This is a genomic window from Halanaerobium saccharolyticum, from assembly GCF_003259895.1.
Taxonomy (GTDB): Bacteria; Bacillota; Halanaerobiia; order Halanaerobiales; family Halanaerobiaceae; genus Halanaerobium; species Halanaerobium saccharolyticum_A.
This window is the reverse complement of the sequence record NZ_QLME01000016.1, coordinates 1-57,671: the sequence shown is the minus strand read 5'-3', so window position 1 is coordinate 57,671 and position 57,671 is coordinate 1. Positions and strand designations below refer to the sequence as shown.

44 protein-coding genes (1 of these 44 running past the window's edge) are annotated in these 57,671 nt (G+C 34.4%); 43 read left to right on the top strand and 1 reads right to left on the bottom strand.

What is annotated here, in order from left to right:
• The 43 genes from C7958_RS10615 to C7958_RS10405 form a co-directional block, all read left to right on the top strand.
• Nucleotides 1-511, top strand: the 3' end of a protein-coding gene (locus C7958_RS10615; protein ID WP_111572653.1) for a xylulokinase. It extends 1,094 nt beyond the left edge of the window; 511 of the gene's 1,605 nt are visible here — the last part of the coding sequence; its start codon lies beyond the left edge, outside the window; its stop codon occupies nucleotides 509-511.
• Nucleotides 512-678: 167 nt separating this feature from the next.
• Nucleotides 679-2,007 (top strand): sn-glycerol-1-phosphate dehydrogenase, encoded by a 1,329-nt coding sequence (locus tag C7958_RS10610; protein WP_111572652.1) that lies wholly within the window; start codon nucleotides 679-681, stop codon nucleotides 2,005-2,007.
• A 118-nt stretch (nucleotides 2,008-2,125) separates the two neighbouring features.
• On the top strand, nucleotides 2,126-2,590 hold the full coding sequence (locus C7958_RS15665) for a hypothetical protein (protein WP_181453823.1): 465 nt from the start codon (nucleotides 2,126-2,128) through the stop codon (nucleotides 2,588-2,590).
• Nucleotides 2,591-2,754: 164 nt separating this feature from the next.
• Nucleotides 2,755-4,026, top strand: coding sequence for an ABC transporter substrate-binding protein (locus C7958_RS10600; RefSeq protein ID WP_111572651.1), 1,272 nt, complete (start codon nucleotides 2,755-2,757; stop codon nucleotides 4,024-4,026).
• Between the two features lie 116 nt (nucleotides 4,027-4,142).
• Entirely contained in the window at nucleotides 4,143-5,048 is a 906-nt protein-coding gene (locus C7958_RS10595; protein WP_111572650.1) for a carbohydrate ABC transporter permease, read from the top strand.
• Complete coding sequence (locus C7958_RS10590) at nucleotides 5,048-5,884, top strand: carbohydrate ABC transporter permease (protein WP_111572649.1); 837 nt, start codon at nucleotides 5,048-5,050, stop codon at nucleotides 5,882-5,884. Before C7958_RS10595 ends, C7958_RS10590 begins: the two co-directional genes overlap by 1 nt.
• Before the next feature lie 16 nt (nucleotides 5,885-5,900).
• Nucleotides 5,901-7,175 (top strand): family 43 glycosylhydrolase, encoded by a 1,275-nt coding sequence (locus C7958_RS10585; RefSeq protein WP_208320754.1) that lies wholly within the window; start codon nucleotides 5,901-5,903, stop codon nucleotides 7,173-7,175.
• A gap of 184 nt (nucleotides 7,176-7,359) precedes the next feature.
• Complete coding sequence (locus C7958_RS10580; RefSeq protein ID WP_111572648.1) at nucleotides 7,360-9,210, top strand: sensor histidine kinase; 1,851 nt, start codon at nucleotides 7,360-7,362, stop codon at nucleotides 9,208-9,210.
• 45 nt (nucleotides 9,211-9,255) lie between these two features.
• Nucleotides 9,256-10,869: a response regulator transcription factor gene (locus tag C7958_RS10575; RefSeq protein ID WP_166668525.1), complete on the top strand. Its 1,614-nt coding sequence runs from the start codon at nucleotides 9,256-9,258 to the stop codon at nucleotides 10,867-10,869.
• A gap of 226 nt (nucleotides 10,870-11,095) precedes the next feature.
• Entirely contained in the window at nucleotides 11,096-12,847 is a 1,752-nt protein-coding gene (ilvD, locus tag C7958_RS10570; RefSeq protein ID WP_111572646.1) for a dihydroxy-acid dehydratase, read from the top strand.
• Between the two features lie 31 nt (nucleotides 12,848-12,878).
• On the top strand, nucleotides 12,879-13,775 hold the full coding sequence (dapA, locus tag C7958_RS10565; protein ID WP_111572645.1) for a 4-hydroxy-tetrahydrodipicolinate synthase: 897 nt from the start codon (nucleotides 12,879-12,881) through the stop codon (nucleotides 13,773-13,775).
• Between the two features lie 316 nt (nucleotides 13,776-14,091).
• Nucleotides 14,092-15,372 (top strand): extracellular solute-binding protein, encoded by a 1,281-nt coding sequence (locus tag C7958_RS10560; protein ID WP_166668524.1) that lies wholly within the window; start codon nucleotides 14,092-14,094, stop codon nucleotides 15,370-15,372.
• Nucleotides 15,373-15,440: 68 nt separating this feature from the next.
• Nucleotides 15,441-16,328 carry a carbohydrate ABC transporter permease gene (locus C7958_RS10555; protein WP_111572643.1) on the top strand — a complete coding sequence of 296 codons (888 nt, stop codon included), beginning with the start codon at nucleotides 15,441-15,443 and terminating at the stop codon, nucleotides 16,326-16,328.
• A gap of 10 nt (nucleotides 16,329-16,338) precedes the next feature.
• A complete protein-coding gene (locus C7958_RS10550; protein ID WP_111572642.1) occupies nucleotides 16,339-17,163 on the top strand; it encodes a carbohydrate ABC transporter permease in 825 nt (274 codons plus the stop codon).
• Between the two features lie 41 nt (nucleotides 17,164-17,204).
• On the top strand, nucleotides 17,205-19,556 hold the full coding sequence (locus tag C7958_RS10545; protein ID WP_111572641.1) for a glycoside hydrolase family 3 N-terminal domain-containing protein: 2,352 nt from the start codon (nucleotides 17,205-17,207) through the stop codon (nucleotides 19,554-19,556).
• Nucleotides 19,557-19,801: 245 nt separating this feature from the next.
• A complete protein-coding gene (gene xylF, locus C7958_RS10540; protein WP_111572640.1) occupies nucleotides 19,802-20,836 on the top strand; it encodes a D-xylose ABC transporter substrate-binding protein in 1,035 nt (344 codons plus the stop codon).
• A gap of 62 nt (nucleotides 20,837-20,898) precedes the next feature.
• Nucleotides 20,899-22,428: a xylose ABC transporter ATP-binding protein gene (locus tag C7958_RS10535; RefSeq protein ID WP_111572639.1), complete on the top strand. Its 1,530-nt coding sequence runs from the start codon at nucleotides 20,899-20,901 to the stop codon at nucleotides 22,426-22,428.
• A complete protein-coding gene (locus tag C7958_RS10530) occupies nucleotides 22,421-23,563 on the top strand; it encodes a sugar ABC transporter permease (RefSeq protein WP_111572638.1) in 1,143 nt (380 codons plus the stop codon). Before C7958_RS10535 ends, C7958_RS10530 begins: the two co-directional genes overlap by 8 nt.
• 157 nt (nucleotides 23,564-23,720) lie before the next feature.
• A complete protein-coding gene (xylA, locus tag C7958_RS10525) occupies nucleotides 23,721-25,040 on the top strand; it encodes a xylose isomerase (RefSeq protein ID WP_111572637.1) in 1,320 nt (439 codons plus the stop codon).
• A 189-nt stretch (nucleotides 25,041-25,229) separates the two neighbouring features.
• Nucleotides 25,230-26,225: a LacI family DNA-binding transcriptional regulator gene (locus C7958_RS10520; protein WP_111572636.1), complete on the top strand. Its 996-nt coding sequence runs from the start codon at nucleotides 25,230-25,232 to the stop codon at nucleotides 26,223-26,225.
• Nucleotides 26,226-26,320: 95 nt separating this feature from the next.
• Complete coding sequence (locus C7958_RS10515) at nucleotides 26,321-27,442, top strand: glycosyl hydrolase family 8 (RefSeq protein ID WP_111572635.1); 1,122 nt, start codon at nucleotides 26,321-26,323, stop codon at nucleotides 27,440-27,442.
• 77 nt (nucleotides 27,443-27,519) lie between these two features.
• Nucleotides 27,520-29,139, top strand: a complete 1,620-nt coding sequence (locus tag C7958_RS10510) for an extracellular solute-binding protein (RefSeq protein WP_111572634.1) — start codon at nucleotides 27,520-27,522, stop codon at nucleotides 29,137-29,139.
• A gap of 148 nt (nucleotides 29,140-29,287) precedes the next feature.
• Nucleotides 29,288-30,211 carry an ABC transporter permease gene (locus C7958_RS10505; protein WP_208320753.1) on the top strand — a complete coding sequence of 308 codons (924 nt, stop codon included), beginning with the start codon at nucleotides 29,288-29,290 and terminating at the stop codon, nucleotides 30,209-30,211.
• A gap of 20 nt (nucleotides 30,212-30,231) precedes the next feature.
• The gene (locus tag C7958_RS10500) at nucleotides 30,232-31,131 is read left to right on the top strand and encodes a carbohydrate ABC transporter permease (RefSeq protein WP_111572633.1); all 900 of its coding nucleotides are present in this window, start codon (nucleotides 30,232-30,234) and stop codon (nucleotides 31,129-31,131) included.
• A 213-nt stretch (nucleotides 31,132-31,344) separates the two neighbouring features.
• Nucleotides 31,345-33,384: an endo-1,4-beta-xylanase gene (locus C7958_RS10495; RefSeq protein ID WP_111572632.1), complete on the top strand. Its 2,040-nt coding sequence runs from the start codon at nucleotides 31,345-31,347 to the stop codon at nucleotides 33,382-33,384.
• Nucleotides 33,385-33,424: 40 nt separating this feature from the next.
• A complete protein-coding gene (locus C7958_RS10490) occupies nucleotides 33,425-34,369 on the top strand; it encodes an aldo/keto reductase (protein WP_111572631.1) in 945 nt (314 codons plus the stop codon).
• Between the two features lie 146 nt (nucleotides 34,370-34,515).
• A complete protein-coding gene (locus C7958_RS10485) occupies nucleotides 34,516-36,408 on the top strand; it encodes a sialate O-acetylesterase (protein ID WP_111572630.1) in 1,893 nt (630 codons plus the stop codon).
• A 73-nt stretch (nucleotides 36,409-36,481) separates the two neighbouring features.
• Nucleotides 36,482-37,165: a GntR family transcriptional regulator gene (locus C7958_RS10480; RefSeq protein ID WP_111572629.1), complete on the top strand. Its 684-nt coding sequence runs from the start codon at nucleotides 36,482-36,484 to the stop codon at nucleotides 37,163-37,165.
• A gap of 327 nt (nucleotides 37,166-37,492) precedes the next feature.
• The gene (locus C7958_RS10475) at nucleotides 37,493-39,481 is read left to right on the top strand and encodes an ABC transporter substrate-binding protein (RefSeq protein WP_111572628.1); all 1,989 of its coding nucleotides are present in this window, start codon (nucleotides 37,493-37,495) and stop codon (nucleotides 39,479-39,481) included.
• Nucleotides 39,482-39,543: 62 nt separating this feature from the next.
• A complete protein-coding gene (locus C7958_RS10470) occupies nucleotides 39,544-40,527 on the top strand; it encodes an ABC transporter permease (protein WP_111572627.1) in 984 nt (327 codons plus the stop codon).
• A 16-nt stretch (nucleotides 40,528-40,543) separates the two neighbouring features.
• A complete protein-coding gene (locus C7958_RS10465; RefSeq protein WP_111572626.1) occupies nucleotides 40,544-41,668 on the top strand; it encodes an ABC transporter permease in 1,125 nt (374 codons plus the stop codon).
• A gap of 33 nt (nucleotides 41,669-41,701) precedes the next feature.
• Nucleotides 41,702-42,709, top strand: a complete 1,008-nt coding sequence (locus C7958_RS10460) for an ABC transporter ATP-binding protein (RefSeq protein ID WP_111572625.1) — start codon at nucleotides 41,702-41,704, stop codon at nucleotides 42,707-42,709.
• Nucleotides 42,709-43,731: an ABC transporter ATP-binding protein gene (locus C7958_RS10455; protein WP_111572624.1), complete on the top strand. Its 1,023-nt coding sequence runs from the start codon at nucleotides 42,709-42,711 to the stop codon at nucleotides 43,729-43,731. Before C7958_RS10460 ends, C7958_RS10455 begins: the two co-directional genes overlap by 1 nt.
• Nucleotides 43,732-43,763: 32 nt before the next feature.
• Entirely contained in the window at nucleotides 43,764-44,831 is a 1,068-nt protein-coding gene (gene uxuA, locus C7958_RS10450) for a mannonate dehydratase (RefSeq protein ID WP_111572623.1), read from the top strand.
• A gap of 14 nt (nucleotides 44,832-44,845) precedes the next feature.
• The gene (locus C7958_RS10445) at nucleotides 44,846-46,939 is read left to right on the top strand and encodes an alpha-glucuronidase family glycosyl hydrolase (RefSeq protein WP_208320752.1); all 2,094 of its coding nucleotides are present in this window, start codon (nucleotides 44,846-44,848) and stop codon (nucleotides 46,937-46,939) included.
• A gap of 21 nt (nucleotides 46,940-46,960) precedes the next feature.
• A complete protein-coding gene (locus tag C7958_RS10440) occupies nucleotides 46,961-49,144 on the top strand; it encodes a glycoside hydrolase family 3 C-terminal domain-containing protein (RefSeq protein ID WP_111572622.1) in 2,184 nt (727 codons plus the stop codon).
• Between the two features lie 138 nt (nucleotides 49,145-49,282).
• A complete protein-coding gene (locus C7958_RS10435; protein ID WP_111572621.1) occupies nucleotides 49,283-49,966 on the top strand; it encodes a GntR family transcriptional regulator in 684 nt (227 codons plus the stop codon).
• Between the two features lie 199 nt (nucleotides 49,967-50,165).
• Complete coding sequence (locus C7958_RS10430) at nucleotides 50,166-51,158, top strand: C4-dicarboxylate TRAP transporter substrate-binding protein (RefSeq protein ID WP_111572620.1); 993 nt, start codon at nucleotides 50,166-50,168, stop codon at nucleotides 51,156-51,158.
• Nucleotides 51,159-51,222: 64 nt separating this feature from the next.
• A complete protein-coding gene (locus C7958_RS10425; RefSeq protein WP_166668523.1) occupies nucleotides 51,223-51,711 on the top strand; it encodes a TRAP transporter small permease in 489 nt (162 codons plus the stop codon).
• A gap of 11 nt (nucleotides 51,712-51,722) precedes the next feature.
• Nucleotides 51,723-53,006, top strand: coding sequence for a TRAP transporter large permease (locus C7958_RS10420; protein WP_111572618.1), 1,284 nt, complete (start codon nucleotides 51,723-51,725; stop codon nucleotides 53,004-53,006).
• Between the two features lie 17 nt (nucleotides 53,007-53,023).
• Complete coding sequence (gene uxaC / locus C7958_RS10415) at nucleotides 53,024-54,391, top strand: glucuronate isomerase (protein ID WP_111572617.1); 1,368 nt, start codon at nucleotides 53,024-53,026, stop codon at nucleotides 54,389-54,391.
• Nucleotides 54,392-54,419: 28 nt separating this feature from the next.
• On the top strand, nucleotides 54,420-55,487 hold the full coding sequence (gene uxuA / locus C7958_RS10410) for a mannonate dehydratase (protein ID WP_111572616.1): 1,068 nt from the start codon (nucleotides 54,420-54,422) through the stop codon (nucleotides 55,485-55,487).
• A gap of 93 nt (nucleotides 55,488-55,580) precedes the next feature.
• A complete protein-coding gene (locus C7958_RS10405) occupies nucleotides 55,581-57,200 on the top strand; it encodes a mannitol dehydrogenase family protein (RefSeq protein ID WP_111572615.1) in 1,620 nt (539 codons plus the stop codon).
• 162 nt (nucleotides 57,201-57,362) lie between these two features.
• Here C7958_RS10405 and C7958_RS10400 read toward each other — a convergent pair whose 3' ends face one another.
• Nucleotides 57,363-57,557, bottom strand: a complete 195-nt coding sequence (locus C7958_RS10400; protein ID WP_111572614.1) for a hypothetical protein — start codon at nucleotides 57,555-57,557, stop codon at nucleotides 57,363-57,365.
• Nucleotides 57,558-57,671: the final 114 nt, after the last annotated feature.

Genomic DNA, 57,671 nt, shown 5'->3' with positions numbered 1-57,671 from the left:
TCTTTTAAGTTATGGCTATCTTTCCGGGGAACATATAACAGGTTTTGAAGAAGGACGCCCTTTATTTACTATGACTTCTGACAGTGAGTTTAATCTGGCTAATTTTATGCGGGTTAACTTGCAGAGTGCGTTAGGGGCAATGAAAATTGGAATGGATATTTTGTTAAAAGAAGAAAATGTTAAATTAGATAAAATGTTAGGCCACGGAGGCTTATTTAAAACAGAAAATGTGGCCCAAAAGATGATGGCAGCAGCTGTCAATGCACCGGTATCGGTTATGGAAACAGCTGGTGAAGGTGGTGCCTGGGGAATTGCTTTATTAGCTTCCTATCATTTAAATAAAGAAGAGGGACAGAGTCTGGAAGAATTCCTTAACCAGGAAATCTTTACTAACCAGAATGAAAAAATTGTTGAGCCCGATCAGGAAGATGTTGAAGGTTTTGAAGAATTTATGGAGAGATATAAAGCTGGTCTGCCAATTGAAAGAGCAGCTGTAGAAAATCTAGAATAGTTTGACTGAATAACCTCTAAATTAACCTCAACTAATTGGTTGGGGTTAATTTAATTTTAAATGCAGGAAAAAGCCAGTTAACAGTTAATTATAAATAACATAAAGATAATTCAGGACTTGAAAAAAGTTTTTAATTAAATTTATAAAATTTGGGAGGTAAAATTAAAATGGATATTAAAAAAATTTCAGGAGAAAAATGTTCCTGTGGTGAGATCCATCAGATTCCAATTGAAGATGTAATTATCGAAGAAAATGCTTTAGACAAAACTGCTGCTCTTATAAAAAAGATTACTAAAGAGCAGCGAATATATCTGATAGTGGATCAGAATACAAAAAAAGCAGCTGGAGCAGAACTCAAAGAAAAATTATTAGCAGCAAATTTTGAGGTAGAAGAAATTTTGCTTAAAGAAAGAGAAGAAGATGATCATTTAGTTCCAGAGCCAGGAACACTTTTCAAAATCATTGAAAAAATTGAGCCTGATGGCTATATCTTAGCCTGTGGTTCTGGTTCAATTAATGACTTAACAGCATATGCTGCTCATAAAATGCAGCTGCCTTATTCAATTTTTGCAACTGCACCTTCGATGGATGGGTATGCTTCTTCTGTCTCCTCAATTACAGTAAACGGTGTTAAAAAAACCTATAATACAACTCCGCCAGAATTAATTATTGCAGATTTAAATATTTTAAAAGATGCTCCCTGGAAATTAATCCAGTCCGGTCTGGGAGATTTGCTGGGGAAAGTTTCTTCACTTTTAGAATGGAAATTAGGGGTAGCAATTTTTGATGAATATTTCTGTCAGGAAGCTTTTGATCTAGTAGAAAATGTCTTAAATGATTTAATCAATAACTCCGAAAGTATTATTGCTAGAGAAAAAGAGGGGATAGAAATTTTAACAAAAGGGTTAATCTATTCTGGAGTTTCGATGATGATGGTTGGTAGTTCAAGACCTGCTTCCGGTACTGAACATCATATTTCTCATTTTTTTGATATGTATGCCGGGATTTTTGGTGAGCATGTCCCCACTCACGGAATTAAAGTGGGGACAGCTGCTTTAATCAGCAGTCATTATTATCTAAAATTATTGGAAACAGATTTTTCTCAGTTTGAAATTAATCATGACCGTGAGGCAAGAGAAAAAGAAATTAAGGAAGCTTATCTGGATAAAGCAGAGGGGATTCTGGAACTGCTGGATCAGCGCTGGGAGCATGATTTAATAACAGAATCTGATTTATTAGCTGCGGAAGAAGAAATTAAGAATAATATTAGAAAATTTGAACAGTATCTCTTAAGTGTGGAAACTATTCTGGAAGATTTTGGTTTTTTCGAGAGGGAAGATGTGAAAAATTTAAATCGTGACTGGCTAAAAAAAGCAGTAAATCACTGTTTTGAAATTCGTTTCCGCTACACGATTTCTACTCTCTTAAGGCAGGTAAGAATGCTGGATCAGTGGGGAGAAGAAGGAATAGCTAAGCTGGAAGAAAAAATAGCTTAGATTATTGGTTTATAGGAAAAAAGAAAAAATAAATCGACTAATTGAGTGCTGGAATTAAATATTTCAGCACTTTTATAAAATTTAGAACTAAAAAATATTATAGTAAGTAGTTAAAATAATGATCAAGCATATTGATCCAGAGACAGAGCTTTTAGCTGCAGCACTTCCAGATTTAGAATGGAATATTAATTTATTGAAAAATTGTGGAGATTTTCTGGACTGGATTTCAATTCACGAATACTGGGATATGGCTCCAGAAGAAAATAATCTGGCAGATTACGAACAGTATATGGCCTATACGAAGAACATACTTAGAGACACAATAATTGATGTCTGGTCAGACGAGATTCCAGGCTTTAAAGTGGTTTCTAAAATCGGAGAGTCCGTTGAAGTTGAAAGTATAGATTTACTGGCAACTAAATGGTCTGATAAAAAAGGTGTTGCAGTGGCTGCTGTAAATAAAGATTCTAATGATATTAATAGAAATGAGGTTAAAATAAAAGGAGAAAAACTGGAAGAATACAGTAATAAATTGCAGATAAAATTAAAGCCTCATTCGGTTAATATTATTCAGTTAAAATAAATTCAAAACCTAAAAAATTAGAAAATAACCTCATATATTATTAGAAAAGACTAAATGTGAAAAATTTTGTAGTAAGAGGTAAAAATAATGTAGTGACTATTTATCTAAATTGTCTTAAAATTAACTTAAGTTAATAAAATTAAAAAATGGGAGGAATAATTATTATGAAAAAATCTTTACTTATTCTTTTAGTTTCATCAATGCTTTTAATCTTCACTTTCTCTGCTGCGGCTGAGACAACTCTTACTTTCTGGACTTTTCAGGAATTACATCAGCAGTTTTTAGAAAAAGAGGTTGCTCGCTGGAACGAAAACAATCCAGATGATGTTATTAATTTAGAGACAACAGTTTATCCTTATGACCAGATGCACAACAAACTTTTAATTGCCTTACAGTCTGGTGTTGGTGCTCCTGATATAGCAGATATTGAAATCAGTAAATTTGCTAATTATTTAAAAGGAAGTAATCCTCAGTTAGTTTCATTGAATGATGTAGTAGAACCAAATATGGATCAAATGATCGAGGCTAGATTTGCTAACTATGCAAAAAATGGCAACTATTATGGTGTGCCTTATCATGTTGGAGCAACTGTAATGTATTATAACATGGAAATGATGGATGCAGCCGGTGTTAATATTGACGAAATAGTTACCTGGGACGATTTTGTAGAAGCAGGTAAAAAAGTTAAAGCTGCTACCGATAAGCCAATGACAACTGTCGAAGTTACAGAGCACTGGACACTTTATCCAATGATCAGTCAGATTGGCTCTGATATTTTTGCTGAAGATGGCAGCGTTATTTTAGACAATGAAAAGAACGAAAGAGTGTTATCATTTATTGATGATATGGTACATGAGTCTGAAATTGCAGTTCCTGCACCAGGTGGATTCCATCATTCAGAAGAATACTGGAACTTCATGAATAATGAAGGAGCCGCTTCTTTAATGATGCCTCTCTGGTATATGGGAAGATTTGTTCAGTATATGCCTGACTTAAAAGATAAGATTGCTATCCGTCCGTTACCAGTCTGGGATGAAGGTGGAAACAGATCAGCCGGTATGGGTGGTACAGGCACAGTTGTAACAATTCAGAGTGAGCAGCAGCAGCTGGCAAAAGAATTTTTAGCTGAAGCTAAATTATCAGTTGAAGCATCTCATAAATTGTGGACCGAACTTGGTTTTGACCCTGTAAGATGGGAAGTCTGGGATGATCCAATTATGTCAGAACCTAACCAGTATACCGAATACTTTAGAAATGAAGATATTTTCGGAATGTTATTAGAAATTAGAGACGAAATTAATCCAACAATGGTAACCGAAAAATATCCTTCTGCAATTGATTTACTTAAGAAAAATGTTTCCTTTAAAGTAATCAAAGAGCAGAGTCATACTCCTGCAGAAGCTTTAGAAGAAGCAGCAGCAGAACTGAGACAGTAAAGAATTAGTTTTAATAAATAAAACAAATTACTAAATAGGCTAAAAGGTTCGGCTCTAATCCTGATAATATGAAAGGTTAAGTTGGATCTTTTAGTCTTTTATTAAGGAGAATTTCTATGCAGATACTTAAAAATTTCTATGAAAAATATATTAATTCAAAAAAAGTGGCACCCTATATTTTTGTATCTCCATTTATAATCGTATTTCTTGTATTTTATTTATATCCCATGATTTCAACTATAATTATGAGTTTTCAGGAAATTGGTTTTGGAGATCCAGAATTTGTTGGGCTGGCAAATTACAAAAAATTATTTAATGTTCATTATAAAAATGCATTATTAACAAGTACTAATTATACTTTCTGGACAATCTTAATTTTAGTACCTTTACCAATTATTCTGGCGGTGCTTTTAAATAGTGATAAAACAAAATTCACAAACTTTTTTAGATCCTCAATTTTTATGCCAGCTTTAACCTCTGTAATTGTTGCAGGTATGTTTTTTAGATATGCTTTTGGGGAACAGGCTTCAACTTTAGCTAACTCAATTATTGGTGTTTTTGGTTTAGAACCGATTACCTGGCTGCAGAATTCTATTCCAGCTATGATTGCCCTGGTTGTTTTATGTGTCTGGCGCTGGATGGGGGTAAATATAATTTATTTCCTATCAGGACTGCAGAGTATCCCTGAAGAAATTTACGAAGCTGCAGATATTGATGGTGCCAGCAGCTGGGATAAGTTTAAATACATTACTATTCCTTCTTTAAAACCTGTAATTATTTATGTAATTACGATCAGTGTTTTTGGAGGTTACAAAATGTTTGCCGAAAGCTATGCTTACTGGCAGACAGCAACCCCTAATGATATTGGAATGACAATAGTTTCTTATATTTATCAGACAGGTTTTAATAACTTTAATATGGGTTTTGCCTCAGCAATTGGTATAACTCTCTTATTAATTGTTTTAATAGTTAATGTGATTCAACTTAATTTATTCGGCTTATTCAAAAAGGGGGAACAGTAATGTCTAAAAATACAATTCAGGTTACAGTTATAATTTTAGTTTTATCTTTTTTCGCATTTTTTGCATTGTCCCCATTTTTCTTTATGCTGGTTTCTTCTTTTAAACCGGGTGATCAGATAATTAAAAATGGAATTAGTGCCAGTCTAGATTTTGAAATAATGTCCTTTCAGAATTATAAGACATTATTTACAGAAAGAAGTGGAATTTATCTTCACTGGTATAAAAATAGTGTTTTAATAACTACAATCCAGACAGCAGCAGCTGTGTTTTTAAGTTCTCTGGTTGGTTATGGACTTGCAGTTTATGAATTTAAAGGTAAAAATATAATTTTTATCTTAGTTTTAGTTTTAATGATGGTTCCAATTGAAATTTTAATACTTCCTCTGTATAAATTATCTATTACTCTGGGGATTCTTGATAGTTATGCCGGGGTAATACTGCCCTTTATTGTACCACCGGTAGCGGTCTTCTTTTTCCGGCAGTTTGCAGTTGGCCTACCTACAGAATTAATTGATGCAGCCAGAATTGATGGTGCTTCCGAATTTGCTATTTTCTTTAAAATAATGATGCCTTTAATGAAACCTGCTTTTGGGGCAATGATTATTCTGCAGGCAATGTTTAGCTGGAATGCCTTTGTCTGGCCGCTGATTGTTTTACGTTCAAATGAAAACTTCACCTTACCTATAGGTCTTGCTTCCTTGATTACCCCTTATGGTAATAGTTATGATATGTTATTTTCTGGTGCGGTGATTTCGGTTGTTCCAATTATTATTCTCTTCATGTTTAAGCAGAATTCATTTATTTCTGGTTTAACAGTGGGTGGAGTCAAAGGATAAAAAAGGAGAATTCACATTGAAATCTAAATTGAATTTACGGCTGTCAAAACAACTGTTTATTTTCTTAAGCACATTATTAATAATTTCAGTTTCTGGAGGTTTAGTCCTGGCAGCAGCTCCAGTTGTTATGGAAGATCATTTTCAGATTAAAGAACTTGAAAACGTTGAAATTAGAGCAGAAGCCGGGGAAAAGATTAAATTACCCGAAAAAATAGATGTTGAATTTGAAAGTGGAATCCTGACTCAGTTCCCTGTTGAGTGGGATCTTAACGGTCAGCTTAATTATCAGGAAAAAGGAAATTATCAAATTGCAGGTAAAATAATTGTTAAAGATTACCCCAATCCTTTAATTGAGCAGCGGGCTGACCCTTTTATATACAAACATCAGGATGGTTACTATTACTTTACTGCTTCTTATCCAGAATATGATCGAATTATTATGCGCAGGTCTAAAACAATTTCTGGTTTAAAAGAGGCTGAAGAAAAGGTGGTCTGGTGGAAGCATCCTGATAAGGAAATGAGCAAACATATCTGGGCTCCTGAGATCCATTTTATTGATGGCAGCTGGTACATTTATTTTGCAGCTGCCAGAACTGATGCAATCTGGGCGATAAGACAGTATGTTATAAAAAACGATTCTGCTAATCCAATGGAAGGCAAATGGATAGAAAAAGGGAAAATGGAAATGAACTTTGAAGAATTTACCCTTGATGCTACCACCTTTACACATCAAAACCAGAGATATTTGGTCTGGGCTCAGAAAAAATATGGAGATTCAAATCTATATATTGCAGAACTTAAAACTCCCTGGGAAATTAAAGGCAGGCAAAAATTAATTGCTGAGCCAATTTATAGCTGGGAGAGAAAAGGTTTTAATGTAAATGAAGGAGCAGCTGTAATTAAAAAAGGGAATAAGATTTTTATTTCTTATTCTGCCAGTGCTACTAATTCTAATTATGCAGTGGGGCTGCTGACAGCCAGTCAGGATGATGATTTATTAGATCCTGATTCCTGGTCAAAATATGATTCTCCTATTTTTAAAAGCAGTGAGCTGACGGAAGAGTATGGACCGGGACATAATTCTTTTACAGTATCTGAAAATGGAAACGATATCTTAGTTTATCATTCCAGATCATATAAGGAAATTAGTGGAGATCCACTTTATGATCCAAACCGACATACCAGAGTTCAGCGGTTTTTCTGGGATCAAAATAATAATCCTGTATATGGTATTCCAGGATATGAAATAAGAGGCAGTAAAGATGTCACTGCAGAAATTATAATTGACTAAATTAATTGTTTTAAAGTTTAGACTAAGGTAGTTAATATAACTTTTTTGAATAATACTTCCTAACAGAAGAACTCTCATTATGGGAGTTCTTTTGTTATTTATTTAGATTATTAGTTTAAAAGGATGTTTAATTAACATTAAAATGTTATAATATGAGTATACTATACAGGAAAGCAGAGATATTATGAAAGAAAACTTGCTAATTAAAATCAAAATAAAATTATATCGTTATCTTCGAAAAACACATATCCAGAATCGTTTAATTGTTCTATTTTTAATACTTTCTCTATTTCCAATGTTAATTACAGGTATTTACTCCTATCAGAAATCAAGTCAGGCAATTCATGATAAAATTAATACCTATTCAGTAGAAGTGGTTAACCAGGTGGCAAAAAACATTGAAGAAGAATTAACCAGAATGGAATATCAGACTATAGAAATTGCTTTTTCGGAACTTGTACAAAATACCCTCAGTAATTATGAGAAGTTGAGTGAGTGGGAAGTTTATGATGCCAGATATCGAATGAGGGCTGATATGGTGCGCAAATTTTCTTTTTCCGAATATATTTCTGATGTTCAGTTATTTACAGACCAGGGAGATAAAATTATTGCTTATGGTGATACCGGCTTTACCTTAACTTTTAAAGATGATTTTAGAGAAAATTTACTTGCTGAGATACGGGATAAAAATGGCGCTCCTGTCTGGGAAGCAGTAGATTTTAGTGACGAGCTGCATCAGGTTAGTAGAGTTTATCCTGAAAATACACCTGAAAAATCATATGGTATAATAATTGGGAGAACAATTAAAGAATTATATGATGGTAGTGAATTGGGATCAATTGTTATCAGGATTAATGAAGACTTATTTTCAGATGTTTATCGAAATATTGATTTAGGTCAGAGAACTGAAATTTTTATTGTCAATTCGGAAGGAACTGTTGTTTCCACCAGAAATAATAATATTTCATTTAATGAAAAATATCCAGAACCGGAGTTAATTCAAAAAATCAGAGCCAACTCGGATGCTGAAAATGAGAGTTTTGAATTAACAATTGGCGAAGAAAGAAATTTGACAGCATATGCTCCAATCAAAGATGCAGATTGGTATATTGTCAGTACAATACCTTTTTCTTATTTAACTAGAGAAACAGGTCAAATTGCCAGAGATATAATGGGAGTTAGCTTGATTATCTTTTTATTGGCAGTGTTTTTGTCTTATATATTTACAAAAAGTATCTCTGATCCGCTTAATAATTTAGTTGAAGCAATGAACCAGGTTGAAGAAGGAAATTTAGAAGTTAAAATTGATGACCAGGCCCAGGATGAGCTTGCTGAAGCCAGCTCTAACTTTAATCAGATGGTTGAAGAGTTAAAAGGTTTACTGGAAGATGTGAAAGAAAAAGAAAAACAGAAAAGCAATTTAGAATTTAAAGCACTTCAGGCCCAGATTAATCCTCATTTTCTTTCTAATATTTTAAATACAGCCCGTCTGCTGGCAGATATGCAGAATGCAGATAATCTGGAAAATTTTCTCTCTTCTGTAATAAATCTACTGCATTTAAGTATGAATAACAAAGAGGACTTGATTACAGTGGAGAAAGAAGTAGAATATCTTAAAAGTTATCTAAATATCCAGCAGTTTAGACTGCACAATAAATTTGATGTTAAATTTGAAATTGAAGCTGATTTAATGAGTTATAAAATACCTCGTTTTTTACTGCAGCCGGTTGTAGAAAATTCTATCATTCATGGAATAAGTGGCAAGTCTGGACAGGGATTAATTGAAATAAAGGGTTTTACTCAAAATAACCAGGTTATTTTTACAATTACAGATGATGGAATAGGAATGTCTGAAGCAGAAATAGAAGATTTATTAAATAAAAAGAGAGAAAACAAGGATCAATTTTCAGGAATTGGAATTAATAATGTTAAAGAGAGAATTGAACTTTATTTTGGCAAAGAATATGGAATCGAAATTGAGAGTCTAAAAGGTTATTTTACAACTGTTAAAATTATTTTACCTGAGATTAATTGAAATTAAATGAATAATTATCAATTTATTTTAGAAAGGATATTTAGAATGTTAAAAGTAATGATAGTTGAAGATGATATTTTTGATTATACCCATTTGAAAAATATAATTGACTGGAACCAGGAGGGTTTTCAAATATCAGAACAGATTAAAAATGTAGAGGCAGCACAAAAGAAACTAGAAGAGGAAAGATTTGATATAATTATTTCTGATATGAAGATGCCTGGTAAAAGTGGAGCCGACTTAATCAAATATATAGCTGAAAATTATCCGGAGATCAAATCAATTGCCTTAAGTGGATATAAAGAATTTGATTATGTTAAAAAAAGCTTAAAAGCAGGGGCAGAAGATTATATATTAAAACATGAATTAAAAAAAGATAGTTTAATTAGTCTACTCACAGCTTTAAGAATAAAAATTGAGCAGAATAAAGAAGATAAGAATAGTGATGTTTTTGAAGAAAGTTTTTTTCTGGATCAAAAAAATATCCTGATCCAGAATTTTGCTGAGAAGCTGGTCAGGGGATATTTTAATAATAAAAATGATTTAAAAAAGCAGATTGAACTGCTGTCCATTAATTTTGAACTCAAAAATATTGTTATTACAATTGGGCAATTTGATAATTATCAGGATCTGCAGCAGAAGTATACAGCAGCAAAATTGTTGAATATTAAACGCTCATTTATCAATATGGCAGATGAAATTTTAAAGGAAAATGGTAAATCTTTTGCAGTTTTAAAGGATGAAAAGAACTTTCTCTTTTTGTTTTCTTTTCGGGACAACAGTGAATTAAAAATTAACAACAGTACTGCTTCTGCTATCAATAGAATTAAATCTGCTTTGAAAAATTATTTAAATATTACTGCCAGTTTTGCAGTAAGTAATATTTTGCATAATCCTCTGGAGATAGCGAAAAGTTATAATCAAACAGCAGAGCTGCTGGAAGATAAATTCTACCAGGGTAAAGATATGATTATTTATCAGAATCAGAATAATAGAATTGATAATCAACAATTTAATCTTGATATTAAAAGAGAGAAGCTTTTATTAAAATATATAGAAAAAAAAGATTCGACAGCTTTAAAAAATGAACTGGAAAATTTATTTAATGATATAGCCAGGATTAAACCTGGGTTATCAGTTTTAAAGATGACCCTTATTTCCTTAATCAATATTATCAACAGCAGTATTAAAGATAAGGGATTAAGGGGCGAAAATATTTTTGAGGAAAAAGGAAACCCCTATCAAAAGTTAGAAGAATTAAACTCTCTGACAGAATTTAAAGACTGGATAATTAAAATTTATATTAATTTAGTTGCAGAATTAAAAGATAAGAATAATTATTCAAATTTAATCAATCAGACATTGCTTTATATAGATAAAAACTATGATCAGGATTTAACTTTAGGTCAGGTGGCTGCAGAAATTGGAGTCAGTTATTCTTATCTCAGTCGAAAATTCAAAGAAGAATGCGGGCAGGGTTTTAGTGATTATTTAAATCAGTTGAGAATCAAAAAAGCAAAAAAAATGATAACTGAAGGAAAGAGGAATATTAAAGAAATAGTAAGTCAGGTAGGATTTAATAATTACAATTATTTTTTTAAAGTTTTTAAGGATTTTGAAGGTATAACTCCCAGTGAATATGAGCGAAAAAACAAATAAAAGCTTCTAAATTATAGAAAAAGCTGCCAGTAAAATGGCGGTTTTTTCTTTTTTTTATTTTAAAACTTCAAAAATCTAAAATTACCTGAAGGGCTTTTAATCTGAGTCTTGAATATAAATAGTAGAGATTAATTTAATTCCTAAATTAATTATTTAAAAGCAAAAGAAAAGAATTGTTTATAAAAAATAATAAGTAGAAATAAAAATAATATCTGGAGTGATCGTAATGCTAAAAAGTCAAAAAATTAGAGAAAGCAGTCCTGAACTTGATGCGCTTAAAATGGGGATGGACTGGGATCAATCTGATTTATCAAAAGCACAGATAATTGTCAGCAGTACTTATGGATATGGGCATCCCGGTAGTTTCCATCTGGACAAACTGGTTGAGAAAGCACTCTCGAGTTTAAAAAATCATGATGCCAAAGGTGCTTCGATGATAGTCAGTGATATCTGTGATGGAATGGCCCAGGGTCATGATGGGATGAATTATTCTCTAGTCTCCCGAGAAATGATAGCTAATATGGTAGAAGTACAGACAAAAGCGGCTCCCTATGATGGAATGTTGATGATTTCAGCCTGTGATAAGGCAGTTCCTGCTCATCTAGTGGCTGCGGCCCGGCTGAATTTACCTACAGTTCACGTTCCCGGTGGCTCAATGGCTCTGGGTAAGAAAAAAACTACAGTTGATATGACTGCCAGTGATTATGCTAAATATAAACGAGGAGAAATCACTAAAGAGAAATATTTAGAAACCCAAAAATTAGCCTGTCCTTCCTGTGGAGCCTGTCAATTTATGGGTACAGCTGCTACAATGCAGGTTATGGCTGAAGCTTTAGGGTTGGCTCTTCCAGGATCAGCCTTAATTCCTGCCAATACTACTCAATTAACAGAAATGACTTCTCTGGCAGCTGAGTATTTAACTGAAAATGTAAAAAAAGATATTAGAGCAGCTCAGATAATAACAAAGGAATCACTTAAAAATGCTGTTGCTGTTCATGCTGCTATTGGTGGCTCTACCAATGCACTGCTGCATCTACCTGCAATTGCTCATGAACTGGGAATTGAAATTGATGGTGATTTATTTGAGCAAATTCATCGGGAAGTTCCCTTTTTGGTTAATACAATTCCCAGTGGGGATTATCCAACTCAATATTTCTGGTATTCAGGTGGAGTACCTGAGGTAATGAAGAGGATTAAGCAGCATTTAAATCTTGATTTACCAACTATTACAGGGAAAACTGTAGGTGAAAATTTGGAATCGCTGTCTGAATTTCCCTATCTGGAGGAAATGGAAAATAAGCCGGCAGTTATGCCGGATTCTGAAAAGGTTATTTTTAGTATCAATTCGCCAATCAATAAAGAGGGGGCAGTTGCAATTTTAAGAGGTAATCTGGCCCCAGAAGGGGCAGTGGTCAAACATTCAGCACTTCCAGATGAAATGAGAAACTTTACCGGACGAGCCAGAGTTTTTGACCAGGAAGAAGAGGCAATGGAAGCTGTTTTGAATAGCAGCATTAAGTCTGGAGACGCTATAATTATCCGTTATGAAGGACCCAAAGGATCTGGAATGCCTGAAATGTATTATACTACAGAGGCTATAGCTTCCGATCCTAAATTGAATAAAACAACTGCTCTAATAACTGATGGCAGATTTTCTGGAGCTACTCGAGGACCGGCAATTGGTCATGTTTCACCAGAGGCCGCTTCTGGAGGACCGATAGCTCTGGTAGAAGAAAATGATCTGATAGAAATTGATATCAAAAAAAGAGCCTTAAATATTGTTGGAGTTGATGGTCAAGAAAAAACTGAGCCAGAGATTACTAAAATTTTAAAAGAACGTTCTCAAAAATGGAGTAAACCAGCTCAAAAATTCAAAAATGGATCACTGGGGATCTTCACTCAGCTTGCTGCTTCTCCAATGAAGGGTGCCTATATTGACACAGATTATTTGAGTGAGTTAATTAATAAGAATATGTAAAGAGATGATTATTTGTTAGGAGGATAAAATATTGATTAAGGGTATTATAACACCAACCATTACAGTTTTTGATGAAAACAAAAACAATGATTATAAAGCAACAAAAGAACATATTGAAAATCTTATTCAGGGTGGAGTAAACGGTATTTTGTTTTTAGGAAGTATCGGAGAGTTTTTTGCAATGACCTTAAAAGAAAAAAAGGAGCTGATTTCTTTTGCTGTTCAAATAGTTGCTAATAGAGTTCCAGTACTGGTAGGAACCGGTGGCACAGCAGCAGAAGATGTAATAGAATTAAGTAATTTTGCCAGAAAAGAAGGGGTAGATGGAGCAGCTGTAATAACTCCTTATTTTTTCCAGTTTAATCAACAAATTCTTTACAATTATTATAGTTATATAGCTAAAAATGTTGATCTGGATTTATATCTCTATAATTTTCCTGCTCGCAGTGGGGTAAATATTTCTGCGGAAACAGTTTTTAAACTGGCAAAAAACTATAACAATATTGTGGGAATTAAAGATACACTGGATACCATCAGCCACACTAGAGAGTTGATCCAGAAAGTCAAATTAACACTGGATAGAGAGTTTGCAGTTTACTCTGGTTTTGACGAATATTTTCTCCCCAATCTTCTCAATGGAGGAAATGGCTTGATTGGTGGATTGTCGAATGTTGCTCCTCAATTATTTACTGAATTCTATAATTCATATCAAAAAAATGATTTTAGTAAACTAAAACTAATATCCCGAAAAATTAATATTATGATGGGAATATACAGTGTTTCTGATCCTTTTTTCCCGGCAATAAAAAAGGCTGTTTCTTTAAGCGGGAGTAATTTAAATGCAGTTTGTAAGGAACCGGTTGGGTTATTAAATAATGAACAGACTTTGAAAATTAAAAGGATTCTAAGGGAAGCTGAATTAATATAAAAAATTTAATAATGGATAAAAATTCAAGAGAATAATAATTCTGTGCGAGCTGCTATTAATTTAGCAGCTTTTTTGATTTTTTAAGAGAATCACAAAAAAATCTGAAATTTCTTGCAGGATTTTTTGGCTGAGTGTTGAATAATAATATTAGAGAGTTAATTTATCGGTTAAATTAATGGTTAAATTAATAAATTTTCTAATTTTATGTTTCAAAATGTAACATTTTAAAGGAGGGATAAATGTTCTCTTGTTTTAATTACTAACTTTGAGAGTTGAAAAATCTATGAATTTCAAATTAAAAGGGAGGAATAATTTTATGAAAAAAGTTTTAATTTTATCGCTTACTTTATTAATGGTATTTTCTTTTGTTTTTGCTGGTAGTGTTATGGCTCAGGACGAGGTTACTTTAACATTATGGGATATCAGAACCGCTGCTGACCAGGCAACTCCAGCAGTTAAAGATGCAATTGAACGGTTTGAGGCAGATAATCCAAATGTAACAATTGAGCATGTTCCAACTCAAAATGACAATTATAAAACAAAATTAAGAACAGCAATGTCAGCAGATAATGCACCAGATTTATTTATGACCTGGGGTAGTGCAAGTCTGGAAAGATATGTTGATGCAGATAAAGTTTATTCTCTAGAATCCAACATGACGGAAGATTGGGAAAATAACTTTATGCTAGCTGCTCTTGATTTAGGTAGAGTTGATAATGAGATGTATGGTGTGCCAGTGACAAACGTATCACCTGCGCTTGTCTGGTATAGAACAGATTTGTTTGAGGAATATGACCTGGAAGTACCTGAAACCTACGATGAATTATTAAATGTAGTAGAAACATTTACTGAAAATGGAATTACTCCATTTGCTCTGGCCAATAGTAATAAATGGCCTGGTTCAATGTATTTTATGTATCTTGTAGATAGAATTGGTGGACCAGAAGCATTACAGAATGCAATTAGTAGAGAAGGTGCTTTTAATGATGAGGCATTTATAGAGGCAGGTAGAAGAATTCAGGAACTGGTAGAAATGGGCGCTTTCCCGGATGGGGTTAATGGTCTTGATGAAAATGCAGCTCAGTCCAGAACCCTGCTTTATACCGATCGGGCAGCTATGTATTTGATGGGCAGTTGGGCCTATTCTTCCTTTAAAAACGAAGCTTCTGATATGGTAGATCAGTTTAGTTTCTTTAACTTCCCGGAAATTGAATCTGGTGCAGGAGATCCATCTAACCTGGTTGGTACTCCAGGGGATAATTATTACTCTGTTTCTACTCAGGCTCCAAATAAAGAAGCTGCTGTAGAATTTCTAAAATACCTGACAGATTCTCAGATGGGTGAACAATTAATTGAAATCGGTAATATACCTCCCTTTACTGGTGTTGGTGAAAAAATAGAAGATCCAATTATGAAGAAAATATATGATGCAAGTCAAAATGCAAATCATATTCAGCTGTGGTATGATCAGACATTACCATTAGAGCTGGCACAGGTTCATTTAAATACGACTCAAGCTTTATTTGGTATGGAAATGACTCCTGAGGAAGCAGCTGATCAGATGGAAGAGGCCGCTCAAGAATATTATAGTGAATAAATTTAACTAAATTAATTAATGCAGAGAGGTATTTGCCTCTCTGCTCTAATTTAAGAGGTGTTATAATAATGAATAAAAAAGAATTAATGAATAATAAATATTTTATTGCAGCCTTATTTTTGCTGCCAGCCCTTATTTTTTCATTAGTGTATTTAATTATTCCTATTCCACTTTCAGCTTATTATTCCTTTTTTGAGTGGGATGGTATAGGAGCAATGGAATTTTTAGGGCTTGATAACTGGGCAGAATTATTAAGTGATCCTATATTCTGGTCTTCAATGGCAAACAACTTTAAATTGGTAGCAATATCCCTGGTAATCCAGATACCAATTGCTTTATTTTTGGCAGTACTGTTAACCCGTAAAATTAAGGGAGCAAGTTTTTTTAAAACTATATTTTTTGTGCCAATGCTATTATCTTCAATTGCTGTAGCATTTCTCTGGCGTTATATGTATGATCCGACTTTTGGCCTGATTAATGGAGTTTTAAATTTAGTAGGGTTGGAACACTTAACACAGAGCTGGCTTGGAAATCCCGATATTGTTTTCTATTCTGTAGCAGCTCCAATTCAGTGGCGTTTTATACCACTATATATGATTATTTTTATGGCAGCTATCTCAAATATCCCAGAACAATTATACGAAGCAGCAGAGATTGATGGTGCCAATAACTGGCAGATGTTTTTCTTTGTTACTTTACCAATGCTCAGAGCTACAGTAGTTAATGCATCTGTATTGATTATTGTTGGTTCACTTAAATATTTTGCCATGATTTTTGCTCTAACAGGTGGGGGACCAAATCATGCTTCCGAATTAATGGCTACTTATCTTTATTCAAAATCCTTTACAGAAATGAATATGGGTTATGGTAGTACAATTTCTGTAGCCTTGTTCTTAGTTGCGCTTATAGTATCTGTTGTATTTTTAAGATTCAGCAAAAAAGATGTCAGGAATTAGGTGAGAGAAGATGGTTAATAGAATAAAAAAGTTAGTTATTTATTTGTTTTTGTCAATCTGGTTAGTTATAACAGGTTATCCACTTGTATTTTTAGTTCAGAATAGTTTTAAAGTCAGACTTGAGTTTTTTCGGAACCCTGTCTGGTCATTACCGGCTAATTTCACCTTACAAAACTATATCGAAGTTATGGAATCTGGATTTTATATTTATTTTATCAATAGTATAATAGTTTGTTTTATATCTGTTGCAATTATTATAATTGTTTCCGCCTTAGCCAGTTATGCTATCTCACGCATAGATTTTAAATTTAATAAACTTGTCTATATTTTATTTCTAGCAGGGATGATGATTCCGATTCATTCCACATTGATTCCCATTTATAAGATAACACTTTCTATGGGTTTATATGATAGACTTTCAGCTTTGATTGGTCCCTATGTTGCTTTTAGTCTTCCAATTTCTGTTTTCATTTTAACTGGATTTATAAATGATATACCTTATGAGCTGGAAGAGGCAGCAATTATAGATGGGGCAAGCAGGTTTAGAATTTTTAAAGATATAATTTTACCCTTAGTTAAACCGGCAATTTCTACAGTTGCTATTTATAATCTAACTTTACTCTGGAATCAGTTTGCCTATGCTCTTGTTTTAACCTCAAGCCCAGGTAAACGTATTCTGACACTTGGTTTATTTGAATTTCAGGGGCAGCATGGAATAAACATTCCTTTAACCCTAACGGCGCTATTTTTATCAGTTTTACCATTGATTGTACTGTATGTATTTTTACAGGAACATATTATTAAAGGAATGACTGCTGGAGCGTTAAAAGGCTAAGCAGACAAAGCTAATATTATTTGAAAAAAGGAGAGGTTTTAATGGCAGAATTTAATTTAGAGGATTATTCTTTAGAGGAAAAGGTAGAAAAACTATTAGAAGAAATGACTCTAGAGGAAAAAGTTGCTCAGCTTGGTTCTATTGGACCGGATAAGATTTTAGAGAAGGGGAAATTTTCTGAGGCAAAAGCAGCTAAATATTTAAAAAATGGAATTGGACAGATTACCAGGATTGCAGGAGCAAGTGCCTTGGAACCAGAGGCTGCAGCTGATGCGGCAAATAAAATGCAGAAATATATTGCTGAAAATACCCGGCTTGGAATTCCAGCAATTGTTCATGAAGAATGTTTGAGCGGTTATATGGGTAAAGGTGGAACAACCTTTCCTCAATCAATTGGAGTTGCCAGCAGCTGGGAGCCGGAATTATTGGAAAGGCAGACTGATGTTATAAGAAAACAGCTGCGTTCAATTGGAGCTCATTTAGCACTATCACCTGTGGCAGATGTAGCCAGAGATTTACGCTGGGGTAGAGTTGAAGAAACTTTTGGTGAAGATCCCTATCTGGCAGCAGAAATGGTTAGTTCTTATGTTAGAGGACTGCAGGGAGATAAACTTTCAGAAGGAATTGTGGCAACACTTAAACACTTTGCCGGCCACAGCTATTCCGAAGGTGGGCGCAATCATGCACCGGTGAATATTTCGGAAAGAGAACTGAGAGAAAGCTTTCTATTTCCATTTGAAGCGGCAATTAAAACTGCAAATGCTGGTTCAGTGATGAATGCCTATCATGATATTGACGGTATACCCTGTGCTTCTTCCCGCAAGTTATTAACTGATATTTTAAGAGGAGAATGGGGATTTGATGGGGTTGTTGTATCTGATTACTGGAGTATTAAGATGCTGCATAATGAACATAAGGTGGCCCGTTCTATGCAGGAAGCAGGTATTAAAGCTTTAGAAGCTGGACTTGATATAGAATTACCGGAAACAGAATGTTATGGGCAAAAACTTGTTGAGGCAGTAAATGAAGGTTTAATTTCAGAAGCTGTGATTGATCAGTCAGTGAGAAGACACCTGCGCTATAAATTTAAAGTTAATGCTTTTGATCAGCGCTATGTTGATTTAGATAAAATTGCAGGTCTTTTTGAAACAAAAGAGCAGAGAGAGCTGGCCCGGGAATCAGCCCGAAAATCTATGGTTTTACTTAAAAACAATGATGATTTATTACCCTTATCTAAAGAAATATCTTCACTGGCAGTAATCGGACCTTCGGCAGACAGCACCCGTAATTTACTGGGAGATTATGCCTATAGTGCTCATGTTGACAGCAAAGAGGATGCGGTTGAGGTTATCAGTATACTGGATGGAATTAAAAATAAAATATCTTCAGATACAAAAATTAATTACGCCAATGGCTGTGGCATAATGGATAATAACCAGGATGGTTTTGCAGAAGCTGTTATGGCTGCTAAAGAATCTGAGGTAGCAGTAGTAGTTGTGGGTGGTAAATCAGGTCTTTCCGGGATGGGAGAAAATGAAAACAGTGACGATGATGTAGTTGATTTTGAAGGAGGGGCTTTCTTAAGTGAATTGCAAAATACTACTGATACCACCGGAGAACACCATGATCGAACTTCTCTAGATCTGCCTGGAGTACAGGAAAAGTTAATCAAAGAAATTATTAAAACTGGAACTCCTGTAGTAGTTGTTTTAGTCAATGGACGTCCGCTATCAATTGAATGGACAGCAGAAAATGCTGATGCAATTTTAGAGGCCTGGCTGCCGGGAGAAGAAGGTGGAAATGGTGTAGCCGATGTATTATTTGGAGATTATAATCCGGCAGGAAAACTCCCTGTTTCAATTCCCAAAAATGTTGGCCAAACTCCAATTCATTATAACCGCCGCCATATGTCTCATTACCGGGATTATGTATTTACAGGTAACAGACCATTATATCCATTTGGTTTTGGGTTGAGTTATACAGATTATGAATATTCTAATCTGAAGATAAGTCCAAAAGAATTTGAAGGTAATAAAACAATAACAATTAAGGTTGATATCAAAAATACTGGTAAGCTGGACGGAGCAGAAGTAGTGCAGCTTTACATTCATGACAGAATTGCTTCTCTAACCAGACCAATTAAGTCACTCAAAGGTTTTAAAAGAGTTGAATTAAAGGCAGGAGAAAGTAAAACTGTTGAATTTGAATTAAAAGCTGAACAGCTGGCATTTTATGATAAAGATATGAACCTGGTTGTTGAACCTGGTGAGTTTGAAATTATGATTGGCAGTTCTTCAACTGATATCAGATTGGAAGATGTTATAGAGCTTAAAGGTGATAAAGTTGAATTAACAGCTGCAAGAGGCTATTTTACAAAAGTTAAGGTTAAATAGCATAAAACCGGGCTCTGTCTGACAGAGCCCGGAATATTATGTCTAAATATTAAAAAAAATAACATTTCATTGCAGGACTTTAACTAATTATGGAGAAAGTTATTAAATAGAGAGTTAATTTAATACTTAAATTAAATCTTAAATTAAATCAATATAAGAATTACAGAGGGAGGGATAAGAATAAAAAAATAAAATGAATTAGATTTTAGTTTTAACTTCATAAAAATTTAAGGGGGATTAATTTAATGAGAAAAAGTATTGTTATTTCAACATTGTTAGCAGTTGTACTATTTTTAGGATCTTTTGGTGTAATGGCTCAGGATGGTATTACAATTGGACTATCAATGGATAACTTAAGACTTGAGAGATGGCAGCATGACAGAGATATTTTCGTAGAACGGGCTGAAGAATTAGGAGCAGAAGTGCTGGTTCAGTCTGCTAATGGTGATGACATGGTTCAGCTGTCACAGGCAGAAAACTTAATTACTCAGGGTATCGATGTATTGGTAGTTGTACCCCATAATGGTCAGGTAATGGGAAGTATTGTTAGAGAAGCTCATGCCAATGATGTACCTGTACTTGCTTATGATAGAATGTTAATGGATAGTGAAGTGGATTATTATCTTTCCTTTGATAATGTTCGCGTAGGTGAACTGCAGGCAGAGTTTTTAGTTGAAAGACAGCCTGAAGGTAAGTATTTCTTATTAGGTGGTTCTCCAACTGATAATAATGCAAAGTTATTTAGAGAAGGACAGATGAATGTACTGCAGCCTTATATTGACGAAGGTAAAATTGAAGTTGTTGGAGATCAGTGGGCTAAAGACTGGTTACCACAGGAAGCATTAAGCATCATTGAAAATGCTTTAACAGCAAATAATAATGATATCGATGTTATTGTTGCTTCAAATGATAGTACAGCTGGTGGAGCAATTGAGGCCCTGGCCGAACAGGGTTTAGCTGGAGAAGTATTGGTTTCCGGACAGGATGCTGACCTTGCTGCTGTTCAGAGAGTTGTTGAAGGAACTCAAACTATGACTATTTATAAACCTATTCAGAATTTAGCAACTAGTGGTGCTGAAATTGCAGTTAAGATGGCCAGAGGAGAAGAAGTAGAAACTAATGGTGCCATTAATAATGGTGAATATGATGTACCTTCTATTCTTCTGACTCCAGTTCAGGTTCATAAAGGTAATATGGTAGATACAGTTATCGAAGATGGATTCCACGAAATGGAAGAAGTATATAAAAATGTACCTGAATCAGAATGGCCAGAACAGTAAAAACAACAATAAAAGAGGCATTAATTTGCCTCTTTTATCTCTTTTAGAGGGGAGTGAATAATTTGGCAGAAATATTACTTGAAACTAATAAAATAATCAAGGATTTTCCAGGAGTTAGAGCTCTTGATGAAATTTCATTTAAAGTGAGAGAAAATGAAATACATGCTCTCTGTGGAGAAAATGGAGCCGGCAAATCTACGCTTATTAAAGTATTGAGTGGAGTTTATCCTACCGGTAGTTATGAGGGTGAAATAATATTAAATGGAGAAAAAAAAGAATTTGCAAATATTCATGAAGCCGAAAAAAATGGGATAGCAGTTATTCATCAGGAATTAACTCTTTTTGAAGAGTTAAATGTAGCGGAAAATATCTTTATGGGGAATGAAATATCTCATAAAGGCTATATGGACTGGAATGAAATGTTTTCTCAAACTAGAAATTGGTTAAAAAAGCTAAAATTGGAAGGGGTAAAACCTTCTACAAAAGTTGGCGAGCTGGGAGTTGGTAAACAGCAGCTAATTGAGATTGCAAAAGCACTTAACAAAAATTCGAATCTCTTAATTTTAGATGAGCCAACAGCTTCTTTAACAGATAGTGAAGTTGAACTACTGATAGATATTTTGCGTGATTTAAGGGATGAAGGAGTTACCTGTATTTATATTTCTCATAAGTTAAAAGAAGTTTTTGAGATTGCGGATTATATCTCAGTTTTAAGAGATGGTCAATATATTGGTGGAGATGAAAAATCTAATTTAAGTGAACGTGAAGTTGTCAATATGATGGTGGGGCGTTCGATTGAGCAAATGTTTCCAAATAAAAGCAAAAAAGCAGGTAAGGAAATTTTAAGAGTTGAAAATTTAAATTTAGATAATAATGAAGGTCAGCAAATACTGGAGAATATAAATTTTGAGTTACACGAGGGTGAAATATTAGGTATTTTTGGTTTAATTGGAGCTGGACGCACAGAAGTTGCAAACACTTTATTTGGTTATCTTCCTGGTAGTAAACAGGGTAAGATTTATCTAGAGGGAAATGAAGTTGATATTAGATCTCCCAAAGAGGCCCTTGAAAAGGGGATAGCCTTGATTTCTGAAGATAGAAAAAGGTTTGGTATAATTCCTCCGATGAGTGTGAAGGAAAATATATCTATTTCATTTCTTGAGAAATTCAAAAATCTTTTTGTGATTGATGAAAATGAAGAGATAGTTAGAACCTCTGAGATGGTTGATAAATTAAGAGTAAAAACAGCTTCTTTAAATACAAAAATTGTTAATTTGAGTGGAGGAAATCAGCAAAAAGTAATTCTTGCTAAAAACTTGCTGGAAACACCGGAAGTTTTAATTATGGATGAACCCACAAGAGGGATAGATGTTGGTGCCAAACAGGAGATTTATGAATTAATGAATAGTTTTGCTGAAAATGACATGGGAATAATTATGATTTCTTCAGAATTACCAGAAGTTTTAGGAATGAGTGACCGCATCTTAGTAATGCATGAAGGAGAAATAACAAAAGAATTTGATAATAGGAAAAAAGATATTTCACAGGAAGAAATTATGGTTTATGCTACAGGAGGGGAAATGAATGGCTGAAAAAAGCAAATTAAAAATTGATTTTAGAACATATATGATGATAGTAGCTCTAGTATCTATCTGGATTATTTTTTCTTTTACAACCGGTGGTTCCTTTTTAAGTGCCAGAAATATATCTAATTTATTCCGACAGTCAGTTTTTACATCTGTACTGGCGATCGGAATGGTTTTAGTAATAATAATGGGTCATATTGATTTATCTGTTGGTTCTCTGGTTGGACTTGCTGGAGGAGTAATTGCGATTTTGGATGTCTGGCAGGGTATGAATCCTGTCTTTTCAATTGGTCTTACTTTATTATTAGGATTAATTTTAGGTCTCTGGAATGGATGGTGGGTTGCCTATCAAAAAGTTCCTTCCTTTATTGTAACTCTTGGTGGACTTCTTATTTTTAGAGGAGTATTAGTCGGAATTACTCGCGGTACTACTATTGGTCCGATGAGTGATATATTTTATTATTTAGGAAAAGGATATTTAGCGGATACTACTGGAGTTATTTTTGCTGTGCTGGCTGGCCTGGCAGTAATTTTTGTACAGTGGAAATCCAGACAGGACAAATTAAAATATGATTTTGATGTTTTACCTTTAAAATTGGAAATTGCAAAAATATCTCTATCTGTTATCTTATTAGTTGTCTTTATTTTGGTTTTAAATTCTTATCGTGGTATACCGGTACCTTTAATGATTTTAACTATTTTTCTGGCGATCTTTTCCTTTATAACCAGTAAAACAGTTTTTGGCCGCCATATTTACGCCATTGGTGGAAATGCAGATGCTGCAAAACTATCAGGTATTGATCTTAAAAAGATTACTTTAGTCGTTTTTATGATCAATGGTTTAATGGCTTCTATAGGTGGGATTCTGCTTACTTCTCGTTTAAATGCTGCCTCTGTTGCTGCAGGTGATGGAGCAGAGCTTGATGCTATCGCAGCCTGTGTTATCGGTGGAGCCAGCCTTGCTGGTGGTATTGGTAAAGTTGGAGGGGCAGTTGTTGGTGCTATTGTAATGGCAAGTCTTGATAATGGTATGAGTTTAATGAATGTCCAAAATTTCTGGCAGTCAATAATTAAAGGCTTAATTTTGATCTTAGCTGTCTGGGTAGATATGTATACTAAGAATAAAAATGCTGCCGCTTAAAAAATAATTAAAAAAGTTAAAATAAATGCAGGAAATTTTAATTCAGTCTTGAATAATATAAACAGAGAGTTAATTTAACACTTAAATTAATACTTGAATTAATAATGTTGTTAATGTCTCAAACTTATATTTATTACAAAATGGAGGTAATCAAATTATGAAAAATGTTTTTAAAGATTTTAAGAAAGTGAAATATGAAGGACCGGAATCAGATAATCCAATGGCTTTTAAATATTATAATCCAGAAGAAGAGCTTGCTGGTAAAACAATGGAAGAGCATTTAAGATTTTCAATTGCTTACTGGCATACTTTTGCTGATACTGGTGAGGATCCTTTTGGTGCTGGGACCAGAAATTATCCCTGGGCTGATATTAAAGACCCTCTAGATAGAGCAAAGGCTAAAGTTGAAGGTGCCTTTACTTTTATGGAGAAATTAGGTGCTCCTTATTTCTGTTTCCACGATCGGGATGTGGCCCCAGAAGGAAAAACAGTAGCAGAAAGTTATAAAAATTTAGATACTATTGTTGATCTGATTGAAGGTAAAATGGATGAGACTGGAATTAAGCTGCTCTGGGGAACAGCAAATATGTTTAGCCACCCTCGTTTTATGAACGGAGCTTCTACCTCACCTAATGCAGATATATTTGCTATGGCAGCTGCTCAGGTTAAAAAAGCTATGGAAGTTACCAAAAGACTTGGCGGTCAGAACTATGTATTCTGGGGCGGCCGTGAAGGTTATGAGACTCTTTTAAATACAAACATGGCTTTAGAACAGGATAACCTGGCCCGCTTCCTGGAAATGGCTGTAGATTATAAAGAAAAAATTGGTTTTGACGGTCAATTATTAATTGAGCCTAAACCAAAAGAGCCTACAAAACATCAGTATGACTTTGATGCAGCAAATGTTATTGCCTTCTTAAGAAAGTATGATCTTGCTGATCACTTTAAGATAAATCTGGAAGCAAACCATGCTACTTTAGCCGGTCATACATTTGAGCATGAGCTTCATTTTGCCAGAATTAATGATATGTTAGGTAGTGTAGATGCTAATCAGGGAGATCTATTACTGGGCTGGGATACAGATCAGTTCCCAACAAATATTTACACAACTACTTTAGCAATGTATGAGATTCTTAAAAATAATGGTCTGGGTACAGGTGGACTAAACTTTGATGCTAAGGTACGCCGACCTTCCTTTAAAATGAAAGATTTATTTTACGGACATATTGCTGGAATGGATGCTTTTGCTAAGGGATTAAAGATAGCTAATAAATTATTAGAAGATAGAGTTCTAGAAGAATTTGTAGCAGAAAGATATGCAAGCTATGAAAGCGGAATTGGTAAGAAGATTGTCAATCAAGAAGTAGGTCTGGAAGAACTTGCTGAATATGCATTAGAACTTGGTGAAGTCGAAAATCATTCAGGACGCCAGGAAATGCTAGAAGCAAGATTAAATCAGTATATCTTAAATAATTAAATATAAAATTTTACCTGCTAATAGGTGAGCTGGCGGTGAAACTTGCCGCCAGTTTCATTATCTAAAAATCCTCATAAAAGTTAAAATTATTAAAATTTAAATAATATTGAAATATTTTATTATTCCCTCTTGAAATTTTGGAGTTTTTTTAGTATAATTAAGTAAACCGGTTTCAAAGGAAGTGATAAAATGGTTACAATTAATGACATTGCAAAAAAAGCGAAAGTATCTAAATCAACCGTTTCTAAAGTAATTAATAATTACAAAGGAGTTGGTGATGATACAAAAGAAAAAGTTCTAAAAATAATGAAGGAAAATAATTACTGGCCTAATTCCGTTGCCAGAAGTCTATCAACAAAAAAATCTCACACTATTGGTATTTTTGGTCCTCAAATATTAAATAACTTCTTTTTTAGAGAAGTTTTTGAAGGAATAGAAAATATTATGGGAGATAAGGGTTATGATCTCTTATATTTTACCAATAAACAGTGGGATGAATCATGGGTTGATTACAGTTATAAAGAAAAATGTGAGAACAGAAATGTTGATGGAGTAATTATGATGGGTTATGGAAAAGTTAATATTGCTCAATTTGATCGACTGTTAAATTCGGAGATCCCATCTGTATTTGTTGATTTAGACTTAGTTGGTTCAAATACTTCTTATATTACTTCTGATAATACCGGTGGTGCCCGCAAAGCCGTTGAATACTTATATAACTTAGGGCACAAGAAAATAGCAATGATTAGAGGGCTCAATGGTTTTAAAGTAGCAACTGATAGATTTGTTGGTTTTCAGCAGGCTGTTAAGGCTTTAAATCTTCCCTATAACTCAAAATGGATGTTTGATGGAGATTACAGCATGGAAACAGGTTATCAATCTATGAAAGAGATACTCAGGCTTGAGGAAAAACCGACTGCGATTTTCGCTGAGGATTTAATTGCTATTGGTGCTATAAAAGCAATTCGAGAGGCTGATTTAAGTGTTCCAGAAGATTTTTCAGTTATTGGTTTTGACAGCATAGAGATTGGAAGACATTATCACTTAACTACTATTGCTCAGGATCAAATTGGATTGGGACAGGCCGCATCTAAATTGCTTTTAAATATAATAAACCAAAAATCATTTTCACCTATTATTCTGCCAACCAGATTAATAGAAGGGGAAACCTGTAAAGAAATTTAATTTCAATTTTTATTTATTTAAACCGGTTTATAGTAAAAATTGTGTTAAATTTTTTAATTTTCAATTTTTAAACCGGTTTCAAAGGAGGAAGTTATTTGAGTAATAAGGGAGCTTTTTATACTAAAAAATATAATAACTTGTTAAAAGAATTTGGATACAGCGATCAAGAGATTGAAGAAAAAATTAATCAATGCTGGAGTGCAATATTTTCTAATGCTGATCTAAAATTTTATCAGGAAACTGAAAACAATATGGCTTATATTACTGATACAGGGAATGATGATGTTCGAACAGAAGGAATGTCCTATGGGATGATGGCCGCTGTTCAGATGGACAGGAAAGATATCTTTGATAGGCTCTGGCGCTGGACAAAAGAATATATGTACCAGCCTGAGGGGAAATATAAAGGTTATTTTGCCTGGTCCTGTGATTTGAATGGTAATAAAAATTTTGAAGGACCGGCTCCAGATGGAGAAGAGTATTTTGCAATGGCCTTATTATTGGCTTCCAACCGCTGGGGTGATGAGAAAGCTCCTCTTAATTATTCAGAGCAGGCTAAGGAAATTCTGAATGAGGTTGTTCATAAGGGAGAAAATACTCCTGGTAATCCAATGTGGAATCCAGATAATTATTTAATTAAATTCATTCCAGAAGTTGAGTTTTCGGATCCTTCCTATCATTTACCTCATTTTTATGAACTTTTTGCCAGATGGGGTAAGCAGGAGGATAAAGAATTCTGGCTGCAGGCAGCTGAAGCAAGCAGAGAATATTTGCAAAAATCCTGTCATATAGAAACCGGTTTAGCAGCTGAATATGCAGAATATGACGGCAGTCCTCGTTTTAAAGAAGGTCATGGAAACTTTTTTAGTGATGCCTATCGAGTTGCTTTTAATATTGGGCTGGATGCCGAATGGTTTAATAAAGACCCCTGGCAGCAGCAAGAAGCATCTAAACTGCAAAACTTTTTTTATGATAAAAATGAATTTACCAAATATTCTATAGATGGAACAGCTTTAGAAAAGCCGGAATATCTCCATTATCTGGGTTTGAAAGCAGCTAATGCAGCAGTTTCCTTAGCAGGAAAAAATAAATATACAGAAAAATTTATTCATGATTTTTGGGAGTCTGAGCTGAGAAAAGATGAACGCCGCTATTATGATAATTTCTTATATCTATTTGCCTTACTGGCTTTAAGCGGCAGGTTTAGAATTTATTAGTTTAAATGATTCTTGATTTTCGGATAAAATTGTTTAATTTTATCAAATCTACATCAAAATTATAAGGAGGGTTTATTTTGAAAAAAGGTTTTAGTATTTTAATTTTAATGTTGGTTCTGTCTTTAGCTTTTACAGCTGTAACAGCAGCCCAGGATGAAGATTTACAGGAATTAGATGTTTTTATTTCTGTTGCTTTACCTGATTATTCTGGCTCATCAATTGTTGGTGATATTATTCGGGAAGATACAGGTATCAAGCTTAACAGAGAGTATCTTGTTGGTGATTTAGAGCAAAAAGTTGGTTTAATGATTGCCAGTCAGGATTATCCTGATATGTTAGTGGCAGCTCATTTCACTGATAAATTTGTGGAAGCAGGAGCTTTAATTCCTCTGGAAGATTTAATTGAAGAACATGCACCAAACATCAAAAAATATTATGCAAACCATTTGGATGCGCTTACCAAGGAAGATGGTCACATTTATTATCTACCTCAGTTAGCTATTCCTTTTGAACCTGCTGAAAGAAGATATCCTGCAGTAGGATTCTTTATCAGTAAAAGAGTTCTTGAGGCCAATGATTATCCAATAATTAAATCAATGGATCAGTATTTCCAATTAATTGAGGATTATCAAAATGAAAATCCTGAATATAATGAGCAAAATACAATTGGTTATACAACATTATTTGATAGCTGGAGAAGATTTGCTACCACTAATGGTCCGATGCACTTAATGGGTTATCCAAATGAAGGTGGATTTGTACCTGTTAAAGAAGGTGGAGAATATGTTGTAAGACCATATTATGGCAGCAATGTTGAAAAATATTACTATGGTAAATTAAATGAAATGTACAACAAAGGTGTAATGGATCAGGAAGCTTTTGTATCTAACTTTGATCAGTACTTAGAAAAGTTGAGTTCTGGCCGGGTATTAGGTACTCATAATCAGTACTGGCAGATCCAGCAGGCTCAGGAAGTTTTAATTGATGAACATCCTGACAATATTATGATTCCTTTCCCTGTAACATATGATCCAATTGTAGAAGAACACGTAAGAGAAAAACCATATGTTCAGACTACACAGGGTATGGGAATTACAGTTGATGCAGAAGATCCAGTAGCTGCTATTAAATATTTAGATTATCTTGTTAAAGAAGAAACACAGCACCTGCTGCAGTGGGGTATTGAAGGAGAACACTATCAAGTTGATGAAGATGGTATGTTCTACAGAACTGAAGAACAGCTGGCAATGTTCCAGGACCCTGCCTGGGTTAGAGATGAGTTTGGGCGTCATTATTACTATAATGCATTCCCAAGCTTAACAGGACTTGACTCCAATGGTAACAGTTATATGCCAATTAGACAGCCAAGTGCAATTTATGCTAATAGTTCAGATGCAGAAAAAGAAGTAATGGATGCTTATGGTGTTAAATCCTTTACAGGATTATATAATAAGCCATTTGAAGACAGAAAATACTTCCCACTCTGGACAATTACCTTACCAACTAACTCTGAAGCTCAGATCGAATCTACAAGAATGACTGACGCTTTAGTACAGCATATTCCAACTCTGGTAATGGATTCAACAGATAAGTTTGAAACTAACTGGGATGCTTATACTGAACAGATCAATGGTTTAATGGATGCTCAGATTGAAGAATACCAGAAACAGATTGACTGGAGAATGGAAAACTGGTAAAAAATATTCATTAATTATAATAATAGGGGTAGAGGATTTTTCCTCTGCTCCTCAAATAAAAATTTGATTATTTTTGATTTAAGTAATTTTTATAATTATATGATTAAAAAAGTATATGATTAAAAAAGAGAAATAAGGAGGAAAATTTGTGAAGAGAAGTGAAAATACTTTCTGGCAGAAACTCTGGAAGCAAAAAGCTTTAGTTTTGATGTCACTTCCATTTATAATTTATGTTATTATTTTTAAATATATTCCATTATGGGGTTGGTTAATGGCCTTTCAAAATTACTGGCCGGGACAGTCATTTTTTAATCAGACCTGGGTGGGTTTAGAAAATTTTAGATTATTATTAACAGACCCAATATTTTATGATGTACTTCGTAACACACTTGCTATGAGTTTAATTAAACTTATATCAGGAATGTTTTTTTCTATTATACTTGCCTTAGCATTAAATGAAGTTAGGTGGACTAAATTTAAAAAATTAACTCAGACAATATCTTATTTACCACATTTTATTTCCTGGGTGGTTGGAGCTAACCTGGTTATGAATGCTTTATCAACAGATGGTGGTATTATTAATGAAGTCCTAATGGGTTTAAATATTATTGATTCTCCAATTATGTTTATGGGGATGCCTGAACTTTTCTGGGGGATTATTGGTGCTTCACATGTTTGGAAAACTGTTGGATTTGGAGCAATACTTTATCTAGCTTCCATAGTTTCTATTAGTCCCAGCTTATACGAAGCTGCAGTTATTGATGGAGCCAGCAGATTACAGAGAATAAGATATATTACCTTACCGGCCTTAAAACCAGTTATTATAATTTTATTAATTATCAATGTTGGCCGTTTAATGAATATGGGATTTGAACAGATATATCTTTTAAGTAATGGACGTGTAATTGAATATTCAAGGATCTTTAGAATCTTTGAGCTTGATTACGGGCTGAAAATGATGCGTTACTCCTTTGCGACAACGGCAGGTATTTTTAGAAGTCTGGTTAGTGTAGTGCTGGTTTTTAGTGCCAATAAAATAGCAAAGATGATGGGAGAAGAAAGATTAATTTAATAAGGAAGGAGAATTAGCTCATGTTAAGATCCAAAAAACGAAGTTTAGAAGATATATTATTAGATGTATTTATTTATACATTTTTGTTTTTATTGATAGCAATTACTTTATATCCATTTTTAAATACATTAGCAGTTTCTTTAAATGAGGGGATGGACAGTATAAAAGGTGGAATTTACCTCTGGCCGAGAGAATTTACAACCTTTAATTATCAATCACTGTTAACCGATTCTCAGATATTCCATGCTGCTGGTGTTTCTCTGGCCAGAACAGTTTTAACAACTGTTTTTGGAACTTTTTTAACAGCAATGCTGGCTTATGTAATCAGCCGCAGGGATTTTGTGCTAAGAAAATTTATTACCTTTATCTATGTTTTAACAATGTATGTCCAGGGAGGACTAATTCCAACTTATTTTCTTTATCAGAGATTGGGATTAACAAATAACTTCTGGGTCTATGTATTACCTGGTCTGGTAGCTGCCTTTAACTTAATTATTGTAAGGACGTATATTAATGGTTTGCCGGAAAGTTTAATCGAATCAGCTAAAATTGATGGAGCTTCAGAGTTTACTATTTTCTTAAAGATAATACTACCTTTAAGTAAACCAGTACTGGCAACTATAGCTATTTTTACAGCTGTTTATCACTGGAGTGCCTGGTGGGATGTTTTCCTTTATAATTCATCCAATCCAGCTTTATCAACACTGCAGTATGAGTTAATGAAAGTTCTGGCCAGTGCTAACTCAATGTCCGGTTCAATGCAGCAAGGGTTAGCAAATGCTGCTCAAAGTTCTCAAATAACCCCACGAGCAATTAGAGCAACAATGACAATTATAGTTACCGTTCCAATTGCTGTTATTTATCCGTTTTTACAGAAATACTTTGTTCACGGATTAACTCTTGGGGGAGTAAAAGAATAATATTTGCTTTGATTCCTGTTCCTGCTGCCTGATTCAAATTTTCAGAAACACTAACTATTTTGAATTTGGTACTAATTAAGAAAATAAATGAAAAGCTATAATTCAGTTAAGAAAATGTTTTATAGCTTTTCTTTTTTTAAATAGAGTATTGACCAATTAGCTGGTCAATACAGGTAAAATGCAGATTATTATTAAAAATCAGGAGGGATTATAGTGAATCTATTTTCGAAAAATAATTTACAGAGTTTTGGGATCTTGATAATTATAATTATTTCAATTTCTATATTTTCTTCAGCAGCCACAGCAGTAAAAATTTATGAGTTTGACTTTGAAAGTGGAAGTGGTAACTGGGCTCCCAGAGGTGATGGGGTTGAATTAGAAGTAGTTGAGAGGGAAGCAGCAAGCGGCAGTCAGAGCTTATTTGTCAGCGGTAGAAAGCAAAACTGGCATGGACCGAGTTTAGATCTTCAGAGTTTTGTGGAAGCTAATGAGGAATATTTATTTTCTTTAAAAGTTAAATTGGCAGAAGGTTCTGAACCTGCCGAAATCACAATAAGTACTGAAAATAATAAAGATGGAGATAACTCCTGGGATAATATTGCCACTGTAGAAGCTTCAGCAGCTGAGTGGGTTGAGATAAGTAGTGAATATACAGTTAAACCTGATATGGATAGAATAACACTTTATGCTGAATCTCCTGCAGCAGAACTTGAATTTTATATTGATGATTTAAAAATTGAGAAAGAGGGTGAAATTGTGCAGGAAATAGAAACAGATATTCCTTCTTTAGCAGAAACATATAAAGATTATTTCAAAATTGGTGCTGCTATTGAACCTTATCAATTAGAGGGAGAACATGCAAAAATACTGAAAAAACATTTTAATAGTTTAACAGCAGAAAATGTAATGAAACCAGAGACTATTCAATCAGAAAAAGGACAGTTTGATTTTACTGCTGCTGATAAGATTCGTGAATTTACAAAAGAAAATAAGATGGTTATGCGAGGGCATACTTTAGTCTGGCACAGTCAGATTCCAGACTGGTTTTTTGAAGGGCCAAAGGGAGAACTTGTTCCAAAAGAAGTTTTATTAGATAGAATGAGAACTCATATTGAAGTTACAATGAAACATTTTAAAGGTGATATTGATAGCTGGGATGTAGTTAATGAGGCAATTGATCCTGCTTCTGAAGAAACAGATGGGTTAAGAAATAGTAAATGGTATCAGATTGCCGGAATTGATTATATTAAGGAAGCTTTTATTCATGCAAATAGAATAGATCCTGAAGCTAAACTGTACATTAATGATTATAGTCTGCTTTCAGATCCAGCAAAAAGAGATATTATGTATAAGCTTGTGCAGGATTTACTGGCCGAAGGAATACCAGTTGATGGTATTGGAATGCAGGGACATGTTAACATTGAATCACCTTCTATCTCCACTATGGAGAGATCAATTGAGAAATTTGCTTCCCTGGGTGTTGATTTACAGATAACAGAACTTGATATGAGTGTTTATACCAATAACAGTCAGAGTTTTGACACTTTTAGTGAAGAGCTAGCTGTTAAACAGGGGCACCGCTATCGAGAAATTTTCAATTTGTTTAAGCAGTATTCTGATCAGATTACAAATGTTGCACTCTGGGGTATTGGTGATGATTATACCTGGTTAACAGGATTCCCGGTAGAAAGAAATAACTGGCCGCTGTTATTTGATCGGGAATTAAAGGCAAAACTAGCGTTCTGGGGAGTTGTTGATCCGGATAGACTGCCTGTAATCACCAAAAAATTTGATGTTTCTCAGGGAAGTCCAGAGATTGATGCAAAAAACGATGAAATATGGGCAAATACAGGTAACACCCTTAACCTGGAAGAAAATGAATTCTTAGGTGGAGATTTAAAGTTAAGCTGGGATGAAAATAATATCTATTTATATGGTCAAATAAGTGATCAAAGTGTAAATCCTGAAGATTCTATAGAAATATTTGTAGATGAATATAATGCCAAAGAAGAGGCAGTACAGGAGGATATCAAACACTATCAGATTAGAAGAAATGGAAGTTCTGAGCTGGAGGCAGCAGTTCCTTTTGTAGAAATTACTGCTGAGGAAGGTCAGATAATCGGTTTTGATTTTCAGGTAAATGATGATGCAAATGGTGATGGTTCTAGAGATGGTGTAACAATCTGGAATGATCAGAGTGGAGAAGGCTGGAGAAATATGTCTGGACTTGGAAACTTAATTTTTGTAAAATAAAGTAATTATAATATAATAGATATAAAGGAGGTTTATCAGTATGAAAAAAGTTCAACTTGGTAATACAGATCTTCAGGTCAGTCAGATGGGGTTAGGCTGTTTATATTTTGGAGCTCGTGACAGCAAAGAAAAATCTTTTAGAAGAATGGATCAGTATCTGGCAGCTGGTGGTAATTTTCTGGATACAGCTAACATTTATTCCCACTGGATAGATGATCAGACAAAAGGTGGAGAAAGTGAAAAAATGATTGCTGAGTGGCTGCAGGCAAGAAATAATCGTTCAGAAGTAATTATAGCTTCAAAAGTAGGTTTTCCTTATCCAGGTACAGAATATGGAACAAGCAAGGAACAGATAAAAGAAGAGTTCCATAAGAGTTTAAAAAGATTGGGAACAAATTATATTGATTTATATTATGCTCACACAGATGATTTTGGGACACCAATGGAAGAAACACTGGAAGCTTTCAATGAATTGATTACAGAAGGTAAGGTCAGAGCAATTGGTGCCAGCAATTTTAAAGCCTGGAGGCTGGAGCGGGCAAGACAGATTGCTAAGAGAAATAACTGGCAGAGCTACAGTGCTATTCAGCAGCGTTATTCATACTTAAGACCGAAAAGTGGCTGGGATTTTGGAAACCAGGTTGCTGCCAATCAGGGTTTATTTGAATTTGTTAAAGATACCGGTATATCTTTAGTTGCCTATTCTCCCCTGCTGCAGGGAGCATATACAAATCCTAATAAAGAATTTAAAGAACATTATCAAGGACCTGATACAGATAAACGACTTGCGATTTTAGATGAAATAGCTGAGGAAACCGGAGCAACGAGAAATCAGCTTGTATATTACTGGTTGATGAATAGAGATCCAGAAGCAATTCCACTGATTGCTGCAACAACAGATGAACAATTTAAAGAAGCAATTGGTAGTTTAGAACTTGATTTAAGTGAAGATATGATGAAAGCAATGACTGAAACAAAATTTTAAAAAGATATAAAATAGCAGGATAGTATTTTCTGTCCTGCTATGACTACATAGTTAGAAATAAAGCAGCAGATAAATAGATTTTAATTAATTTTATTATTAACTGTTAAAAATATTTATGCTAATGAAAAAATTTTGGAGGAATATAAATGTCAGATAAAATAGATAAAAAAGGAAGTTTGAAATTACCTTCCTTAGTGAGTGATGGAATGGTTTTGCAGAGAGATGAAGAAATTAAAATCTGGGGTTGGGCAGAAGCAGGGCAGGAAGTTGAAATCTATTTTAAAGGACAGGAATATGTAACTGAAGTAAATTCGCTCGGAGAATGGTCTCTTGTTTTACCTCCCCAAAAAGCAGGTGGTCCTTTTGAAATGAAAATATCAAGCTCTGAAAAGAAGATTGAGTTAAAAGATATTTTAGTTGGAGAAGTCTGGCTCTGTTCAGGTCAGTCAAATATGGAACTGCCGATGCAGAGGGTTAAAGATCGTTATGCTGAAGAAATTAAAAAAGCAGGAAACGATCAGCTAAGAATATTTAAGCTCCCAATTCTATATAATTTTAAAGAAGAGAATCAAGATATATTTGGAGCTAACTGGAAAAAGGTTAAACGGGATAATATTTTAGATTTTTCTGCAGTTAGCTATTTTTTTGCAAAAAAATTAAATGAAAAATATAAAGTTCCGGTTGGAGTTATAAATGCCAGTGTTGGTGGTTCCCCTGTTGAAGCCTGGATGAGCAGGAAAGCTTTAAACGATTATCCCGAATATTTAAAAAAAGCAGATGAGTTTGCAGAACCCCAAAATATAAATCAGGCTAAAAAATATAATCTAAAAGTTAATAAAGAGTGGGCAGATAAAATATATAATAGTGATCAGGGTCTCCAGCAAGATCCAGATTATTATAAACCTTCTTATAATGATTTAGACTGGAGTAAAGTTGAAATTCCAGTTAAATTTGATCAAATAAACTTTAAGCATAAAAATGGTGTTGTCTGGTTTAGAAAAGAAATTAAATTAACTAAAGAACAATCAGAAAAGAAAGCAAGACTCTGGCTGGGAAGAATTGTAGACGCTGATACAGCTTATGTAAATGGAAAAAGAGTGGGAGGAGTTACTTATAAGTATCCACCCAGAAAATATGAACTTAAAAAAGGAATTTTAAAAGAAGGTAAAAATTTAATTGCCATTAGAATTGTAGTTAATGATGGCCAGGGTGAATTTGTTGAAGATAAGCCATATAAATTAATTTTAGGAGACGAAGAAATAGATTTAAGAGGGGAATGGAAATATAAAGTTGGAGCTGTGATTAAGGAAGATAAAAAAAATGAAATTTTCATTCAGTGGCAGCCTACAGGATTATTTAATGCAATGCTTGCCCCCCTGTTCAATTATAAATTAAAAGGTGTCTGCTGGTATCAGGGGGAATCAAATACTGGGAGAGAAGAGGAGTATAAAGAATTATTTATAAAAATGATCAAACTCTGGCGTCATAGATTTGAGCAGAAGGAACTTCCTTTTATCTATGCTCAGCTTCCTAACTTTGAACCTCCGGAAGAAAATAATCGAGAAATCTGGGCAGCTTTTCGGAATGCTCAGCGTGAGGCCTTAAAATTAAATAACTCGGCAATGACTGTTAATCTTGACCTGGGGGAGTGGAATGATCTCCATCCCTTGAATAAAAAAGATGTTGCCCATAGATTTTATTTAGCTGCCCGTAATATAGCTTATGGGGAAGATGTAGTTTATAGTGGCCCTCAGTTTGATAAAGCTGAGGCAATAGAAGATAGAATAATTATTTCATTCAAAATGGTAGATGGTGGATTAAAAATTAAAGGAGATAAATTGACAGGATTTGAAATTGCTGCAGCTGATAAAATTTTTAAAAAAGCAGAAGCAAAAATTGAGAATGATAAAGTTATTTTATATCAAAAAGAGATACAAAACCCAGAGTATTTTCGCTATGCCTGGCGAGATAACCCAGAAAAAGCAAATCTATTTAACAAAATCAATTTACCTGCTGGAACTTTTTTAGAGAAAATATAAAAAATAATTGTTAATTGTTTGACAATTCAAAACTGGTATGTTAGTATAATTAATATATAAAAGAGGTGAAGACATGAATTTAGCCAAACATGATCAATATAAAAATTTAAATATGAAAGATTATGTTTATAATGTTTTAAAAGAGAATATTATGAACTTAAGTCTAAAGCCAGGAACAGCACTCCGGAAAAAGGAAATTGCCAAAGAATTTGGAGTCAGCAGAACACCAATTAGAGAAGCTTTTGTTAAGCTGAAAGAGGAAGGGCTAATTGATGTTTATCCCCAGAGAGGAACTTTTGTTTCTTATATTGATTTAGATAAAGTTCAGGAAGCTAAATTTATGCGGGAGGCTTTAGAGACTAAGATTGTTAAACTTGCCTGTGAAGTTTTTCCAGAAGAAAAATTGTTTGATATGGAAGCGAATTTAAGAGTACAGGAAATGAGTTTAAAACAGAATAATTATATTAAATTATTTGATTATGATAATGAATTCCATAAAATGCTTTTTGAAGGTTGTAATAAAGGTAATATCTGGAATGCAATTGAACAGCTTAGTACTCATTTAAATAGAATGAGAATGTTAAGTCTGTCAGCTGACTTTAATCGATCTGATGTTATTGAGGATCATCAGCGAATCATTAATGCTATTGAAGATAGAAACCCTGTGGAAGCAGAAAAAGTTATGGATTCTCATATTAGTAGAATTAAGTTTGACCAGGAAAAGTTAAAAAGAGATTATCCTGATTATTTTGTTTAAATATTTTTTTATTCTAACATGTTAGTAAGACTAGAATCAAGATGGAACTGAAGTTAATTAAAATAAAATTTATAGCCATAAAAACCGGTTTCTAAGTTTAAAAATAAATTTTTTTATATTTTATAAAAACCGGTTTCTATATAAATTTTTTTGAATTATAACTTTATAACAACTAAAACCTAAGCAGGAGGTGAAAAGAGTTATAATCGCTGTTAATTAAAAAATCTATTATTACTTAATGAATATAAAATCTATAATAACAATCTCAAACGGGATATAAGTATATAAAATATAGGTAATATATAAATACTATGAGGGAGGAAAATAATGTTTAAATCAAAGAAGTTTGTTTTTTCGCTAGTAGTTATGATTATTGCCTTAATGACTGCTGCAGTAGGTGCTGCAGAAATTCCTGATAGCTGGTCTGATCCACAGACAGCAGCTGAAGCAGGAATTACAGAATTTAATCAATCACCTGTACTCGATGAGAGAGTAGATACTGGTAAATTACCACCTGTAGAAGAAAGAATTCCTGTACCAGAAGATCTTCAGGTACTTGAACCTGTAGAAAAAATAGGTCAGTATGGAGGGCGAGTTGTCTCAGCAGCTATTGGTCCCAGTACTGAATCAGATGGTACAGTAATGCGTCCCTGGATGTTTCAATTAGATAAAACTATGGGGAATGCAGTACCAGATATTGCAAAAAGTTTTGAATTAACCAATGAAGCTAAAACTTTAACAATCCATTTACGGGAAGGATTAAAGTGGTCAGATGGTCATCCTTTTACTACAGAGGATATTATCTTCTGGTGGGAAGATGTTGCAATGCACGAAGAAGTGAATCACTGGACTCAGTGGAACTGGAAAATGGATGGAGTTCCTGCAGAGTTTACAGCAGTTGATGACTACACTTTAAAAATTGAATTTCCAAGATCAAATCCTACCATTATTGATAGTACTTTAACCTGGTGGAGAAGTCAGCAGAGTTTCTTCTTTTCTCCAAAACATTACTTAAAACAGTTTCATGCTGATTATAATCCAGGAGTAGAAGAAATTGCCGAAGAAGAAGGTTATGGGAGCTGGGTTCAATATTTTACTAACAAGATGGAAGTTGGACCTGTCCAGACAAATACTGAATTACCAACAATGGGTGCCTGGATTTTAAAAGATATCAATTCATCCAGAAAACTATTTGTTCGTAACCCATATTATTACAAAGTTGATAGTGAAGGAAATCAGCTTCCTTATGTAGATGAATGGGAAATCACAATCAAGTCAGATGCAGAGGTTGCTAAAGTAGATGCTCTCCAGGGTAGTGCAGATTTTGCAGCTCGTATCTTAAACCCAAGTGAATTTCCAATGTATAAACAAAATGAAGAAACAGGTAATTATACTACCTATGCCTATAATAACCCGGTACAGGCGCAAATTGGACTTGCTTTTAATGTAAATCATCCAGAAGAAGCCAAAAGAGAAGTATATTCTAATAAGAAATTCAGACAGGCAATGTCTGTTGCTCTTAACAGGAATGAAATTAATGAGTTTGCTTATCGCGGTTTAGCTGAAGAAGCACAGGCGACTGCTAAACCTGGCGCTCCATATTTTAAAGAAGAGTGGTTAGATCATTTTGCTCAGCATGATCCAGAATTAGCCAGAGAATTACTGGATGAAATTGGTTTAGATGAAAGAGATAGTGATGACTTTAGAGAATTACCTGATGGTGAAACTCTAATAGTTGATTTAGAAATTCCGGCACCTGGATCTGTTGGTGGAACCGCACAGCTGGGTCAGGTAGCAGAATTAGTTAAAGCTTACTGGGAAAATGTTGGGGTAAAAGTTAATTTAAAAACATTATCTCGTGAGCTTTATCAGGAACGTTCGGAAGCTGGTGAACATGATGTTGGTGTCTGGCCGGTAAATGTTACTAGAGATATTAGTGCCTTTGGTTTTGATTCCGATGGTATCCGTTATGCTACAGAGTGGGCACAGTGGGATAACTGGAGAATGTGGGATGAAACTGGGCGTGAAGGTGAAGAGCCTCTTAAAGGTACAGAACCACCAGAACATGCAAAAGAACAGTTAAGACGGATCCACGAGTATTCCTCTGCTCCAAGTCAGGAAGAGATGAATTCAATGTTAGGTGAAATCTGGCAGTATTATATGGATCAAACATATATAATAGGTACTGTTGCTCGTCCAATGGCACCTGCAATTGTGACAAATACACTGCATAATGTTCCAGAATCTGCTCCCTATTCTAATGCTACAGGAGCCTGGCAGATTACAAAACCTGAACAGTGGTTTACAACTAAGTAAAAATATATTCTACTACACTGCAGCACTGCTGCAGTGTAGTTTCAAAATAAGGAGGTTTTTTAATGTCCAAATTTATAATGCATAGACTTATTTTTATGGTTATAACCCTGGTAGTTATTTCCATGCTTTCATTTATTATTATTCAGCTTCCACCCGGTGATTATCTTACTTCTTATATAACTCAACTGAGATCTATGGGAACAGATGTCTCGGATGAACAAATTGATTATTTGCGAGAACAATATGGTTTAGATGATCCAGTCTATGTCCAATATTTTAAATGGATTGGTAATTTCTTAACAGGAGATATGGGCTTTTCTTTTGCCTGGAATCGGCCGGTTAACGAATTAGTCTGGGAGAGGCTTGGGCTAACCTTAGTTATTTCAATTTCTTCACTTCTTTTTACCTGGATAGTTGCTTTTCCAATTGGTATCTATACAGCCCTCAAACAAAACTCACTCAGTGACTACTTTTTTACATTTATTAGTTTTATTGGTGTTGCTACGCCAAACTTTTTGCTGGCTTTAGTTTTAATGTATGTCAGTTTTCGATATTTTGGAATAAATGTAGGAGGACTATTTTCCCCGGAATATGCAGAAGCTGCCTGGAGTCTGGCAAAAGTATCTGATTTACTTCAGCATTTATGGATTCCGGTTGTAGTTGTTGGTACAGCTGGTACTGCAGGTCTGGTAAGAATAATGAGAGCAAATCTTTTAGATGAATTAGGTAAACCATATGTAACAACAGCTAAATCGAAGGGGATTCCTAATCATAAAGTAATTTTAAAATATCCTGTAAGAATAGCTTTGAATCCGTTTATTTCAACCTTAGGCTGGCAGTTACCAAAATTAATTTCTGGTTCTACAATTACAGCAGTAGTATTGAGTTTACCTACTACAGGACCACTTTTATTGGATGCACTTAAGAGTCAGGATATGTATCTTGCCGGTAGTTTTATTATGCTGCTCAGTGTATTAACTGTAATCGGTACTTTTATTTCTGATATTTTGCTGGCCCTGGTAGATCCCAGAATAAGATATGTGTAGGGGGGGAGAATAAATAATGGAAAACAATAATCAAGAAAATGAAAACTATGAAAGTGAATTATATGCTGCCTCACAAAAGGAGTTAATCTGGAGGCGCTTTAAAAAACATAAACTGGCAATGACAGCTGGTATTGTTCTAATTATTATGTATTCTCTTGCAATTTTTGCACCTTTCTTTTCACCACAGGATCCTTATCAGCGAAGAGTTAGCTATAAGGAAGCTCCACCACATGAACTGCACTTTCAGGATGCAGAAGGTAATTTTAGTTTAAGACCAATGGTTTATCCATACACAAAAGAAGTTGACATGGAGACATTTGAGGATATTTATACTGAAGATACAGCTAATCCTACTCCAATCAAGTTTTTTGTCGAGGGTTTTGAATACGAAGTATTAGGTTTATTTGAGACAGATATTCATTTATTTGGTACGGGAGAGGAAGATGTGCCAGTATTTATATTTGGTGCTGATTCGCTTGGTAGAGACTTGTTTGCCAGAATAATTCACGGGGCCAGAATATCGCTTTCCATTGGATTGATCGGTGTGGCAGTCAGTCTGTTTTTAGGTATTTTAATTGGAGGTATTGGTGGATATTTTGGAGGAAAAATTGACCTTTTTATTCAGAGAATGATTGAATTAGTAAGATCTATTCCTCAATTACCACTCTGGATGGGATTGAGTGCTGCTTTACCTTCTAGCTGGTCAGCAATCCAGATTTATCTGGCAATCACAATTATTTTATCATTGATGAGCTGGACCAGTCTGGCAAGAGTAGTAAGAGGAAGATTTTTATCTTTAAGAGAAGAAGAATTTGTAATAGCAGCCCGTTTAATGGGTAGAAGTCCTTTAGAAATCATTTTTATTCATATGCTTCCTTCATTTTTAAGTCATATTATTGCTTCTTTAACTCTTGCAATTCCAGGAATGATTTTGGGAGAGACCGCTTTGAGTTTTCTTGGAATCGGTCTGCAGGCTCCTGTTATAAGTTGGGGAGTTCTACTCCAGAAAGCCCAGAATCTCTATACTATAGCTAATGCTCCCTGGATGATGCTGCCCGGTTTATTTGTAATTATCACTGTTCTGGCATTTAACTTTTTAGGAGATGGTATCAGAGATGCAGCAGATCCATATTCTAAATAAAGAAACTACACGCGAAAGACAGGGTGAATTATAATGGCAAATAATAATATATTAGAAGTTGAAAATTTAAATGTCCATTTTAGAACTGATGAAGGTCTTGTTAGAGCTTTAAACGGAGTTAATTTTAATGTTGAAAGAGGCCAGGCTGTGGGAATAGTTGGTGAATCAGGCTGTGGTAAGTCGGTTACCTCTATTTCTGTAATGCGACTTCTGCCTGGAGTTGGAGAAATAGCTAATGGGACAATAAAATATTATGATAAGGAAAAGAAGAAACATAATATTATTGATTTAGAAGCTGATGGTGAACATATGCGGTCAATTAGAGGACCAGAAATGTCCATGATTTTTCAGGAACCAATGACAGCTTTTAGTCCTGTGCACACAATTGGAAATCAGATTATGGAAAAATTACTTTATCATGAAGATATTGATAAAAGTGAAGCCCGCAGAAAAACTATTGAATTATTAAATAAGGTTGGTATTTCTAAACCAGAACAGCGAATTGACGAATATCCATTTCAATACAGTGGTGGTATGCGTCAGCGAGCAATGATTGCCATGGGTTTAGCCTGTGAGCCACAGCTTTTAATTGCTGATGAGCCAACAACAGCACTTGATGTAACTATTCAGGCTCAGGTTTTAAAACTTATCAAGGAGATGCAGGAAGATTATAATCTATCCTTAATTTTGATTACACATGATTTAGGTGTTATTGCTCATATGGTTGATTATGTTAATGTAATGTATCTGGGTCGGGTAGTAGAATCAGGCCCGGTAGAAGAGATTTTTGATAATCCAGCTCATCCTTATACACAGGATTTATTAAAATCTATTCCAAAAATGACTGGAAATGAAGGAAAACTGGCATCAATTGAGGGTTCAGTTCCTGATGCTTATTCTCTACCAGCGGGCTGTCCTTTCCATACTCGCTGCCGCAAAAAAATAGGTGAAGTCTGTGAAAGTGCATTTCCCAGAACTCAGGAAATTAGCGAAAATCACTATGTGAATTGTTATCTACATCAGGATTTAGGTGATAAATAATGGCAAAATTAGCTGAAAATGAAATTTTAAAAGTCAATGACTTAAAAAAATATTTCCCGATAACAAAAGGATTTTTCAACAGTCATGTTGGTGATGTTAAAGCGGTAAACGGAATTAGCTTTACTCTCAATAAAGGTGAAACTATGGGACTTGTGGGAGAATCGGGCTGTGGTAAAACAACTGCTTCTCGTTCAATTTTAAGAGCTATTGATCCTACAGAGGGTGAAGTTTTATTTAGAAGAAAAAATGAAGAGGTTGTAGACTTAGCTCAATTAAATAATGAAGATTTAAAAGATGTACGCAGTGAAATTCAGATGATTTTTCAGGATCCATTTTCTTCTTTAAATCCAAGAATGTCAGTTTTAGATATTATTGCTGAACCTTTAAAAGTTCAGGGCTGGCCTAAATCAAAATATAAAGAACGGGTAGAAGAATTATTAGATCTTGTTGGTCTGGATAAAAAATATATGACCCGTTATCCTCATGCATTTAGTGGGGGACAGCGTCAGAGAATTGGTATTGCCCGGGCTCTGGCCTTAGAACCAGAATTAGTTGTAGCTGATGAGCCTGTATCCGCGCTTGATGTTTCAGTTCAGGCTCAAATTTTAAATTTATTAGATGAACTAAAGGAAAGAATGAATTTAACCTTATTAATGGTTGCACATGATTTAAGTGTAATCCGCTATATCTGTGATAAAGTTGCAGTAATGTATTTAGGAAAACTGGTTGAAATAGCAGAAACAGAAGAGTTATATACAAATCCCAAACATCCTTATACAGCTTCTTTATTAAATGCAGTACCGGAAGCAGATCCACATGTGGAGTGGCTGGGAGAAAACTTAAAAGGGGAAGTACCTGATCCATCTGCAGAAATTAAAGGCTGTAATTTTGCTTCTCGCTGTCCTTATGCTGAAGAGATTTGTGAAAATAAGGCACCTGAGTTGGTAGATATAGGTGATGGCCACTGGGTTTCCTGTCATCGTAAAGATGAGATTGAACTGATGGGTGTTAAATTAAAATAGAGAATCAATGGTTAAGGGAATAGGTGATTACAATGAAAATGATATTTCGCTGGTTTGGCGAAGATGATGATAGTGTTAGTTTAAATGAAATCAAACAGATACCGGGGATGACTGGAGTGGTTAGTGCCCTCCAGGATATTCCTGTAGGTGAGGTCTGGCCTAAAAATAAAATAAAAGAACTAAAAAATAAAATTAATCAGGCAGGACTAGAGCTGGAAGTTATAGAAAGTGTTAATATCCACGAAGATATTAAATTAGGACTTCCCAGCCGGGATAAATATATAGAGAACTATAAAGAAACACTAATAAATTTAGCAGACGAAGGAATTAAAGTAGTCTGCTATAATTTTATGCCTGTTTTTGACTGGCTGCGCTCTGATTTAGCAAGAGAGTTAGAAGATGGTTCAACTACAATGTCTTATGATAAAGACTGGATAAATAACACAGATCCTGTTAAACTGGTAGAAGAGTTTGATAAGGAATCAAAGGGGTTTTCACTTCCAGGCTGGGAGCCAGAAAGACTGGCTGAGTTGAAAGAAATTATGAAACAGTATGAAGATATTTCGGAAAAAGATTTACTAGATAATTTGAAATATTTTCTCGAGGCTATTCTGCCGGTCTGTGAAGAAAATGAGATCAAAATGGCAATTCATCCTGATGATCCACCATGGCCGATTTATGGACTACCCAGAATAGTGACCGGCAAAGAAAATTTACGCAAAATACTTAAGATGGTGGACAGTCCCTATAATGGACTTACACTGTGCAGTGGTTCTTTAGGCTCAAATCCAGAAAATGATGTACCAGCACTGGTAAGAGAATTTGGCGTCCGAGTACATTTTGCTCATGTCAGGAACTTAAAATTTGATGGAGAAGGCAAATTTCATGAGACTTCTCACCTTTCCACTGATGGTTCACTTGATATATTTAAAATAATGAAGGCCTATTATGATTCTGGTTTTGATGGTTATCTCAGACCTGACCACGGACGGATGATCTGGGGAGAAAAAGCAAGACCGGGTTATGGACTCTATGACAGAGCAATGGGAGCAGCATATATCAATGGATTATGGGAATCAATCACAAAAATGAACAGTTAAATGGAGGTATAAAGATGTCAGAAACTAAAATGGTAGATAAAAGCTCTAAATCCTATCAGGCCTGGCTGAGTTATAGCCAGCTGAATGATAAATATTTAAATAAGTTTAATGACCTGCTGAATAAAATCTCACTTTTTGGCAGCAGTGCTATTACAGGCTCTATTAGAGAAGAGTTAGATAGGGCTTTTAGTAGATTTTTAGACACAGATTTTACTTTTAAGATAAGCCCGGATGCTGAAGATGAAATTATATTTGCAGCTCAATCCGATTTAGAAGCAATTGCAGCAGCAGATGATCAAATGCAGGAGCTATTAAAAGAAATTAATTTTGAGGATTTAAATACTGAAGGATATATTCTTAAATATTTTCAGGAGAATAATCTTCTATTAGTTACAGCTAAAACAGATAAGGGTTTTTTATATGGAACTTTTGCTCTTTTAAAAGAAATACAGCAGGAAAACAACTTAAAAGAATTAGATATCCTGTCTAATCCAAAAAATAATCTTAGAATGTTAAATCACTGGGATAACTTAGATGGCAGTATTGAAAGAGGCTATGCAGGTCAATCAATTTTTTATCAAGATAATAATTTGCGCAATGATTTAAAAAGAATTAAAGATTATGCCCGAATGCTGGCTTCAATTGGGATTAATGCTTTATCGATTAATAATGTTAATGTTTCTTATGAAGAAACCAGGCTTATTGATGATAAAATAGAGATGGTAATTACTATCTCTGATATTTTAAGAGATTATGGGATAACAACCTATTTAAGTGCCAATTATGCTTCTCCTATGCAGTTGAGTAATCTTGATACAGCTGATCCCCTGGCCGAGAAAGTTAAACTCTGGTGGCAGGAAAAAGTTGCTGAGATCTACGAAGCTATACCAGACTTTGGTGGTTTTGTGGTTAAGGCAGACTCTGAGGGAAGACCGGGTCCATTTACATATAATCGTACTCATGCAGATGGGGCAAATATGATGGCAGAAGCATTAGAGCCTTATGGTGGTCTTTTAATCTGGCGCTGTTTTGTTTATAACTGTCAGCAGGACTGGAGAGATAAAGAAACTGATAGAGCCAGAGCAGCCTATGATAATTTTAAAGGTTTAGATGGTGAGTTTAAGGATAATGTGCTTTTACAGATTAAAAATGGTCCCATGGATTTTCAGGTGAGAGAACCTGTAACTCCACTTTTTGGGGTGATGCCGGAAACAAATCAGGTGCTTGAACTTCAGGTAACTCAGGAATACACTGGTCAGCAGAAAGATTTATGTTATTTAATTCCTCAGTGGAAAAAGATTACTGACTTTGATACCTATGCTCAGGGAGAAAGCACTCCTGTTAAGAGAATTGTAGATGGTTCAACTTACAATCAGGAAAATACAGGTTTTGCTGCTGTAGTTAATGTTGGTGATGATGAAAACTGGACAGGTCATCATTTAGCTCAGGCTAATTTTTATGGTTATGGTCGCCTGGCCTGGAATCCAGATTTAAGTGCAGTCGAAATCACGGAAGAGTGGATCAAAATGACTTTTGGTCAGGATCAAAAAGTAATGGAAAGTCTGCTCAGAATGTTATTATACTCCTGGACAATTTACGAAGATTATACATCACCGCTAGGGATTGGCTGGATGGTAAATCCCGGCCATCACTATGGAGTAAATGTTAATGGTTATGAATATTCACGCTGGGGGACCTATCACCGAGCTGATCATCAGGGAATAGGTGTTGACCGCAGTGTGGCAACTGGAACCGGCTATGCAGGCCAGTATTTTGAAGAAAATGCAAAAAAATATGAGACTGCAGAAAATTGTCCGGATGAACTATTACTATTTTTCCACCATGTTCACTATACTTATGAGCTTGATTCAGGTAAAACTGTAATCCAGCATATTTATGACAGCCACTTTAGAGGAGTAGCTGCTGTCAAAGAATTACAGGGATACTGGGAGAAACTAGAAGGAAAAGTGGATGAAGGTATTTATAAAAATGTAGAAGAAAGACTTGAAATGCAGCTTGAAAACGCAATCGAGTGGAGAGATCAGGTAAATACCTATTTTCACAGGATCTCAGGGATTGAGGATGAGTTTGAACGCGAAATTTATTAATTAAAATTGGAGGGATTTTAAATGACTGAAGAAAATAAATATAAAAACCCAGATTTACCACTGGAAGAAAGAGTGGATGATCTGCTTTCGAAAATGACCTTAGAAGAAAAAATGTCACAGATGATTTATGATGCAGCAGCAGTTGAAAGACTGGATATCAAAAAATATAACTGGTGGAATGAATGTCTGCATGGTGTTGCCAGAGCAGGAACTGCGACTGTTTTTCCACAGGCAATTGGGATGGCAGCCTCTTTTAGTGAAGAACTGCTGCATGATGTTGCAGATACAATTGCTGATGAAGCTCGTGCAAAATACAATGAAGCACAAAAACATAATGACCGGGGAATTTACAAAGGTCTGACTTTCTGGACTCCAAATATTAATATTTTTAGAGATCCACGCTGGGGAAGAGGTCAGGAAACATATGGTGAAGACCCTTATTTAACAGGGCGTCTGGGGGTAGCATTTATTGAAGGTCTGCAGGGTGATCACCCTAAATACTTAAAAGCTGCAGCCTGTGCTAAACACTTTGCAGTTCACAGTGGTCCCGAAAGTGAGCGCCACCATTTTGATGCAGTAGTTAATAAAAAAGATTTAAGAGAAACTTACCTGCCTGCTTTTAGAGATGCAGTTAAAGAAGCAGATGTAGAAGCAGTAATGGGAGCCTACAATAGAGTTAATGGCGAACCTGCCTGTGCCAGTGAAGAACTCATGGAAAACATCTTACGCGGAGAATGGGAATTTGATGGTCATTATGTATCTGATTGTGGTGCTATTGAAGATATATATGTTAGACATAAGGTTCAGGATAGTCCAGAAGCAGCAGCAGCAATGGCTGTTAATAAAGGCTGTGATTTAAACTGCGGTCGAGTTTATGAGAGTATGAAAATTGCAGTTGAAGAAGGACTTTTAGATGAAGAAACTATTGATAAATCAGTAAAAAGATTGATGAAAACTAGATTTAAGTTAGGAATGTTTGATGCAGAAGCAGAGGTACCATTTAATAAAATTCCTTATCAAGTTAATGATAGTAAAGAAAATAGAGAGCTGGCTCGTGAAACAGCAAGACAGTCAATTGTAATGCTCAAAAATAAAGATTCTATCCTGCCGCTGGCTAAAAATGAACTGGATTCGATTGCGGTAATTGGTCCAAATGCTGACAGTCAGCCGGTTTTAATTGGTAATTACAGTGGAAAAGCTTCTAAGTATGTGACTTTAGTTGATGGGATACACAATGCAGTAAATGATAATACCCGTGTGTATTATGCAGAAGGCTGTGATTTGAGAACAACAGAACCTTCTTACTGGGGAAATCAGCCTGATGCTGGATTTGCTGAAGCAGTTACAGCTGCTGAAAAGTCAGATGTAGTTGTTATCTGTCTTGGTATTTCGCCAGAATTAGAAGGAGAAGAAGGTGCAGTTGCTAATTCAGATGGTGGTGGAGATAAAATTGATCTTAAACTGCCCGGGATGCAGGAAGAACTGCTTGCTGCTGTAGCTGAAACTGGTAAACCAATAATTGCAGTAATTACAAATGGAAGTCCAGTCGAACTTAATTCGGTAACTGAGAAAGCAGAAGCGGTATTAGAAGCCTGGTATCCAGGGCAGGAAGGCGGAAACGCTGTAGCAGATATTTTATTTGGAGATTATAATCCATCTGCAAAGCTCCCGGTGACCTTTGTTAAATCTATGGACCAGCTGCCTGATTTTAGAGATTATTCCATGCAGAATAGAACTTACAGATTTATGGAAGAAGATCCTCTGTACCCATTTGGTTTTGGTTTAAGTTATACTGACTTTGAATACAGTGGCTTAGAGCTTTCTCAAACTGAATTTAATAGTGATTTCTCTGGTGAAACCAAAGTTAAAGTAAAGATTAAAAATACAGGTGATACTGCAGGCAAAGAGGTTGCTCAATTATATCTTAGGGATTTAGAAGCATCAGTTCCTGTAGCTAAATATGAGCTGCGTGGTGTTAAAGCATTAGATTTAGCAGCAGGTGAAGAAAAGGAAGTTGAATTTAATTTAACTCCAAGGGATTTTGCTTTAATTGACAATGATGGTCAGGCAGTACTGGAAACTGGTAAGTTTAAGATTTTTGTTGGCGGTAGTCAACCAGATCAATACAGTCAGATTCTTAATGATCAAAAAGTGTTAAGTGCTGAGATTAAAGTTAAAGGTGAAGATCTTAAATTAGAATATTAATAACTGATATGTTTATAATGCAGGATGATAAGTTAATCAAAATAAGCTTATCCTGCATTATTTTTTTGAAAATAGTTTGACAATTCAAAACTAGTATGTTAGTATAATTAATATACTAAATACTGGTGGTGGATGGATATGAATTTGGCATTTCATAAAAAATATAATAATTTAAATATGAAAGACTATGTCTATAATGTTTTAAAAGAGAACATAATGAATTTAAGTATAACACCTGGTACAACTTTAAGAAAAGAAGAAATTGCTAAAGAATTTAAAGTAAGTAGAACCCCAATTAGAGAAGCATTTGTTAAATTAAAAGAAGAGGGTTTAATAGATGTTTATCCTCAGCGGGGAACTTTTGTTTCCTTCATTGATTTAAATAAGGTTCAGGAAGCAAAGTTTATGCGGGAAGCATTAGAAACGAAAATAGTTAAATTAGCATGTGAAGTTTTTCCAGATGAAAAAATGTTTGAACTAGAAGCTAATTTGAAAGTTCAGGAAATGAGCTTAGACCAAAATAATTATATAAAACTATTTGAATATGATAATGAATTCCATAAAATGCTATTTGCCGGATGTAATATGGAAAACATCTGGATTTCTATAGAACAAATTAGTAATCATTTAAATAGAATGAGAGTTTTAAGTCTGTCAGCAGATTTTAACCGTTCTGATGTTATAGAAGATCATCAGAGAATAATTGATACTATAAAGAACAGAAATTGCAAGGAAGCTTTGAAAGCAATGAATTCTCATATTAGTAGGATAAAATTTGATCAGGAAAAATTAAAAAATGATTTTCCTGATTATTTTGAGTAATAAAACCAGACATCTAATTTTGTTCTAATTTAACTGACATGTTAGTATAATTAGAACATCAATTTTACAGAATAAGATTATAAGCCTATAAGATAATTTTTTTAAAAAAAGGAGGGGATAATTTTTATTCAGAAATTATAATGTTTTGGGAAGAATATTTATTGCTATTAAATAATATTAAAATATGGAGGAATAAAGTATGAAAAATAAAAATTTATTAAAAAGTTCATTATTAGTTCTGGTAAGTATTCTAGCATTGAGTTTAGTTTTTAGTCCAGCTTTACTGGCTCAGGAGCATACATTGAATATTGGAATGGCTGTTGGTGAAACAAACCCAATGTATAAAGGTGCTATGAGATTAAAAGAAAATGTAGAGGAAAGAACCGATGGAAATCTAGAAATTAGAGTCTTTCCTAACTCTCAATTAGGAAGCACTGATGATTTACAGGAACAGGCAAAAATGGGAGCAAATGTAGCAGTTATAACAGATGCTGGTAGACTTGCTGATGTGTTACCTGAAATCGGTATTTTGAATGCCCCTTATATTGCAACAAACTATGAGGATGTGAGAAGAATTGTTTTATCAGATATGTTTAGAGATTTATCAAATCAGTTAACTGAAGATAATTATAAAGTACTTTCATTTAACTGGTATCAGGGTGCAAGACATTTCTTGACAAATACTAGAGTCGAAGTTCCTGCCGATTTAAATGGACAAAAAATTAGAACTCCTGGCTCAGAAGTCTGGAGAAAAAGTGTAGCTGCAATGGGAGCAACTCCTACTCCATTAGCCTGGTCTGAAGTTTATCCTGGAATTCAGCAGGGAGTTATTGATGGTGCAGAAGCTCAGCATACAGCAACATATGGTTCTTCTCTATATGAGGTAATAGATTACATTAATAAAACAGGTCATTTTCAGTTAATGACAGGTTTAGTTGTTGGAACCAGATGGTTTAATAGTCTTCCAGAAGATTACCAAAATATCGTAATGGAAGAATCTATTAATGCAGGAGATTATGCTTCTGAACTGACAATTGAATTAGGAGAAGAGTATGAAGCTGAAATGGAAGAAATGGGTGTAACAATTGTTGAACCTAATATTGAAGCTTTTGTAGAAAGTGTACAGGGAGTTTATGAAGAACTGGGATACAATGAGTTAAAAGAGCAAATTCAAAATGAAGTATTAAACTAAATATGTTGTTTTTGCGGCCTTCAAATTTGAAGGCCGCAAAAACAGATGAAATGGAGGTATAGGTGTGAATAATATTAATGAGTCAATAAATAAAATTGAAAATACCGTTGGTTCCCTGGCTTTAGGTATACTGGTTATTCTGGTTTTTTTAGCCGCAGCTCTAAGATATTTAGGAAATCCAATTGTCTGGAGTGTTGATCTTGCCCAATTATTATTTGTCTGGGTGGTATTTTTAGGTGCTGATAGGGCTTTACAAACCAATAATCACATTGGTGTAGATTTTTTTGTAAATTTTTTACCCAGAAAAATAAAAAAATATATATACATACTTCACTATCTATTTATTTTATTATTTTTAAGCGGTATTATATATTATGGTTTTGATCTAACAATTAGAAATGTTTCAAGAAATTTTAATACTCTAGGAATTAGTTATTCATATGCTACAGCAGGTGTACCAGTAGGTTGTTTATTGATGTTTAGAACCATTATCTATAAATTTATTACAAATGATATTCTTAGTTCAGAAACTGAACAAAAGGATCTGATATAGGAGGTAAATTAATGACACTAGTAGTTAGCGTTTTTGCAGTTTTATTATTAACAGGAATGCCTTTAGCTTTTACTATTGGTATTTCAAGTTCACTATTTTTTATATTTGAAGCCGGACTGCCATTTTCTATTGTGACTCAAAGAATGGTTGCTGCAACTCAAAATTATCCACTGCTGGCTGTTCCTTTTTTTGTTTTAGCAGGTAATTTGATGAATGCTACCGGGATTACCAAACGTTTAATAAAATTTTCTACAATTTTAGTGGGTCACTTAACAGGAGGTTTAGCTCATGTCAGTATAGTTTTAAGTTCTTTACTGGGAGGTATTTCTGGATCAGCTGTGGCTGATGCAGCTATGGAAGCAAGAATTTTAGGCCCTTCCATGACAAAACAGGGCTATGATAAAGCTTACAGTGCTGCGGTTATTGGTTTGAGTTCTTTAATTACAGCTACTATCCCACCAAGTATCGGTCTAATTTTATATGGTTATACAGGTCAGGTTTCTATCGGAAGATTATTTATTGCCGGTATAATTCCTGGATTATTAATGGCTTTATTATTAATGGTTACAACCTATATAACTTCTAAAAAAAGAGGTTATACTCCTGTGAGAGAAAAAGCTCCAACCCAAAAAGAGGTCTGGAATGGTTTAAAAGAGAGTATCTGGGCAATTATTTTTCCTTTAATTTTGATTATTGGAATTAGATTCGGTTTCTTTACCCCTTCTGAGGCTGGTGCTTTTGCAGTAGTATATGCATTTATTATTGGAAAATATGTTTATAAAGAATTAAAATGGTCTGATTTAAAAGAAGTATTAAAGCAGTCCTTATTTGATAATGGTGTAATAGTACTTATAATTGCCTGTTCTTCAATTTTTGGATATGTAATTATAGCAAACCAGGTGCCACAGCAGATGGCTCAGGTTATTACTTCTATTACTCAAAATCCAACTCTATTATTATTTATGATCTTAGGTTTCTTATTTATTGCCGGGATGCTGATGGAAGCAACAGTAAATGTTTTGCTTTTAACTCCTATTTTTCTTCCAATTATAAAGTCTGTTGGAATTGATCCAGTACATTTTGGAATTATGATGATGACTATTGTAACTATGGGGGGAATGACTCCACCGGTTGGAGTAACAATGTATACTGTATGTTCACTGATGGATGTGCCGGTAGAAGATTATGTATATCAGTCTATTCCCTTTACTCTGGCAATTATTGTCTTAATAGTTATTTTAGCATTTTTTCCAAATCTTGTATTATTCTTACCTAATTTAGTTTATAGTTTATAAATTGGAGGTTATAATAAGTGGAATTTTTAAATGATGATTATCTATTGAGCAATAATAAGGCCAAAGATATCTATAAAAAGATTGAAGATTTACCAATAATTGATCCTCATAATCATAGTGATTTAAAAGAAATTATAGAAAATAAAAACTGGCAGGATATCTGGGAGGTTGAGGGCCAAACAGATCATTATATCTGGCAGTTAATGCGAAGAATGGGAATTAAGGAAAATAAGATAACTGGTAATGCTTCTAATAAGGAAAAATGGAACGCTTTTGCCGAAGTTTTTCCTTCTTTTGCACTTAATCCTGTATTTGAGTGGATGCAGCTTGATCTAAAAAATATTTTTGGAGTTGAAGAATTATTAGATTCCAGTAACGCTGATAAAATCTGGGAAATAACTAAATCTAAATTACAAAAAGATAATTACAAACCCAGATCACTATTGAAAGAAATGAAAGTAGAAATCATGTGTACTACAGATGATCCTGTCTCAGATTTAAAGTATCACAAAATAGCTAAAGATGAGATTGAGGATCTGAAAATTTATCCAACCTGGCGACCTGATAACTACAGCAAAATTGGAAAAGAGACATGGAAAGAAAAAGTTCTAAAGCTTATTCAAAAATACTTAGATAGTAATGATTTATCACTTACTAACTTATTAAAAGCTTTAGAATTATCACATTCCTATTTTGATGAAATTGGTTGTGTATCCAGTGATCATGATTTACCTGATTTAATTAGTAAAGCAGTAAGTTTTAAGCAGGCAAAAAATATTTTTAATAAAAAAATAGAACAGGAAATAACAGAAAAAGAAATTAGAGATTTTAAAGCTTTTATGTTTAATTATTATGCGGAGTTGAACAGAAATAAAGATTGGGTTATGCAGCTGCATATTGGAGTTGAAAGAAACTATAGAAAAAGTCTTTTGGATAATGTAGGAATTAATTCTGGTGGAGATATAATAGGTTCTGAAGTTAATCTTGTAGATGGTCTGTCTTATTTACTTAATAATTTTGAGAACCTGACCATGGTCGCTTATATAATTAATGATAATTATCTCCCTCCTTTAGTTACTATTGCCCGAGCTTTTCCTAATTTAAATTTAGGTTCTTCCTGGTGGTTTAATGATAGTGCCTATGGGATGAATAAACACCTTGATTATATTGCTGCAGTTGATATTTTGGCTAAACAAACAGGGATGGTGACTGATTCTAGAAAGATATTATCATATGCATCCCGAACTGAAGTGTATAGGAGAACATTAGCTAATTTATTGGGGAAAAGAGTCTCAAAAAAGCAGCTTCCGATTTCACTGGCAGAAAAAATAGCAGTTGATTTATCGTATAATAGACCTCTAGAATTATTTTTTAATAATAAGTAAAAAAGATTATAAAAAGTTGGTGATAAAAGTGAAAATGATATTTCGCTGGTTTGGCGAAAATGATGATAGTGTCAGTTTAAAAGAAATTAAACAAATACCGGGTGTGACAGGGGTAGTAAGTGCTCTTTCGGATATTCCGGTGGGAGAAGTCTGGCCGGTAGATAAGATCAAAGAACTGAAAAATAAAATTAATGATGCCGGATTAGAACTAGAAGTAATAGAAAGTGTTAATGTCCATGAAGATATAAAAGTCGGTTTAGCATCCCGGGATAAGTATATTGAAAATTACAAGATAACTCTTGAAAATCTTGCTTCTGAGGGTATAAAGGTGGTTTGTTATAATTTTATGCCGGTTTTTGACTGGCTGAGGTCCGATCTGGCTGAAGAGCTTGAAGATGGTTCAACTACAATGTCTTATGATGAAGAATGGATTAATAATACTGATCCTGTAAAACTTGTAGAGGAGTTTGATAAAGGGGCTGAAGGATTTTCTTTGCCTGGTTGGGAACCAGAACGTTTAGCTGAATTAAAAGATATAATGAATAAGTATGAGAATATCGATGAAAATGATCTATTCGATAATCTTAAATACTTTTTAGAAAAAATATTACCAGTCTGTGAAGAAAATGATATTAAAATGGCTATTCACCCAGATGATCCACCATGGCCAATTTATGGGCTGCCCCGGATTATGACTGGAAAAGAAAATATCCGCAAATTCTTAGATATGGTAGATAATCCTTATAATGGACTTGCTTTATGTAGTGGGTCTTTAGGCTCAAATCCAGAAAATAGTGTACCAGGTTTAATCAGAGAATTTGGAGATCGTATCCATTTTGGACATGTCAGAAACTTAAAATTTGACGGAAATGGAAAGTTTCATGAAACTTCTCATTTATCAAGTGATGGCTCTTTAGATTTATTTGAAATTATGAAAGCATATTATGATATCGGATTTGATGGTTATATTAGACCTGATCATGGACGTATGATCTGGGATGAAAAAGCTAGACCGGGCTATGGATTATATGATAGAGCACTTGGTGCTACATATATCAATGGTTTATGGGAAGCAATTATAAAGATGAATAAGTAGTAATCTAAATTAAGGAATTCTCTAAATAACAGTTGCTAAAAAAGAGAATTCCTTTTTGTTTTTAAAAAATCTTATATTAGAGGTGAATAACTTATGCTAAAACTAAAAAAAGAAGAACTAAAAGATAAAGCTCAGTGGGAAGAGGCAGGGATTAAGCCTCCGCAATTTGATTATCAGAACTTAATCGATAAGACAAAAGAAGATCCGGAATGGGTTCACTTTGGTGCTGGTAATATTTTTAGAGCTTTTATTGCTCGCCTGCAGCAGGAACTGCTCAATCAGGGAGAGGTAGAGACAGGTATTATAGCAGCCGAAGGCTTTGACTATGAGATTATAGATAAGGTTTATCAGCCAGCTGATAACTTAAGTCTGGTTGTCAAGATGTTTGCTGACGGCAAATTAGAAAAAACTCTGCTGGCCAGTATTACAGAGGGTTTAAAGGCAGATTCTCAGTTTAAAGAGGACTGGCAGGAACTGAAAGAAATTTTTAGAAAACCCAGTTTAAAAATGGCCAGCTTTACCGTGACTGAAAAAGGTTACAGCCTCGATAATATGGATGGTGAATTTTTCCCTTTTGTTAAAGAAGATTTTAAAGCTGGACCTGAAGGAGATTTAAATCATCTGATGGCCAAGGTAACAGCTTTAGCCTATGAGCGCTTTAAAGCAGGAGCCTATCCCTTTGCTTTTGCCAGTATGGATAACTGCTCCCATAATGGTCAGAAGCTTAAAGATGCAGTCTTAACTGTAGCTGAAAAATGGGCTGACAATGATCTGGTAGAAGCAGGATTCCTGGCCTATTTAAATGATGAATCTAAAGTAGGGTTTCCCTGGTCCATGATTGATAAAATTACACCAGGACCAGCCCCAGATGTCCAGCAGAAACTAAAAGACTCAGGGTTTAAGAACACCGAGATTGTTAAAACAGATAAAAGTACAGAAATAGCTGCTTTTGTTAACTCAGAGGCCCCGGAATATTTAGTGATCGAAGACAGTTTCCCCAATGGTAAAATACCTCTAGATAAAGCAGGCGCAATCTATACCGATCGGGATACAGTCAACCAGGTGGAAACCATGAAGGTTACAACCTGTCTTAACCCACTGCATACAGCAATGGCAGTTTACGGCTGTCTGTTAGGTCATACTTCGATTGCAGAAGAGATGGAAGATCAGGAAATCAGGGCCTTAGTAGAACAGATTGGTTACAAAGAAGGGCTGCCGGTTGTTGTAGATCCGGGAGTACTTGATCCGAAAGCTTTTATCGATGAGGTAGTAAAAGAAAGACTTGTTAATCCCTATATACCTGATACACCACAGAGAATAGCCAAGGATACCTCACAGAAGGTGGCTATCCGTTTTGGAGAGACAATTAAGTCTTATCGAGATGCTGATGACTTAGATCCGGCCGACTTAGTGGTAGTGCCACTTGCTATTGCAGGCTGGTTGAGATATCTGCTGGCAGTGGATGATCAGGGTCAGAAGATGTCCTTAAGCTCAGATCCAATGTTAGATGAGCTGACACCACAGTTAGAAGAAATAGAATTTGGTAATCCTGATTCTGTAGGAGATAAGCTGCATTCTATTTTAAGTAACGAAAAGCTGATGGGCTTAGATCTTTACAAAGTAGGACTGGGAGAAAAAATAGAAGGATACTTTAAGGAAATGATTGCAGAAAAAGGAGCAGTCAGAGCTACCTTAAATAAATATCTTTTATAATAAGTCTTTACTGAGATAATTTAAAATTTAAAAGAGTTAAGTTGAGAGTTTTAACAAATGAAAAGGGTCCAGTTTAAATACTGGACCCTTTTACAATTGGTGTGTTTGGTAAATTAAATAATTATTCTTAATAGAAAATTTATTCCACTTTTTATAAAAAGTTTATTCCACTTTAAAACCATTTATATGTTCTAACAAGTCTTCTGACATAGATCCAATTCTATCAACCATATTATTTATCGAATCACCCAAGTTATTTGAAACATATCTAATTTCTTTAAATACATCATTAGTTGCTTCAATTAAAGAATTTTCAATAATTAAATTAATTTCTGCAGGATTTTTATACTTTAACAATAATAAGTTATATATAGGTCTTAAATTGCAATGTTAAATTGAACTAATTTCAAACTGTAATAATTTTAATTGTATAGAATTTGTTTTAGTTGATCTTCAAAAGCTTCATTTGGA

Bases quoted from the DNA above. Each gene is read 5' to 3' on its own strand.
- C7958_RS10560 (WP_166668524.1), top strand. From the start codon at position 14,092: ATGAAAAAAGTTTTAATTTTATCGCTTACTTTATTAATGGTATTTTCT.
- C7958_RS10545 (WP_111572641.1), top strand. From the start codon at position 17,205: ATGGCAGAATTTAATTTAGAGGATTATTCTTTAGAGGAAAAGGTAGAA.
- C7958_RS10435 (WP_111572621.1), top strand. From the start codon at position 49,283: ATGAATTTGGCATTTCATAAAAAATATAATAATTTAAATATGAAAGAC.
- C7958_RS10595 (WP_111572650.1), top strand. From the start codon at position 4,143: ATGCAGATACTTAAAAATTTCTATGAAAAATATATTAATTCAAAAAAA.
- C7958_RS10440 (WP_111572622.1), top strand. From the start codon at position 46,961: ATGACTGAAGAAAATAAATATAAAAACCCAGATTTACCACTGGAAGAA.
- C7958_RS10480 (WP_111572629.1), top strand. From the start codon at position 36,482: ATGAATTTAGCCAAACATGATCAATATAAAAATTTAAATATGAAAGAT.
- ilvD (WP_111572646.1), top strand. From the start codon at position 11,096: ATGCTAAAAAGTCAAAAAATTAGAGAAAGCAGTCCTGAACTTGATGCG.
- uxuA (WP_111572623.1), top strand. From the start codon at position 43,764: ATGAAAATGATATTTCGCTGGTTTGGCGAAGATGATGATAGTGTTAGT.
- C7958_RS10575 (WP_166668525.1), top strand. From the start codon at position 9,256: ATGTTAAAAGTAATGATAGTTGAAGATGATATTTTTGATTATACCCAT.
- C7958_RS10430 (WP_111572620.1), top strand. From the start codon at position 50,166: ATGAAAAATAAAAATTTATTAAAAAGTTCATTATTAGTTCTGGTAAGT.
- C7958_RS10420 (WP_111572618.1), top strand. From the start codon at position 51,723: ATGACACTAGTAGTTAGCGTTTTTGCAGTTTTATTATTAACAGGAATG.
- C7958_RS15665 (WP_181453823.1), top strand. From the start codon at position 2,126: ATGATCAAGCATATTGATCCAGAGACAGAGCTTTTAGCTGCAGCACTT.
- xylA (WP_111572637.1), top strand. From the start codon at position 23,721: ATGAAAAATGTTTTTAAAGATTTTAAGAAAGTGAAATATGAAGGACCG.
- C7958_RS10530 (WP_111572638.1), top strand. From the start codon at position 22,421: ATGGCTGAAAAAAGCAAATTAAAAATTGATTTTAGAACATATATGATG.
- C7958_RS10485 (WP_111572630.1), top strand. From the start codon at position 34,516: ATGTCAGATAAAATAGATAAAAAAGGAAGTTTGAAATTACCTTCCTTA.
- C7958_RS10490 (WP_111572631.1), top strand. From the start codon at position 33,425: ATGAAAAAAGTTCAACTTGGTAATACAGATCTTCAGGTCAGTCAGATG.
- C7958_RS10555 (WP_111572643.1), top strand. From the start codon at position 15,441: ATGAATAAAAAAGAATTAATGAATAATAAATATTTTATTGCAGCCTTA.
- C7958_RS10475 (WP_111572628.1), top strand. From the start codon at position 37,493: ATGTTTAAATCAAAGAAGTTTGTTTTTTCGCTAGTAGTTATGATTATT.
- C7958_RS10470 (WP_111572627.1), top strand. From the start codon at position 39,544: ATGTCCAAATTTATAATGCATAGACTTATTTTTATGGTTATAACCCTG.
- C7958_RS10580 (WP_111572648.1), top strand. From the start codon at position 7,360: ATGAAAGAAAACTTGCTAATTAAAATCAAAATAAAATTATATCGTTAT.
- C7958_RS10445 (WP_208320752.1), top strand. From the start codon at position 44,846: ATGTCAGAAACTAAAATGGTAGATAAAAGCTCTAAATCCTATCAGGCC.
- C7958_RS10610 (WP_111572652.1), top strand. From the start codon at position 679: ATGGATATTAAAAAAATTTCAGGAGAAAAATGTTCCTGTGGTGAGATC.
- C7958_RS10520 (WP_111572636.1), top strand. From the start codon at position 25,230: ATGGTTACAATTAATGACATTGCAAAAAAAGCGAAAGTATCTAAATCA.
- C7958_RS10550 (WP_111572642.1), top strand. From the start codon at position 16,339: ATGGTTAATAGAATAAAAAAGTTAGTTATTTATTTGTTTTTGTCAATC.
- C7958_RS10455 (WP_111572624.1), top strand. From the start codon at position 42,709: ATGGCAAAATTAGCTGAAAATGAAATTTTAAAAGTCAATGACTTAAAA.
- C7958_RS10465 (WP_111572626.1), top strand. From the start codon at position 40,544: ATGGAAAACAATAATCAAGAAAATGAAAACTATGAAAGTGAATTATAT.
- C7958_RS10590 (WP_111572649.1), top strand. From the start codon at position 5,048: ATGTCTAAAAATACAATTCAGGTTACAGTTATAATTTTAGTTTTATCT.
- xylF (WP_111572640.1), top strand. From the start codon at position 19,802: ATGAGAAAAAGTATTGTTATTTCAACATTGTTAGCAGTTGTACTATTT.
- C7958_RS10600 (WP_111572651.1), top strand. From the start codon at position 2,755: ATGAAAAAATCTTTACTTATTCTTTTAGTTTCATCAATGCTTTTAATC.
- C7958_RS10405 (WP_111572615.1), top strand. From the start codon at position 55,581: ATGCTAAAACTAAAAAAAGAAGAACTAAAAGATAAAGCTCAGTGGGAA.
- C7958_RS10460 (WP_111572625.1), top strand. From the start codon at position 41,702: ATGGCAAATAATAATATATTAGAAGTTGAAAATTTAAATGTCCATTTT.
- C7958_RS10500 (WP_111572633.1), top strand. From the start codon at position 30,232: ATGTTAAGATCCAAAAAACGAAGTTTAGAAGATATATTATTAGATGTA.